The 57,671-nt window shown below is 72.0% G+C and carries 42 protein-coding genes and 2 pseudogenes (1 of these 44 running past the window's edge); 35 read left to right on the top strand and 9 right to left on the bottom strand.

Annotated features, from left to right (window positions below; all coding sequences use genetic code 11):
• Positions 1–538, top strand: partial view of a chitinase gene (locus tag ACWGJM_RS17175; protein WP_453412504.1) — the 3' portion only. Its footprint begins 1,277 nt before the window's first position; the window shows 538 of its 1,815 coding nt (coding positions 1,278–1,815); its start codon lies off the left edge, out of view; its stop codon occupies positions 536–538.
• A gap of 82 nt (positions 539–620) precedes the next feature.
• Here ACWGJM_RS17175 and ACWGJM_RS17170 read toward each other — a convergent pair.
• The 3 genes and pseudogenes from ACWGJM_RS17170 to gabT form a co-directional block, all read right to left on the bottom strand.
• Positions 621–872: pseudogene (locus ACWGJM_RS17170) on the bottom strand (phosphatase PAP2 family protein); the annotation flags it as partial.
• 372 nt (positions 873–1,244) lie between these two features.
• A pseudogene (locus tag ACWGJM_RS17165) lies at positions 1,245–1,466 on the bottom strand (phosphatase PAP2 family protein); the annotation flags it as partial.
• Positions 1,467–1,599: 133 nt separating this feature from the next.
• Positions 1,600–2,934 carry a 4-aminobutyrate--2-oxoglutarate transaminase gene (gene gabT, locus ACWGJM_RS17160; RefSeq protein WP_453412503.1) on the bottom strand — a complete coding sequence of 445 codons (1,335 nt, stop codon included), beginning with the start codon at positions 2,932–2,934 and terminating at the stop codon, positions 1,600–1,602.
• 278 nt (positions 2,935–3,212) lie between these two features.
• Here gabT and ACWGJM_RS17155 point away from each other — a divergent pair, with 278 nt between their 5' ends.
• The 3 genes from ACWGJM_RS17155 to ACWGJM_RS17145 all read left to right on the top strand — a co-directional run bounded on the left by ACWGJM_RS17155 (position 3,213) and on the right by ACWGJM_RS17145 (position 9,142).
• On the top strand, positions 3,213–5,618 hold the full coding sequence (locus ACWGJM_RS17155) for an ATP/GTP-binding protein (protein ID WP_453412502.1): 2,406 nt from the start codon (positions 3,213–3,215) through the stop codon (positions 5,616–5,618).
• 130 nt (positions 5,619–5,748) lie between these two features.
• The gene (locus tag ACWGJM_RS17150) at positions 5,749–7,332 is read left to right on the top strand and encodes a PucR family transcriptional regulator (RefSeq protein ID WP_453412501.1); all 1,584 of its coding nucleotides are present in this window, start codon (positions 5,749–5,751) and stop codon (positions 7,330–7,332) included.
• A 364-nt stretch (positions 7,333–7,696) separates the two neighbouring features.
• Positions 7,697–9,142 carry an aldehyde dehydrogenase family protein gene (locus tag ACWGJM_RS17145; RefSeq protein ID WP_453412500.1) on the top strand — a complete coding sequence of 482 codons (1,446 nt, stop codon included), beginning with the start codon at positions 7,697–7,699 and terminating at the stop codon, positions 9,140–9,142.
• A gap of 82 nt (positions 9,143–9,224) precedes the next feature.
• On the opposite strand, the gene ACWGJM_RS17140 is transcribed toward ACWGJM_RS17145, so the two are convergent.
• Positions 9,225–12,065, bottom strand: a complete 2,841-nt coding sequence (locus tag ACWGJM_RS17140) for a glycoside hydrolase family 3 C-terminal domain-containing protein (RefSeq protein ID WP_453412499.1) — start codon at positions 12,063–12,065, stop codon at positions 9,225–9,227.
• Positions 12,066–12,409: 344 nt separating this feature from the next.
• Here ACWGJM_RS17140 and ACWGJM_RS17135 point away from each other — a divergent pair, with 344 nt between their 5' ends.
• From ACWGJM_RS17135 to ACWGJM_RS17105, 7 genes are all read left to right on the top strand, one after another.
• Positions 12,410–14,101, top strand: a complete 1,692-nt coding sequence (locus ACWGJM_RS17135) for an extracellular solute-binding protein (protein WP_453412498.1) — start codon at positions 12,410–12,412, stop codon at positions 14,099–14,101.
• 28 nt (positions 14,102–14,129) lie between these two features.
• A complete protein-coding gene (locus ACWGJM_RS17130; protein WP_453412497.1) occupies positions 14,130–15,164 on the top strand; it encodes an ABC transporter permease in 1,035 nt (344 codons plus the stop codon).
• Positions 15,161–16,111 carry a carbohydrate ABC transporter permease gene (locus ACWGJM_RS17125; protein ID WP_453412496.1) on the top strand — a complete coding sequence of 317 codons (951 nt, stop codon included), beginning with the start codon at positions 15,161–15,163 and terminating at the stop codon, positions 16,109–16,111. The genes ACWGJM_RS17130 and ACWGJM_RS17125 overlap by 4 nt, the downstream gene beginning before the upstream one ends.
• 166 nt (positions 16,112–16,277) lie before the next feature.
• The gene (locus ACWGJM_RS17120; protein ID WP_453412495.1) at positions 16,278–18,470 is read left to right on the top strand and encodes a 1,4-beta-glucanase; all 2,193 of its coding nucleotides are present in this window, start codon (positions 16,278–16,280) and stop codon (positions 18,468–18,470) included.
• Positions 18,470–20,437 (top strand): beta-galactosidase, encoded by a 1,968-nt coding sequence (locus ACWGJM_RS17115; protein WP_453412494.1) that lies wholly within the window; start codon positions 18,470–18,472, stop codon positions 20,435–20,437. The genes ACWGJM_RS17120 and ACWGJM_RS17115 overlap by 1 nt, the downstream gene beginning before the upstream one ends.
• Positions 20,434–22,674: a glycosyl hydrolase family 95 catalytic domain-containing protein gene (locus tag ACWGJM_RS17110; RefSeq protein WP_453412493.1), complete on the top strand. Its 2,241-nt coding sequence runs from the start codon at positions 20,434–20,436 to the stop codon at positions 22,672–22,674. Before ACWGJM_RS17115 ends, ACWGJM_RS17110 begins: the two co-directional genes overlap by 4 nt.
• Positions 22,675–22,794: 120 nt before the next feature.
• Positions 22,795–23,508 carry a glycoside hydrolase family 12 protein gene (locus tag ACWGJM_RS17105; protein WP_453412492.1) on the top strand — a complete coding sequence of 238 codons (714 nt, stop codon included), beginning with the start codon at positions 22,795–22,797 and terminating at the stop codon, positions 23,506–23,508.
• A gap of 72 nt (positions 23,509–23,580) precedes the next feature.
• Here ACWGJM_RS17105 and ACWGJM_RS17100 read toward each other — a convergent pair whose 3' ends face one another.
• Complete coding sequence (locus ACWGJM_RS17100; protein WP_453412491.1) at positions 23,581–25,638, bottom strand: glycoside hydrolase family 31 protein; 2,058 nt, start codon at positions 25,636–25,638, stop codon at positions 23,581–23,583.
• A 288-nt stretch (positions 25,639–25,926) separates the two neighbouring features.
• Complete coding sequence (locus tag ACWGJM_RS17095; protein ID WP_453412490.1) at positions 25,927–26,934, bottom strand: LacI family DNA-binding transcriptional regulator; 1,008 nt, start codon at positions 26,932–26,934, stop codon at positions 25,927–25,929.
• Positions 26,935–27,168: 234 nt separating this feature from the next.
• On the opposite strand from ACWGJM_RS17095, the gene ACWGJM_RS17090 reads away from it, so the two are divergent.
• The 14 genes from ACWGJM_RS17090 to ACWGJM_RS17025 all read left to right on the top strand — a co-directional run bounded on the left by ACWGJM_RS17090 (position 27,169) and on the right by ACWGJM_RS17025 (position 43,036).
• The gene (locus ACWGJM_RS17090; protein ID WP_453412489.1) at positions 27,169–27,978 is read left to right on the top strand and encodes a GH12 family glycosyl hydrolase domain-containing protein; all 810 of its coding nucleotides are present in this window, start codon (positions 27,169–27,171) and stop codon (positions 27,976–27,978) included.
• A 903-nt stretch (positions 27,979–28,881) separates the two neighbouring features.
• Complete coding sequence (locus ACWGJM_RS17085) at positions 28,882–30,816, top strand: acyl-CoA dehydrogenase family protein (protein WP_453412488.1); 1,935 nt, start codon at positions 28,882–28,884, stop codon at positions 30,814–30,816.
• A gap of 157 nt (positions 30,817–30,973) precedes the next feature.
• A complete protein-coding gene (gene dxr, locus ACWGJM_RS17080) occupies positions 30,974–32,245 on the top strand; it encodes a 1-deoxy-D-xylulose-5-phosphate reductoisomerase (RefSeq protein ID WP_453412487.1) in 1,272 nt (423 codons plus the stop codon).
• Between the two features lie 8 nt (positions 32,246–32,253).
• A complete protein-coding gene (locus tag ACWGJM_RS17075; RefSeq protein WP_453412648.1) occupies positions 32,254–33,543 on the top strand; it encodes a M50 family metallopeptidase in 1,290 nt (429 codons plus the stop codon).
• A gap of 170 nt (positions 33,544–33,713) precedes the next feature.
• Complete coding sequence (gene ispG / locus ACWGJM_RS17070; protein ID WP_453412486.1) at positions 33,714–34,871, top strand: flavodoxin-dependent (E)-4-hydroxy-3-methylbut-2-enyl-diphosphate synthase; 1,158 nt, start codon at positions 33,714–33,716, stop codon at positions 34,869–34,871.
• 282 nt (positions 34,872–35,153) lie between these two features.
• Positions 35,154–36,002, top strand: coding sequence for a GNAT family N-acetyltransferase (locus ACWGJM_RS17065; RefSeq protein ID WP_453412485.1), 849 nt, complete (start codon positions 35,154–35,156; stop codon positions 36,000–36,002).
• A 115-nt stretch (positions 36,003–36,117) separates the two neighbouring features.
• The gene (locus ACWGJM_RS17060; RefSeq protein WP_453412484.1) at positions 36,118–37,281 is read left to right on the top strand and encodes a serine hydrolase domain-containing protein; all 1,164 of its coding nucleotides are present in this window, start codon (positions 36,118–36,120) and stop codon (positions 37,279–37,281) included.
• Between the two features lie 37 nt (positions 37,282–37,318).
• Positions 37,319–37,849: a GNAT family N-acetyltransferase gene (locus tag ACWGJM_RS17055; RefSeq protein WP_453412483.1), complete on the top strand. Its 531-nt coding sequence runs from the start codon at positions 37,319–37,321 to the stop codon at positions 37,847–37,849.
• Between the two features lie 72 nt (positions 37,850–37,921).
• Complete coding sequence (locus ACWGJM_RS17050) at positions 37,922–39,625, top strand: proline--tRNA ligase (RefSeq protein ID WP_453412482.1); 1,704 nt, start codon at positions 37,922–37,924, stop codon at positions 39,623–39,625.
• Positions 39,626–39,735: 110 nt separating this feature from the next.
• The gene (locus tag ACWGJM_RS17045) at positions 39,736–40,053 is read left to right on the top strand and encodes a hypothetical protein (RefSeq protein ID WP_453412481.1); all 318 of its coding nucleotides are present in this window, start codon (positions 39,736–39,738) and stop codon (positions 40,051–40,053) included.
• A complete protein-coding gene (locus tag ACWGJM_RS17040) occupies positions 40,050–41,006 on the top strand; it encodes an FAD:protein FMN transferase (RefSeq protein ID WP_453412480.1) in 957 nt (318 codons plus the stop codon). Before ACWGJM_RS17045 ends, ACWGJM_RS17040 begins: the two co-directional genes overlap by 4 nt.
• Positions 41,003–41,584 (top strand): ferric reductase-like transmembrane domain-containing protein, encoded by a 582-nt coding sequence (locus tag ACWGJM_RS17035; RefSeq protein ID WP_453412479.1) that lies wholly within the window; start codon positions 41,003–41,005, stop codon positions 41,582–41,584. The genes ACWGJM_RS17040 and ACWGJM_RS17035 overlap by 4 nt, the downstream gene beginning before the upstream one ends.
• On the top strand, positions 41,581–42,804 hold the full coding sequence (locus ACWGJM_RS17030; RefSeq protein WP_453412478.1) for an NADH-ubiquinone oxidoreductase-F iron-sulfur binding region domain-containing protein: 1,224 nt from the start codon (positions 41,581–41,583) through the stop codon (positions 42,802–42,804). Before ACWGJM_RS17035 ends, ACWGJM_RS17030 begins: the two co-directional genes overlap by 4 nt.
• Before the next feature lies 1 nt (position 42,805).
• On the top strand, positions 42,806–43,036 hold the full coding sequence (locus ACWGJM_RS17025; RefSeq protein ID WP_453412477.1) for a ferredoxin: 231 nt from the start codon (positions 42,806–42,808) through the stop codon (positions 43,034–43,036).
• Here ACWGJM_RS17025 and ACWGJM_RS17020 read toward each other — a convergent pair.
• From ACWGJM_RS17020 to ACWGJM_RS17010, 3 genes are read right to left on the bottom strand one after another with little or no spacing between them, the layout of a single operon-like run.
• Positions 43,033–43,932, bottom strand: a complete 900-nt coding sequence (locus ACWGJM_RS17020) for an aminoglycoside phosphotransferase family protein (RefSeq protein WP_453412476.1) — start codon at positions 43,930–43,932, stop codon at positions 43,033–43,035. The two genes, ACWGJM_RS17025 and ACWGJM_RS17020, sit on opposite strands and share 4 nt — an antisense overlap.
• A 46-nt stretch (positions 43,933–43,978) precedes the next feature.
• Complete coding sequence (locus tag ACWGJM_RS17015; protein WP_453412475.1) at positions 43,979–44,476, bottom strand: ferritin-like domain-containing protein; 498 nt, start codon at positions 44,474–44,476, stop codon at positions 43,979–43,981.
• Entirely contained in the window at positions 44,476–45,069 is a 594-nt protein-coding gene (locus ACWGJM_RS17010; RefSeq protein ID WP_453412474.1) for a hypothetical protein, read from the bottom strand. Before ACWGJM_RS17010 ends, ACWGJM_RS17015 begins: the two co-directional genes overlap by 1 nt.
• Positions 45,070–45,313: 244 nt before the next feature.
• Between ACWGJM_RS17010 and rimP the strand changes: the two genes are divergently transcribed.
• From rimP to ACWGJM_RS16960, 10 genes are all read left to right on the top strand, one after another.
• Complete coding sequence (gene rimP, locus ACWGJM_RS17005; protein WP_453412473.1) at positions 45,314–45,811, top strand: ribosome maturation factor RimP; 498 nt, start codon at positions 45,314–45,316, stop codon at positions 45,809–45,811.
• Between the two features lie 2 nt (positions 45,812–45,813).
• Positions 45,814–46,800, top strand: coding sequence for a transcription termination factor NusA (gene nusA / locus ACWGJM_RS17000; protein ID WP_030958814.1), 987 nt, complete (start codon positions 45,814–45,816; stop codon positions 46,798–46,800).
• A gap of 102 nt (positions 46,801–46,902) precedes the next feature.
• Positions 46,903–47,199, top strand: a complete 297-nt coding sequence (locus tag ACWGJM_RS16995) for a YlxR family protein (protein WP_453412472.1) — start codon at positions 46,903–46,905, stop codon at positions 47,197–47,199.
• Between the two features lie 145 nt (positions 47,200–47,344).
• Positions 47,345–50,464 carry a translation initiation factor IF-2 gene (infB, locus tag ACWGJM_RS16990; protein WP_453412471.1) on the top strand — a complete coding sequence of 1,040 codons (3,120 nt, stop codon included), beginning with the start codon at positions 47,345–47,347 and terminating at the stop codon, positions 50,462–50,464.
• A 154-nt stretch (positions 50,465–50,618) separates the two neighbouring features.
• Positions 50,619–50,912 carry a DUF503 domain-containing protein gene (locus tag ACWGJM_RS16985; protein ID WP_086173326.1) on the top strand — a complete coding sequence of 98 codons (294 nt, stop codon included), beginning with the start codon at positions 50,619–50,621 and terminating at the stop codon, positions 50,910–50,912.
• 36 nt (positions 50,913–50,948) lie between these two features.
• Positions 50,949–51,401, top strand: a complete 453-nt coding sequence (gene rbfA / locus ACWGJM_RS16980; protein ID WP_453412470.1) for a 30S ribosome-binding factor RbfA — start codon at positions 50,949–50,951, stop codon at positions 51,399–51,401.
• Positions 51,398–52,303 (top strand): tRNA pseudouridine(55) synthase TruB, encoded by a 906-nt coding sequence (gene truB / locus ACWGJM_RS16975; RefSeq protein ID WP_453412469.1) that lies wholly within the window; start codon positions 51,398–51,400, stop codon positions 52,301–52,303. Before rbfA ends, truB begins: the two co-directional genes overlap by 4 nt.
• 254 nt (positions 52,304–52,557) lie before the next feature.
• Positions 52,558–55,617 carry a trypsin-like peptidase domain-containing protein gene (locus ACWGJM_RS16970; protein ID WP_453412468.1) on the top strand — a complete coding sequence of 1,020 codons (3,060 nt, stop codon included), beginning with the start codon at positions 52,558–52,560 and terminating at the stop codon, positions 55,615–55,617.
• A 192-nt stretch (positions 55,618–55,809) separates the two neighbouring features.
• A complete protein-coding gene (locus ACWGJM_RS16965; protein ID WP_453412467.1) occupies positions 55,810–56,328 on the top strand; it encodes a hypothetical protein in 519 nt (172 codons plus the stop codon).
• A 127-nt stretch (positions 56,329–56,455) separates the two neighbouring features.
• On the top strand, positions 56,456–57,403 hold the full coding sequence (locus ACWGJM_RS16960) for a bifunctional riboflavin kinase/FAD synthetase (protein WP_453412466.1): 948 nt from the start codon (positions 56,456–56,458) through the stop codon (positions 57,401–57,403).
• Positions 57,404–57,671: the final 268 nt, after the last annotated feature.

The raw sequence follows: 57,671 nt of genomic DNA, 5'->3' as shown, positions 1-57,671 counted from the left end.
CGGCTCCAGGTTCGTGCTGACGATGGCGCCGGAGACCTTCTTCGTGCAGAACGGCTACCAGTTCTACGGCACCGGCAAGTGGGGCGGGCAGGATCCGCGCTGTGGCGCGTACCTCCCCGTCATCCACGCCCTCCGTGACGACCTGACCCTGCTGCACGTCCAGGACTACAACTCCGGCCCGATCATGGGACTCGACAACCAGTACCACTCCATGGGCGGCGCCGACTTCCACATCGCCATGACCGACATGCTGCTCACCGGCTTCCCGGTCGCCGGCGACCCGAACAACGTCTTCCCGCCCCTGCGCCCCGACCAGGTCGCCATCGGCATGCCCGCCTCGACGAACGCGGGCAACGGCTACGTCTCCCCGTCCGAGGTCACGAAGGCCCTGGACTGCCTGACGAAGAAGACGAACTGCGGCTCGTACGCGACCCACGGAACCTGGCCGTCCCTCCGCGGCCTGATGACGTGGTCGGTGAACTGGGACCGCTACTCGAACTGGGAGTTCCAGAGGAACTTCGACGCGTACTTCGGCTGAGCACGCCGCCGCGGCCGAGCACGAGGGACAAGGCGGTCAGCAGCACCGCGCACAGGCACCAGCTGGCCACCACGTCCAATGGCCAGTGCCAGCCCCGGCGGACCAGGCCGTAGGAGACGCCGAGGACGAGGGCCGCGCAGACGCCGACGAGGGTCCGGCGGGCGGCGGGGGAGCCGAGCCGGGGGAGGAGGAGCAGGGTCGCGGAACCGTACGCGATCCCCGCCGTCGCCGTATGACCGGAGGGGAAGTAGCCGACCCCCGGGAGCACCACGGGCGTCCCGGGCCGCGCTGTCCAGTCCTTCAGCGGTACGACGATCGCCGGGACCAGCGCCATGAGGACGGCCGCGGCCAGGGGCGGCAGCCACCACCGGTCCATACCGGTGGCGCGCCCCCGCCAGGCGGTGTACGCCACGGCGGCGACGAGCACGGGTACGGCGACCTGGACGTTGCCCAGGTCGGCCAGGAACGCGGAGAACCGGTCCGGGTGGACGAGCGCCGCACTCAGGCGTTCGTCCATCCCGATCAGCGGACCGTCGACCAGCACCTGCCAGGTGATGAGCGCGAAGAACACGACGGGAATGCCGAACAGGAGGGGCATGGGGGACAGCCTGCCAGCACCGGCGGACCATGTGACCACCGCATGATGGGCTAACCGATGATCCTACGGGAGCCTGCCCGGTGCGTCGGCCGCGGCCACAGGCGAGAAGGAGGTCGGCCGCCCCGGAACAGGGGGGGTAGTTCCGGGGCGGCCGTCCGGACCGGAACGCCGCGCGCCCCGGGGGGTTTGGGGCGGGCGACTGTCCGATCGGTGAGGAGATCCGGAACCAGAGGCCCCGGTTGTGTGCGCGAGGGCACGACCAGGTCGAAGCTGGGGAGGCCCCGGCCTGATGTCGCCCACAGTCCCCTGTGGGCGGGGTGTATCTCTCATCTGGTTAGAACCTACGGCAGCGGGTGGCGCCAGGACAGGTGCAATCGCGTCCCGTCATCCACCTCGCACACGTTCTTCACACGGCCTGCCGTAGCTGTGGATTCACTGTCCGTCACAGGTGCGGACCAGTGGCTCAGATCCGCGCGATGGCCTGCTCGATGATGTCGAGGCCCTCGTTCAGGAGGTCCTCGCCGATGACCAGCGGGGGCAGGAAGCGGAGCACGTTGCCATAGGTGCCACAGGTCAGGACCAGCAGGCCCTCCTGGTGGCAGGCCTTGGCGAGCGCGGCGGTCGCCTCCGGGTTCGGCTCCTTGGTGGCGCGGTCCTTGACCAGCTCGATCGCGATCATGGCGCCGCGGCCGCGGACGTCGCCGATGACGTCGAACTTGTCGGCCATGGCGGTCAGGCGGCCCTTCATGATCGCCTCGATGTTCTTCGCCCTGGCGTTGAGGTCGAGCTCCTTCATCGTCTCGATGGCGCCGAGCGCACCGGCGCAGGCGACCGGGTTGCCGCCGTAGGTGCCGCCCAGGCCACCCGCGTGCGCGGCGTCCATGATCTCGGCGCGGCCGGTGACGGCGGCGAGCGGGAGGCCGCCCGCGATGCCCTTGGCGGTGGTGATCAGGTCGGGGACGATGCCCTCGTCCTCACAGGCGAACCACTGGCCGGTGCGGCAGAAACCGGACTGGATCTCGTCGGCGACGAACACGATGCCGTTGTCCGAGGCGAACTTGCGGATCGCGGGCAGGAAGCCCTTCGCCGGCTCGATGAAGCCGCCCTCGCCGAGCACCGGCTCGATGATGATCGCGGCCACGTTGTCCGAGCCGACCTGCTTGCTGATCTGGTCGATGGCCTGCGCGGCGGCCTCGGGACCGGCGTTCTCCGGGCCGGTCGGCCAGCGGTAGGCGTAGGCGACCGGCACCCGGTAGACCTCGGGCGCGAAGGGGCCGAAGCCGTGCTTGTACGGCATGTTCTTCGCCGTCAGCGCCATCGTCAGGTTGGTACGGCCGTGGTAGCCGTGGTCGAACACGACGACCGCCTGACGCTTGGTGTACACACGGGCGATCTTGACGGCGTTCTCGACGGCCTCGGCGCCGGAGTTGAACAGGGCGGACTTCTTGGCGTGGTCACCCGGGGTGAGCTCGGCGAGGGCCTCGGCGACCTCGACGTAGCCCTCGTACGGGGTGACCATGAAACAGGTGTGGGTGAAGTCGGCGAGCTGGGCGGAGGCCCGGCGTACGACGGCCTCGGCGGACGCGCCGACGCTCGTCACCGCGATGCCGGAACCGAAGTCGATCAGACGGTTGCCGTCGACGTCCTCGATGATCCCGCCACCCGCGCGCGCGGTGAACACGGGCAGCACGGAGCCCACGCCCTGCGCGACGACGGCGGTACGGCGGGCCTGAAGCTCCTGCGACTTCGGACCGGGGATGGCGGTGACGACGCGGCGCTCCTGCGGAAGTGCGCTCATGGGGGGCTCCTGGTGGTTCTACGGCCTTGACGACTCTTGCCTTCTCTTCTCGCAGGCTAGGTCGGTGAGACGGGGGTGGGCATGCTCCATGTGGGCGTTGTCAGGGATTGATGTTGTCCGTGGTGGACATGGCGGTCCGGCCCGCCCGCGAGGCGCCCATGGGCGTCCACCTCTCATCTTGGCCCTCTCTCGGCCGCGTAAGCGGTGAACTCACCAGGCCGGGGCGTTAGATTGACTCGCTGACGGTGGACGGAACGGCTGCTCAGGGGGCAGGGGAGATGGACAGCGACGGGACGCAGGACGCGCGGGGTACGCATGCGAATCCTGTGCCGCGTCCGGCGGGACCGCAAGACGTCCCCGCGGTGCCGCCGCGGCCCGCACGGCCCCCGCAGGTGACGGGCCCGCACGGCTTCGAGCAGCCGGCGCCGCAACCTTCGGCCGTCGCCGCCTGGCTCGACGAGCCGCGCCCGGCCGCCGGACTCGGCATCTGGCGGTACGGCTTCCGCCCCCCGAAAGGTGCGCAGTCACCGGACCGGCTTCCGCCGATCACGGTCGTCGGCCTGCTGATCCCGCTGGTCGTCGCCCTGCTCGTGTGGTCGCTGTGGCGCCACGGCGGCATCCCCTACCAGTGGGCCGTGCTCCGGCTGTTCACTCCGGACGACTGGTGGTGGGGCGGCACCACCTCCCCCAAGGGGATGCAGGGCCACGAGGCCGTCGTGGTCTACGACGGCGTCTTCTTCGCCGTACTCGTCTACGCGGTCGGCCGGCTGGGCGGTTGGCCCGAGGTCGTACGGCACGTCGTCGGCCGCCGTCCGCAACCCGCGCGGGCCCTGCTCGCCGCCCTCGGCGCGCTCGGCGCGCTGAGCCTGGTCTTCCCCGGCGCCTTCGGCGCCGGCTGGGATGCCCTGCCGGTCGTCGACCCGATGTTCTCCCTCATCGTCCTGATCGCGGGCGGCTACGAGGTGTTCACCTCGCAGCTCCTGACCGACGGGCTGTACGCGCTCATCACCCTGCTGGTCCTGTGGCCCTTCGCCCGTGTCGGCGGCTGGTGGGCGTACGCGAAGGAGCTCGCGGAGCGCCGCCGGGCCACGGCGGACCCGGCAGCCCCACCGGCCCCGGACCTGCCGCGGTCGCAGTGGCCCGAGCTGCGCCACGCCGGACAGCACCAGGCGGCCGATGTCCTGACCGCCGACGCGGCCGCCGGCCGGATGAACGACGTGGACTGCGCCCGTATCGAACGCGTCTGGGCCGAGTCCCGGAGCGGGGCGCGCCTCGCGCACTTCACGGACACCGTGCTGCGACAGGGCGCCGCGGCCTGGACGCACCCGTCCGGGGCCCGCGACCTGCCCGGCCGCACCGCACGGCACGACCTGCTCGAGGGCCAGGTGCGCATCGGGCGATGGGCGCCCGGGGAGCGGACGCCACGCGCCTACCACGGAGCGGGCGCGGCCGTCGGCCCGGACGTTCTCGGTACCTCCCTCCTGCTGGTGGGGCCGCCGGGGGCGGGCAAGACCCGGCATGTGATCGAGCCGGTGACCGAGGCGCTGGCGCTCCAGGCGCTCACCGGCCGGTGCGCGATGGTCGTGGTCTCCGCCACGGGCTCCCCGATCGGCTCGGACTCGGCCTTCGACGTCGTCGTCCGGATCGGCGACCCCGCCTCCGTCCACGACCTCGACCCGTACGCGGAGGCCGACGACCCGGACGAAGCCGCCGCATTCCTCGCCGAGGCACTGGTGGGGGACCTCGACACCGTCAGCAGCCAGAGCGCCGCCACCGCGCTGGCCCAGCTGCTCGGCCCCTACCGCGCCGTGCACGGGCACTTCCCGCCGCTGCCGGTCCTGCGCGACCTGCTGGAGGGTGACCAGGCGGCACTGTCGTCCCTGCGCGACGCGCTCATGGGCGACGGGCACGCCGTGATGCGCCGCGAACTCGACGCCCGGATGCGGCAGGCCGGCGGCGCGGCCGACGCCGGCCCGGTCCTCGCCGACCGGCTCGCAACTCTGGACCGGCCCGTCTTCGCCGGGTTCTTCGGCGCCGGAGACCAGATCCGTCCCTTCTCCCTGCGCGCGGTGGCCCACCATCCGCTGCGCGTCCGCATCGACCTGCCCGAGCGCGGGCACGAGGAGGCCGCCCGCCTGATCACCCGGCTCGTTCTCGCCCAGTTCAGCACCGTCGTACGGGAGAGCCGGCCGGCCCACTTCGCCTGTCTCGTCCTGGACGACGCCACCGGGACGGTCACCGGCGAGTCGGTGCGCCGCATACAGCGCCTGCGCTCCCTGAACGCCGGAGTCGTCCTGGCCCTGCGCACGATCGCCGACGTGCCCGAGGCGCTGCACGGCCCGCTGCTGGGTGCCGTCGGCTGCCGCATGGCCTTCTCCGGCGTGACCACCTGGGACGGCAGCCGGTTCGCGCACGCCTGGGGGACCGAGTGGGTGGAGACCAAGGAGGTCGCCAAGCACACCGTCTTCGCCGACCAGCCGATGACCCGGGCTCTGCACGCGCTGCGCAAGCTCGTCACCGGAAAGGCCGTGACCACGGACGCCGTGACCGTGAAGCAGGTGGAGCGGGAGCGCTGGTCGGCCTCCCAGCTGGCCCACGAGGTGCCCCCGGGCCACGCGGTGCTGTCGCTGACCGACGTGAAGGGCGAGCACGCCCCGCCGCTGCTGGTCGATCTGCGTGGTTGACGTCCGTACAGAGGTACGTACATAAGGTCAGCGGGTGACCGTACGGTGAGGCAGAATCGGCATAGGCCGTTCATACGCCACGGCCAAAAGATCACAACGATCACCCGATCTCCCCAGACCTGAAGGCCCCATGCCCCCGACGCTCGCCTCGCTCGTCCACCACTCCGCGCTCAAACTCACCGTGCGCGCGGGCGAGGACCGCCTCGACGTGCCCGTCCGCTGGGCCCACGTCAGCGAGCTCGCCGACCCCGTGCCCTACATGGAGGGCGGCGAGCTCCTGCTGATCACCGCCCTCAAGCTGGACGCCGAGGACCCGGAAACGATGCGGCGGTATGTGAAGCGGCTGGTCGGCGCGGGCGTCGTCGGGCTCGGCTTCGCCGTCGGGGTCAACTACGACGAGATCCCCAAGGCCCTCGTCGACGCCGCCGAGCAGGAAGGGCTGCCGCTGCTGGAGGTGCCCCGCCGCACCCCGTTCCTCGCGATCAGCAAGGCGGTGTCCGCCGCCATCGCCGCCGACCAGTACCGGGCGGTGACCGCCGGTTTCGCCGCCCAGCGGGAGCTCACGAGGCAAGCACTCAACGCCGGCCCCGAAGGGCTGCTCGGCGCGCTCGCCACGCAGGTCGACGGCTGGGCCGCGCTGTACGACGCCTCGGGCGCCGTCGTCGCCACCGCGCCGGAGTGGGCCGGGCGGCGGGCCACCCGGCTCACCGCGGACGTGGAGCGGCTGCGGGACCGGCCCGCGCCCGCCTCGTCGGTGGTCGGTCTCCCGGACCACGACGACCGGGTCGAGCTGCACACCCTCGGCACCGGGCGGCGACCGCGCGCGGCGCTCGCCGTGGGCACGGCCGCCGCCCTCGGCACGGCCGAGCGGTACGCCGTCCACTCCGCGATCGCCCTGCTCACCCTCACCACCGAACGTTCCCGCTCGCTGCACGCGGCCGAGCAGCGGGTCGGCGCGGCCGTGCTGCGCATGCTGCTCGCCGGAGAGCCGGACCACGCCCGGGCCGTCGCCGGCGACCTCTACGGCGGGCTCCTCGACGCGCCCTTCCGGATGATCGTCGCCACCGCCCTCGCCGCCGCGGACACGGGCCGGGACCCGCTGGACGGACTGGCCGAGACGGTGGAGTCCGCCGCCGCCCGCGCCGGGGAGGCCGTGCTCATCGTGCCGGAGGGGGAGCGGCTGGTGGTGCTCGCCGCGGACGGCGGTGCCGCGGTGGCCGCCTGCGCGGAGTACGCGGCCGCGCTGGAGACGGCGCGGAACGGGCCGGAGCAGGGCGGCGCCGACGAGGGCGAGCCGGTGGTGGGGCTGTCCGCCCCCGCCGGGCCGATCGCCGCCGCGGCCGCCTACAAGCAGGCCGAGCAGGCACTGTCCGTCGCCCGCCGGCGGGGCCGGGTACTGGTCGAGCACGAACAGCTGGCGGCCGGCTCGGTGCTGCCGCTGCTGGCCGACGACGCGGTGAAGGCATTCGCGGACGGGTTGCTGCGCGCGCTGCACGAACACGACGCGACGGGCCGGGGCGACCTGGTCGCCTCCCTCCGCGCCTGGCTCTCCCGGCACGGCCAGTGGGACGCGGCGGCGGCCGACCTCGGCGTCCACCGCCACACGCTCCGCTACCGGATGCGCCGCGTCGAGGAAATCCTCGGCCGCTCCCTGGACGACCCGGACGTCCGCATGGAGCTGTGGCTCGCCCTGAAGGCCACGTCGCCCGATTAGCGCCACGGGAGGGGCTCCGCCCCCAGACCCCACGGGCCTGTGCCCACCCACCACCCGTGCGGGCCGACCGGGTGGCGCGGCCCCACCCTCGCAGCCTGCCCGGCGTTCGATGCCGAGGCCGTTCAGGCCGACGGGGTTCGGGGGCGGAGCCCCGGCGGGGTCGAAGGGGCGGAGCCCCTGGGGACGGGAAGGGTAGGGGCGGCGGGGGCGAGGAAACCGCCGGCTCAGCCCCACCCCTCCAAACCGGCGCACAGCCAACCCCCACCACTACAGCTCGGACAAGCGCTCTCCCGCCGCCCCCGCCCTACCGTGGACCTGGACAACCAGAGAGACACCCCGAACACGGAAGGGCCGGAGAACGCACATGACTTCCACCCACGCCTTCTGGCTCGCCGGCCGCCAGGTCACCGGCGAGGACACCTTCGACGTCACCTCCCCCTGGGACGGCCGACTGGTCGCCAAGGTCAGCGTGCCGACCGACGCCCAGGTCGAAGAGGCCGTCGCCGCCGCCCACGCCGTCCGCGAGGACTTCGCCGCCACCCCGGCCCACGTCCGCGCCGCCGCCCTCGACCACGTCAGCAAGCGCCTCGCCGAGCGCACCGAGGAGATCGCCCAGCTGATCTCCGCCGAGAACGGCAAGCCCATCAAGTGGGCTCGGGGCGAGGTCGGCCGGGCGGTCTCCGTCTTCCGGTTCGCCGCCGAGGAAGCCCGCCGCTTCAACAGCGGCGAGGCCCAGCGCCTCGACACCGACGCCGGCGGCCAGGGCCGCCTCGCGCTCACCCGCCGCTTCCCGAAGGGCGTCGTCCTCGGCATCGCGCCGTTCAACTTCCCGCTGAACCTGTGCGCCCACAAGGTCGCCCCGGCCATCGCCGCCGGCGCCCCGATCATCCTCAAGCCGGCGCCCGCCACCCCGCTCTCCGGCCTGATCATCGGCGACCTGCTCGCCGAGACCGACCTGCCGGCCGGTTCCTGGAGCATCCTCCCGGTCTCCAACGACCGCATGCCCGCCCTCGTCCAGGACGAGCGGCTGCCGGTGATCTCCTTCACCGGTTCCGAGAAGGTCGGCTACGCGATCATGGACTCGGTGCCGCGCAAGCACTGCACCCTGGAGCTGGGCGGCAACGGCGCCGCGGTCGTCCTCGGCGACTACGCCTCCGACGCGGACCTCGACTGGGCCGCCACCCGCATCGCCACCTTCTCCAACTACCAGGGCGGCCAGTCCTGCATCTCGGTGCAGCGCGTGATCGTCGACGCCTCCGTCCACGACCGCCTGCTGCCGCGCATCGTCGCCGCCGTCGAGGCCCAGGTCACCGGCGACCCCTCCGACGACAAGACCGACGTCGGCCCGCTGGTCAGCGAGGACGCCGCCAAGCGCGTGGAGTCGTGGGTGAAGGAGGCGGTCGAGGCCGGGGCCACCCTCCTCACCGGTGGTGACCGCGACGGCGCCTCCTACGCGCCGACCGTGCTCACCGACGTACCGGCGGACGTGACCATCTCCTGCGAGGAGGTCTTCGGGCCCGTCCTCACCGTGCAGAAGGTGGACGGCGAGGCCGAGGCCTTCGCCGCCGCCAACGACTCCAAGTACGGCCTCCAGGCGGGCGTGTTCACGCACGACCTCCAGACCGCCTTCCGCGCCCACCGCGCCCTCGAGGTCGGCGGCGTGGTCGTCGGCGACGTCCCGTCCTACCGCGCCGACCAGATGCCGTACGGCGGCGCCAAGCAGTCCGGCGTGGGCCGCGAGGGCGTGAAGTTCGCGATGGACGACTACACCTACGAGCGGGTGCTGGTCCTCACCGGCCTCGCCCTCTAGCCCCCGTACGCTCCCCGAAGGGGCCCGGCACCGATGACTTCCGGTGCCGGGCCCCTTCTCTGTGCCGGCTTCGTCCGGACCCTCAACCGGAGAAGCCGACGTGCGCGAGCCGCACCGGGCCGCGCAGTCCGAGGTGCACGTCCCGCACGCCCTCGGCGACGATCCCGGCGCCGAGCGAGATGTAGTCGTACGGGCCGGACGTGGGTTCCTCGAGGGTCAGGGCCGCCAGCGCCGGGCCGCCGTCCAGCGACAGCTCGACCACGCCCTCACCCGCCACCTGGACGGTCACCTCCGTCACACCCTCGCCGAAGTCGCAGTCGCGGTAGATCAGCTCGCCGGTGCCCCCGTCCGCCGGCGTCACCGCGTCACCCGACACCTTCGTACGGTCCACCAGAGCGACGCCGGACTGCTCGTCGAAGTCGGCCGCCTCCAGGCCGCGCCGGAGCACCGCACGCGGGGCGGCGGGCTCGCCGTCGAGGAGGACGGACGTGCGCAGCCGGACGTCCGCGCTGGAGGCGCCGACGAGGAGGTCGTACGGGCCCTGCTCCCGGCGCCGGCGGCCCTGCGCCACGTCCCAGAACTCGAAGGCGGCGAGGGGCACCTCGAAGCTCAGCTCCGCCCGCTCGCCCGGGGCCAGGGCGACCCGACGGTGGGCGGCCAGCTCACGGCGCGGGCGGACGGCCGACGGGTCCACCGCGCGGGTGTAGAGCTGGGCGACCTCGTCCGCAGGGACGTCACCGGCGTTCGTGACCGTGAACGACACGTGCACCGCGTCGTCCGCCACCCGGACCGCCAGGTCGGCATAGGCGAAGGACGCGTACGACAGGCCGTGGCCGAAGGGGAAGAGTGGCGTTCCCTCGAAGTACAGGTACGTCTGGCGGGAGCCGATGACGTCGTAGTCGAGCAGGTCGGGCAGGTCGGCGTCGGCCGCGTACCAGGTCTGCGGGAGACGGCCCGCGGGGGAGACGTCACCGGCCAGGACACGGGCCAGGGCGGTGCCCGCCGCCTGCCCGCCGTGCGCGGTCCACAGCACGGCGGGCAGCCGCGCGACGTCCACCGCGTACGGGTACGCCGAGACCAGCACCAGCACCGTGTTCGGGTTCGCGGCCCGCGCCGCGCGCAGCAGCCGCTCCTGGTGGGCGGGCAGGTCCAGGGTCGTGCGGTCCTCGGTCTCGCGGCCGTTGATGTGCGGGTCGTTGCCCGCCACCACCACGACCACGTCGGCCCGCGCCGTGACCCGCGTCACTGCGTCCTCGGCCCGTTCGGTGACGATGAGCTCCAGGATCTCCGGATTCTCGTCGGCAACCTTTACTCCGTCCGCGGAGACCGAGACATGGCGACCCGTACCGAGGTGCCTGAGGAGGTGACCGTCGCCGTGCCGTTCCAGGCGGAACGTCTCCTGCACGATCCAGCCGCCCGGCTGGTCGGCGGAGGCGCGGACATGACCGTCCTCGGCGACCGACAGATAGCGGCCGTCGGGCGCGCGCAGCGTCAGCACGCCCTCGCCCCAGTCGACGAGCGCGAACTCGGTGCCGGTGGTGTCGGTGGTGAGCGGGGGCAGGTCGGTGCGGCCGGCGAGCAGGGCCGGGTCCAGGGCGCCCTCGGCGCCGCGCACCTCGTCGGGGGCCTCGGGGGCGGGCGGTACGTGCAGGAACGTACCGGCGGAGGTCTTGAGCAGGACCCGGTCCACGCCCTCCGCGAACTCCACCCGCTCCGCGCAGAACCGCTCGTACAGGCCCTCCAGAGGAGTGGACCGGTGCAGGAGCGTGCCGCTGTACCAGTCCAGCTTGCACTCGTCGGCGAGCAGACCGACCACGGCGACGCGGGTGTCCGGGGCGAGGGGCAGCAGGCCGTCGTCGTTCTTGAGCAGTACCACCGCCTGCTCGGCCGCCTCCTGGGCGAGTGCGCGGTGTCCCGGGGTGTCGAACTCGCCGGTGCCCAGATGGGGGTCGTAGTGCGGGTCGAACTCGCCGAGCCGGAAGCGGACCGACAGCTGACGGCGGACGGCGGTGTCGATGTCGGACTCCGTCAGCAGGCCCCGGCCGAGGGCCCCGCGTACCCGCGCGACGATCCGCGAGCCGTCCGTGCCGTGGTCGGTGAAGCTGTCGACGCCGGCCAGCAGGGCGGCCGCGGTGGCCTCCTCGTGGGTGTCGAAGTAGTGCTCGGCGTCGACCAGGTTCGAGGGCGCGCCCGCGTCCGAGCAGACCAGGAGGTCCTCGTCGGTCCAGGTGCGCAGATGCTCGCGCAGCTGCGGGGAGAGGTGGTTGGGACGCCCGTTGACCAGGTTGTAGGCAGGCATCACCCCGGCCACCGCGCCCGCCCTGACCGTCTCCTCGAAGGCCCGCAGGTCGTACTCGCGCAGCACGCGCGGGCGGACGGAGGCCGACGAGGTGGCCCGGTCGGTCTCGTTGTTGTGGGCGAGCCAGTGCTTGAGGACCGGCGCGGTGCGCCAGTAGGTCGGATGATCTCCGCGCAGACCGTGCGTGTACGCCGTGGCGATCGCGGAGGTCAGCTTCGGGTCCTCCGAGTAGCCCTCCTCGTTGCGGCCCCACAGCGGATGCCGGAGCAGATTGACGGTCGGGGACCAGACGTTGAGGCCGACGCGGTCGTCGAGGGCGCGCATCGCCCGCACCTCCTTGGACACCGCCTCGCCGACCCGGCGGACCAGATCCGGGTTCCAGGTCGCGCCGAGACCCACCGCCTGCGGGAACACCGTCGCCGGGCCCATCCACGCCACCCCGTGCAGCGCCTCCTGGCCGGTGCGGAACGCGGCGACGCCGAGCCGTTCCACGGCGGGCGCGAACTGGTGCAGGAAGGCGACCTTCTCGTCCAGCGTGAGCCGCGCCAACAGGTCGTCGATGCGCTTCGCGAACGGCAGTTGCGGATCGCGGAAAGGCGGCGTGGGGGGCGTGTGTTCGGTCACGGGCGGGTTCCCCTTGGGACGGAGCGGCGAGGCGCTTTCGAAGCGCTTCGATGCTCATTCGACAACCGGGTGGGTGTCAAGACTCCCCGGCGCAACAACTCGGACTTCTCACCGACATTTCAAGCCGCATATGAGGCCGTGCGGAGACGCGGGCACCTCGGAGGAATCTTGGAATCGACCCTTGTGCGCCCCCAGGTGTTCACTTAACCTCGCAGCAACATCGAAGCGCTTCGACGACTCGCCAGAGCAGCTGTGAACCGCTTCAGCTCAGCCAGTTCCACTCGAGACACCGCAGCCGACGGCCTCCCGCCGGGTGTCCTGGTGTGCCATGAAGGGTTGACGCAATGACGCCGAACGCCGCCACCGCCGCCTCCGCTCCCAGCCGGAGAAGCTTCCTCGCCTCCACGGCGGTCGCCGCCGCAGCGGTGGCGGGAGGGATGCCGCTGCTGACCGCCTGCGGGGGGTCGGACAGCGGGTCGGGCGGCGGCACCAGCGCGGGCAAGGGCGCCAAGAAGCTGCTCCCGAGCTACGTGGCCAGCAACGTGGTGACACCGGACATCCCCGCCAAGAACGGCTCGGCGATCGGCTTCACCGGCAAGCTCGACCTCGCCACGCTGAAGTCCTCGGTGCCGAAGAAGCTCGGCAAGGACGGCAAGGTCACCATCATGTCGCCGTTCTGGGGCTCCCCGCCCAAGCAGAACAACGCCTACTACAAGGCCATGAACGATCTGATCGGCGTGGACGTCGTCTGGCAGAACCAGGACGGCAACACCTACGACCAGAAGCTCGGCGCGGTCCTCGCCTCCAGCGACCTGCCGGACGTCGTGGTCGTTCCCAGCTGGAACATGGGCGGCAAGATACCCACCGCCATCATCAACAAGTTCGCCGACCTCGGCCCCTACCTCTCCGGGGACAAGGTCAAGGAGTACCCGAACCTCGCGGCCATCCCGACGGACGCCTGGCAGCGCTGCATCTTCGGCGGCAAGCTGCGCGGCCTGCCGCAGCCCTCCCCGTACGTCACCGGCATCGTGCCCCTCTACCGCAAGGACATCTTCGACAAGGAGGGGTACGACATCCCGCGGTCGGCGGACGAGTTCCTGTCCCTGGCCAAGGAGATCACCAACGCCAAGGCCAAGCGCTGGGCGTGCATGGACATGAAGTGGACGGCCTTCCAGGCCTTCGGCGTGCTCTCGGGCAGTGAGAAGCCGCTCGGCTGGAACCTCGTCGACGGCAAGCTGGTCAACCGCATCGAGACCGACGAGTACCTCGAGGCGCTGGAGTGGACCCGCAAGCTCTTCGCCGCCGGGGTCGTGCATCCCGACGGCAAGCTGGGCAAGACGGCACCCGACCCCGGCCCCAAGTTCGCGGCGGGCGAGTTCCTGATCTACGCCAACAACATCAGCCAGTGGTGGAGCCGCACCGCCGAACAGGCCACCCAGAACCCGGACTTCAAGATCTGGGGCATGGACGTCTTCGGCCACGACGGCGGGAACCCCACCCTCTGGGCCGAACAGCCGGCCGGCATCTTCGCCTTCATCAACAAGAAGGCCTCCGCATCCGTGATCCGTGACGTGCTGGCCGTCGCCAACGTCACCGCCGCGCCGTACGGCACCAAGGAGTACATGGCGACCAACTACGGCGTCGAGGGCACCCACTACACCGTCAAGAACGGCGTGCCCACCAAGACCACCCAGGGCAACAACGAGGTCCTCAACGCCTACGTCATGGTCGCGAGCCCCGCCGCCACCATCGCCCACCCCGACTTCCCCGACGTCGCCAAGGCCCAGGTCGAGTGGCAGCAGCGGATGGGCGCCTTCACCAAGAAGTCGAGCTTCTACGGCCAGATGATCACCGAGCCCTCCCGCTACACCAACCTCGGCAACGACTTCGAGCAGCTCGAGGACGACATCACCCGAGGCCGCAAGAAGATCAGCGACATGCAGCAGGCCGTCTCCGACTGGAAGAGCAAGGGCGGCGACAAGTTGCGCGACTGGTACAAGAAGCTGCTCGACGACAACGGCACGGCGGCGAGCTGACCGGGCACTGAGGCAAGGAGATCGGGCCGTGTCCCACAGCACGGTGCCTCGGAGCAGGGCCGAGGCCGACACGACGGGGAAGACTCCGGTGGCGTCCGGCGGCGCCACCGGCTCCCGGGAGCAACGACCCTCCGGGAAGCTGAGTCCGCGGCTGAGGTTCAGACGCGACCGCGTACTGCTCCTGATGACGCTGCCGGCCGTCCTGCTGGTCCTGCTCTTCAACTATGTGCCGATCCTCGGCAACATCGTCGCCTTCCAGGACTACGACCCGTACATCAGCGACAACGGCGTCGTCTCCATGCTGCACAGCCCCTGGGTGGGCTTCGAGAACTTCCAGCGGATCTTCCAGGACTCCGCGTTCTGGAACGCCGTCCAGAACACACTGGTGCTCTTCTCCCTCCAACTGGTGCTGTTCTTCCCGATCCCCATCCTGCTCGCGCTGCTCATCAACAGCGTGGTCCGGCCCCGGGTACGGGCGATCTCGCAGGCGATCCTCTACCTGCCGCACTTCTTCTCGTGGGTGCTGGTCATCGCCGTCTTCCAGCAACTGCTCGGCGGCGCGGGCATCTTCTCCCAGCTGCTGCGGCAGCACGGGTACGACGGCCTCGACATCATGACCGACCCGTCCACCTTCAAGTTCCTGGTCACCGCGCAGAGCGTGTGGAAGGACGCCGGCTGGGGGATCATCGTCTTCCTCGCCGCGCTGGCGTCGGTCAGCCCGGACCTGTACGAGGCCGCCGCGATGGACGGCGCCGGGCGCTGGCGCCGCATGTGGCACGTCACCCTGCCCGCGCTGCGCCCGGTGATCGCCCTGCTGCTGGTGCTGCGCGTCGGTGACGCCCTCACCGTCGGCTTCGAACAGATCCTGCTGCAACGCGACGCAGTCGGCCCCGGAGCGGCGGAGGTGCTCGACACCTTCGTGTGGTGGAACGGCGTCCGCAACCAGGACTTCGGCTACGCGGCAGCAGCCGGTCTGATCAAGGGCGTGATCAGCCTCGGCCTGGTCCTCGCCGCGAACAAGGTGGCCCATCTCATGGGCGAGCAGGGGGTGTACAAGAAGTGACCGCCATCGTCGACAAGGCCGTCATCGACCAGCCGGCGGGCGAGCCGCGCTGGTGGGAGGCACCGCCACGGCCCGTCTGGGAGGAGGAGCCCAGCAAGGCCGGCCTGGCCGGCAAGGGACTCGTCCTCACCCTCGCCTGCCTCGGCATCCTCTTCCCGCTGTGGATCGTCATCGTCACCAGCCTGTCCTCGCGCAAGACCATCGACGAGGCCGGTGGACTGGTGATGGTGCCCAAGGGCATCACCTTCGTCGCCTACAAGGAGCTCCTCAGCGGCGGCCAGGTCACCCGGGCCGCGGTCATCAGCATCCTGATCACCCTCGTCGGCACGCTGTTCTCGATGACGGTGTCCGTGCTGTGCGCCTACGGCCTCTCCCGCGTCGGCTCCCTGGGCCACCGCTGGATCCTGATGTTGCTGCTGGCCACGATGTTCTTCAGCGCCGGTCTGATCCCCACGTACCTGCTGGTGCAGTCGCTGGGCCTGACCGACAGCTATCTCGCGCTGATCCTGCCCAGCGCGATCAGCGTCTTCAACATCCTGGTCCTGCGCGGCTTCTTCATGGGCATCTCCCAGGAACTCATCGACAGCGCCCGCATCGACGGCGCGGGGGACTTCCGCATCCTCTGGCAGATCGTCATGCCGCTGTCCCGGGCCGTCATCGCCGTGATCACCCTGTTCTACGCCGTCGGGTACTGGAGCGCCTGGTTCAACGCGTCCCTGTACCTCAACGACCAGGACAAGATGCCGTTGCAGAACGTCATGATCCAGCTGGTGCAGAAACAGGAGGCTCCGGTGGGTCTCGGCCAGGCCATCAAGACGGGTGAGCTGTCCGGGCTGGCCGTGCAGATGGCGGTCATGGTGATGGCACTGCTGCCGGTCGCGGTCCTTTCGCCCTTCGTCCAGAAGCACTTCAAGAAGGGCATGCTGACCGGAGCCGTCAAGGGCTGAAGCCCGAGCGGGGTTCCTCGCCGTAGGGGTTCGCGCCGTGTGTTGTCCGCGACTCCGTCGTGGCTGGTCGCGCAGTTCCCCGCGCCCCTGAGGGGGTTGCAGTGACCGCCCGTCGAACAGCCGCCCCTCCCCGACCAGGAAACCAACCCCCTCTGCGAGGTACCCCATGCACGCCTCCCCCCTGAGCCGTCGAGCCGTCCTCGCCGGAACGGCGGCCGCGGCCGCCCTGGCGACGGTCCCCGCGCTTCCGGGCAACGCCCACGCCGCCGAAGCCACACCGCCCGCGTACCGCTGGCGCAACGCGGTGATCGGCGGCACCGGATTCGTCACCGGTGTCCTGTTCCACCCGGCCGTACGCGGCCTCGCCTACGCCCGTACCGACATCGGCGGCGCCTACCGCTGGGACGGCCGTGCGGCCCGCTGGATCCCGCTGACGGACCAGCTCGGCTGGGACGACTGGAACCTCCTGGGTGTGGAGGCCCTGGCGATCGACCCGGCGCACCCGGACCGGCTGTACCTGGCCCTCGGCACCTACGCCCAGTCCTGGGCCGGCAACGGCGCCGTCCTGCGCTCCGAGGACAGGGGAGCCACCTGGAAGCGCAGCGACCTGAGTGTGAAGCTGGGCGGCAACGAGGACGGGCGGGGGACCGGGGAGCGGCTTCTGGTCGACCCGCGCGACAGCGACACCCTCTGGCTGGGCACCCGGCACGACGGACTGCTCAAGTCCGCCGACCGAGGGGCCACTTGGGCAGCCGTGAGCGACTTCCCGGCGGACCCCAGCTCCTCCGGGCAGGGCGTCACCTTCCTCGTCGCCGCCGGACGCGCGGTGTACGCGGGCTGGGGTGACAGCGACGGCACCTCCGCCAACCTGTACCGCACGACGGACGGCACCAGCTGGGAGGCCGTCCCCGGGCAGCCCGCCGGCACCGCCGCCAAGGTGCCGGTCCGGGCCGCCTACGACCGGCTCAGCCGAGAGCTGTACGTGACGTACGCCGACGCGCCCGGGCCCAACGGGCAGTCCGACGGCAGTGTGCACAGGCTCGCCACCGTCACCGGGGCATGGACCGAGGTCACCCCGGTGAAGCCTGGGGGCACGGACACCTTCGGCTACGGCGGGGCCGCCGTCGACGCCCGCCGCCCCGGCACCGTCGTCGTCTCCACCAACAACCGCTGGGCGGCCGTGGACACCCTGTTCCGGACCACCGACGGCGGCCGTACCTGGACGTCCCTGAAGGACTCCGCTGTCTTCGACGTGTCCGAGACTCCCTTCCTGAAGTGGGGCGGGGACCAGCCGAAGTTCGGCTGGTGGATCCAGGCCGTCGCCGTCGACCCGTACGACTCCCAGCATGTCCTTTACGGCACCGGCGCCACCCTCTACGGCACCCGGGACCTGAAGCACTGGGCCCCGCAGATCCGTGGCCTGGAGGAGACGTCCGTGACCCAGCTGATCTCGCCCCCGGTCGGAGAGGCGCACCTGATCAGCGGGTCCGGGGACATCGGCGTCATGTACCACGAGCGGCTCACCGCGTCGCCGTCGCGCGGCATGGCCACGAATCCCGTGTTCGGGTCGGCGACGGGACTCGCGCAGGCCACGCGCAGGCCGTCGTACGTCGTCCGGGCCGGCTGGGGCGACAACGGCAACGGTGCCTGTTCGAACGACGGCGGACGGACCTGGGCGCCGTTCAAGGCCCAGCCCTCCATCGCCCACGACGCACCGGGACCGATCGCCGCCAACGCCGACGGCAGCGTGCTGCTGTGGTCCTTCGTGCACGGGGACGGCACGAAGTACGCGGCGCACCGCTCGGCGGACAACGGCGCCACCTGGTCCGAGGTCTCCTCCTTCCCGAAGGGCGCCACGCCGGTCGCCGACCCGGCCGACCCGACGCTCTTCTACGCGTACGACACCGACACAGGAACCGTATACGCCAGCACTGACAGTGGCCGTTCCTTCACCGCCCGTGCGACCGGGCTGCCCTCCGGGGACAGCCAGTTCCAGCTGGTCGCGGCGCCGGGCAGGTCCGGTGACCTGTGGCTGAGCGTCAAGTGGAACGGCCTCTACCGGTCCACCGACGGGGGTTCCTCCTTCGCCAAGGCCGGCAGCTGCCGGGCCTCGTACACCCTCGGCTTCGGCAAGGCGGCCGACGGCGCGGAGTATCCCGCGCTCTACCTCGTAGGCTCCACCGAGGCGATCACCGCCGTGTACCGCTCCGACGACGAGGCGAAGACCTGGGTGCGGATCAACGACGACGCCCACCAGTGGGGCTGGACCGGCCGGATTGTCACCGGCGACCCGCGCATCCACGGCCGCGTCTACCTCGCCACCAACGGCCGCGGCATCCAGTACGGGGAGCCGGTCTGATGCCGAAGCTCGCGCACGCGACCCGCGGCCGCATCCTCTTCGGCGGCGACTACAACCCCGAGCAGTGGCCCGAGGAGACCTGGTACGAGGACGTCCGGCTGATGAAGGAGGCCGGCGTCAACTCCGTCACCCTCGGCGTCTTCTCCTGGGCGAAGCTGGAACCGGAGCCCGGCGCACGGGAGTTCGGCTGGCTGGACCGGCTCATGGACCTCATGCACGAGCACGGCATCGGAGTCGTCCTCGCCACCCCCACCTCCTCGCCGCCCCCGTGGCTGGGCCGCCTGCACCCGGACACCCTGCCCCGCGACGCCGACGGCCGCGTGGAGTGGTGGGGCGGCCGACAGCACTTCTCGCACTCCAGCGCCACCTACCGACACTACGCCGCCGCCATCACCGAGGCCCTCGCCGCCCGCTACGGCACCCACCCGGCCCTCACCATGTGGCACATCAACAACGAGTACTGCACCTACGACTACGGCGACGAGGCCGCCGCCGCCTTCCGTCGCTGGCTGCGCGGGAAGTACGGCACCCTCGACGCCCTCAACACGGCCTGGGGCACCGCCTTCTGGAGCCAGGGCTACGACACCTGGGACGGCATCCTGCCCCCGCGTCACGCCCACTACCTGAACAACCCCACCCAGGTGCTGGACTTCCGCCGCTTCACCTCCGACAAGCTCCTGGAGTGCTACGTCGCCGAGCGCGACATCGTCCGCCGGCACACCCCGCACATCCCGGTCACCACCAACTTCATGCCGCTCTTCTTCGGCCAGGACGCGTGGCGCTGGGCCGAGGAGGAGGACGTCGTCTCCGTCGACCTCTACCCCGACCCGCGCGACCCCCTGGGCGCCCAGCACGGAGCGCTGGTCCAGGACCTGACCCGCTCCCAGGCGGGCGGCCCGTGGATGCTGATGGAGCAGGCGGCGGGGCCGGTCAACTGGCGCGGGGTGAACCACCCCAAGCCCAAGGGCCTCAACCGCCTGTGGTCCCTTCAGGCCGTCGCCCGGGGCGCGGACGCCGTCTGCTACTTCCAGTGGCGGCAGTCCCGGCAGGGCGCGGAGAAGTTCCACTCCGGGATGATCGGCCACGCGGGCGAGCACGGCCGCACCTTCCAGGAGGTCAAACGGCTCGGCGCCGAACTGGCGAAGATCGCCCCGCGGGTCACCGGCCACCACGTCACCGCGGACATCGTGATCCTGCACGACTGGCACGCCTGGTGGGCCGGCGCCCAGGACGGCCGCCTCTCCACCGAGGCCGACCACCCGGCCGTCCTGCACGCCTGGCACCGCGCCCTGTGGGAGTCCCACCTCACCACCGACTTCGCCCACCCCGAGCACGACCTGTCCGCGTACAAGTGCGTCGTCGTGCCGCAGCTGTACCTCCTCACGGACGCCGCCGTCGCCAACCTCCTCGCGTATGTCCACGACGGCGGCACCCTCGTCTGCGGCTTCCTCACCGGCGTCGCCGACGAGGACGACCGGGTGCGCCCCGGCGGCATGGACGCCCGGCTGCGCGAGCTGTTCGGCATCCGCACGCTGCACGAGTGGTGGCCGCTGGACGCGGGGGAGAGCGTCGAGTGCGACGGCTTCCGGGGCACGCTGTGGTCGGAGGAGATCGAGGCCGCCGGCACCGTCGCCGAGACGATCCCCTACCGGGGCGGCGAACTCGACGCACTGCCCGCCGTACTGCGCCGGGGCCGCGCCTGGTACGTCTCCACGCTGCCGGAGCCGGAGGCGCTGCGCGGTCTGCTCACCCGGATCGCCGGCGAGGCGGGCGCCCGTCCGGTGCTCGACGGCCTGCCCGCGGGGGTCGAGGCCGTCCGGCGCGGCGAGTCGCTGTTCCTGCTCAACCACGGGCGCGAGCCGGTCACCGTCGAGGTGCCCGGCACCTGTCACGACCTGCTCACGGGGGCTACCGTCACTGATCGGATCGCGCTCGGACGCTACGGAACGGCGGTGCTGGCACCTTGAGGCAGGAACTCGCGCACGGAACCTGGGAACCCCTCCCGGCCACCCACTGGGAGGACGGCTTCCTGAGCGGCAACGGTCACCACGGCGCCCTTGTGTTCGGTGACCCGAACGACGACCGGGTCGTCGTCACCCATCACACCCTGGTCCGCCCCAACGGCGGCGCAGACGCCCGCCCGCCCCGGCTGGCCGCCGAACTGCCCGCCCTCCAGGACCGTTTGCTCGCCGGCCGGCTCACCGCCGCCGAGACCTTCACCGACGGCCGTCCGCTGCAATGGGTGCAGCCCTTCCACCCGGCCTTCCAGATACGGCTGCGGAGGCCGTCCGGCGCCTGTCACGGCTACCGCCGCTCCGTGGACTTCACCACAGGCGAGACGATCGCCGAGTGCGCGGACTTCGACAGCCGCGTCTTCGTCTCCCGCGCCGACGACCTGATCGTCCACTCCGTCACGGCGCCCGCCCTCGCCCTCGACATCAGCCTGGACCCCCGGCTGCCGAACGCGCCCGCCGGGCTGGGCGTCGGCGACGGCGCGCTCCTCACCCCCGACGGCGCCCTGCTCACCCTGCGCGCCCGCTACCCGGACAGCGACCGCGCCTACACCGGGCTGACCCTCATCGTGGTCACGGGCGGCACGACGAGCCTCGCCCCGCCCGGCGTGCGCGTCACGGGCGCCGAGTCGGTGCTGCTCCTCACCCGGGTCCGCCGCCACACGGGAGAGCTGGACGCGGTGGCCGAGGCCCGGGAGCTGCGGGAGGCGTGGGGCGAGCAGTCGTACGAGACCCTCCTCACCCGGCATGTCTCGCTGCACCGCACCGCCTACGACCGCGTCACCCTGGACCTCGCCGCAGACCCGGCGGAACGCGCGCTGCCCGGCTCGGAGCTGCTGAAGCACCCGCACAGCGCCGCCCTCCTGGAGCGGCTCTTCGCGGCCGGCCGCTACCACCTGCTGTCCTCGGCCGGCCTCAACCCGCCCCGCCTCACCGGCCTGTGGACCGGCGACTGGAACACCGCCTGGTCCGGGGCGTTCACCAACGACGCCAACCTGAACCTCCAGACCGCCTCCGCGCCGGCCGCCGCCCTCCCGGAGGTCACCGAGGCGCTCGCCGGCCTCGTCCAACGGCAGCTTCCCGACTGGCGCGAGAACGCCAGGGCCGTCTTCGGCGCCCGGGGCGCCGTCGCCCCCGCGCACACCGACGGCGAGTCCGGGCTGACGTACCACTTCAGCCGCGAATACCCGCTGCACCTGTGGACCGCCGGCGCCGACTGGCTGCTCAAGCCGCTCGTCGACCACGACGAGACCCGCGGCGAACGCGACCCGCGCACCGCCGCCGTCCTCGCCGAGACCGCCCGTTTCTACGAGGACTTCCTCACCCGCACCGCCGACGACGGCCACCTGGTCGTCGTCCCCTCCTACTCACCCGAGAACCGTCCCGCCAACGCGAGTTGGGGCGCGATCAACGCGGCCATGGACCTCTCGGCGGCCCGCCACGCCCTGCGGACGGCGGCCGGCCACCACCCGGACACCCCCGACGCCGACCGCTGGCGCGCCCTCGCCGACCGGCTCCCACCCCACCGGATCAACACCGACGGCGCCCTCGCCGAATGGGCCTGGCCGGGCCTGGACGACACCTACGACCACCGCCACCTCAGCCACCTCTACGGCGTCTGGCCCCTCGACGAGATCAACCCCTACGACACTCCCCAGCTGGCCGCCGCGGCCCACCGCGCCCTCGAACTGCGCGGCGCCGAGAACGACTCCGCCCACGGCCACCTCCACCACGCCCTGATCGCGGCCCGGCTCCGCGACGGCGACCGGGTCGCCCGGGCGCTCGCGAACGTGCTGGACGGCGACTTCTTCCACGCCTCCCTGATGAGCGCCCACTACCCGGGCCGCGACGTCTACAACGCGGACGCCGCCCACGCCCTGCCCGCCGTGCTGATCGAGATGCTGGTGCACTCCACCCCCGACCGCCTCGTCCTGCTGCCCGCGCTCCCGGCCTCATACCCGGAGGGCCGGATCCGGGGCGTACTCACCCGGTTCGGGGCGGAGCTGGACCTCACCTGGAGCTGGGAGGCGGCCACCGCGGTACTGCGCCCCACCCGGAGTCACCGCATCGAACTCAGGACTTCCTCCGGCGCGCGGCCGCTCGACCTCGTCGCCGGAGAAGACCACGTCCTTACGTTGCGGGACGTGGTGACTCCCCGTGATTCCCCTCAAGCCATGGAAGGGACACCGTGACTCCGCCCCAAGGGGCTTCCGGCTCAAAGGCCGCGGTCCAGCCCGAACCGGCCCCTTGCGGGATGAACAGAAGGTAGCACAGGCCAACGAAGCAAATCCCCCACATCGGACAGGAGTGTCATGTCTGCACGCACATTGGAGAGGCTCACCAAGGCCCTGCTGGCCCCCGCCCTCGCCCTCGGCGCCACCGTCGGCCTCGCCTCCGCGCCCGCCTCGGCCGCCGTCTGGAGCTCCTGCGACCAGTGGGGCAACACCACGCTGAACGGCTACACGCTCTACAACAACATCTGGGGCTCCGGCGCCGGCAGCCAGTGCGTCTGGGCGAACTCCGGCACCAACTGGGGCGTCTGGGCCGACCACCCGGGCACCGGCGGCATCAAGTCCTACCCGAACGCCAAGAAGGTGGTCAACAAGTCGATCACCTCGCTGTCCTCGCTCACCAGCAGCTACAACGTCACGGTCCCGTCGTCCGGCGCGTACAACACGTCGTACGACATCTGGGACACCGGCTACAAGTACGAGATCATGCTCTGGGTCAACAAGACCGGAGCCGTGGGCCCCCTCGGCACCTCGCAGGGCAACCTGACGCTCGGCGGCCACACCTGGACCGTCTACAAGGGCAACAACGGCTCCAACGACGTCTTCTCGTTCGTCCGCACCTCGAACTCCACCTCCGGCACGGTCAACGTCCTGCCGATCCTGAAGTGGATCAAGGACACCAAGGGGTGGTTCGGCAACGTGACCATCGGTGACGTGCAGTTCGGCTTCGAGATCACGTCCTCGTCCGGCGGCCTGGACTTCACCACCAACAGCGAGACCGTCAGCAGCAGCTGACCCACTCCAGCACATGCCGGTGCGGCCGGTCCCTCCCCTACGGGACCGGCCGCACCTCCGCATCCGGGACGGCTACTCCGCTACCGGCAGCCGTGCCCCGTCCCGCAGGAACAGCGGGATGCGGTCCAGGGGGGCGTCGACCGTCACGGTCGTACCGCCCTCGTACGTCTCACCCGTCCACGCGTCCGTCCAGCGGGAGCCCGCCGGGAGATACGTCGTACGGGCGGTGGCCCCCGCCGTCAGCACCGGGGCGACCAGCAGGTCCCGCCCGAACAGGTAGGCGTCGTCGACCGACCAGGCCGCCTGGTCGTCGGGGAACTCCAGGAACAGCGGCCGCATCACCGGCAGCCCCTCCTCGTGCGCCTCCCGCATGACGTGCAGGACGTACGGCCTGAGGCGCTCGCGCAGCCGCAGGTACCGCTCGAGGATCGCGCCGGCCTCCGCGCCGTACGACCAGACCTCGTTGGGGCCGCCGGTCATCTCCGGCCCCAGCGGCATGCCCGGGTCGCGGAAGCCGTGCAGGCGCATCAGCGGGGAGAGCGTGCCGAACTGGAACCAGCGGACCATGACCTCGCGGTACGCCGGATCGTCCGGGTCGCCGCCGTGGAAGCCGCCGATGTCGGTGTTCCACCAGGGGATCCCGGACAGCGCGGTGTTCAGGCCGGCAGCGATCTGGCGGCGCAGGGTCGCGAAGTCGGTGCCGATGTCACCGGACCACAGTGCGGCGCCGTAGCGCTGACTGCCCGCCCAGGCCGAACGGTTGAGGGTGATCACCTCGCCCTCGCCGGCCGCCAGCAGGCCCTCGTGGAACGTGCGGGAGTTCTCGGCGGGGTAGCTGTTGCCGACCTCCAGACCCGGGCCCGCCCAGTAGCGCAGGTTCTCCGAGAAGCCCGGCTTCAGCTCGGGCTCGCAGGCGTCCAGCCAGAAGGCCGTGATGCCGTACGGATCCAGGTAGTTCTCCTTCACACGGGACCACACGAACTCCCGGGCCTCGGGGTTGGTGGCGTCGTAGAAGGCCACCTGCACCGTGGAGGCGACCTCCTTGTCCGGCCAGTCGGCGTGCGCCGTCGGACCGTACTGCGTGCCGATGAAATAGCCGCGCTGCTCCATCACCGGGTGGTTCTCCGACAGCGGGGACACCGACGGCCACACGGACACCACCAGCTTGACGCCCATCTCCTCCAGTTCGCGGACCATCGCCGCGGGGTCCGGCCACTCCTTGGGGTCGAACTTCCAGTCGCCCAGGTGGGTCCAGTGGAAGAAGTCGCAGACGATCGCGGCAAGGGGCAGGCCCCGGCGCTTGTACTCACGTGCCACGGCGAGGAGTTCGTCCTGGGTGCGGTAGCGCAGCTTGCACTGCCAGAAGCCCGCCGCCCACTCCGGGAGCATCGGGGTGCGGCCGGTCACCGCGCTGTAACGGCGCTGGCCGTCGGCCGGGGTGCCCGCGGTGATCCAGTAGTCGATCTGGCGGGCGGAGTCCGCCACCCAGCGGGTGCCGTTGTGCGCCAGTTCCACGCGGCCGATCGCCGGGTTGTTCCACAACAGGGTGTAGCCGCGGCTGGACGCGAGCACCGGGATGCCGACCTCGGCGTTGCGCTGCACCAGGTCCAGGACCAGGCCCTTCTGGTCGAGGCGGCCGTGCTGGTGCTGGCCCAGGCCGTACAGCTTCTCACCCTCGTAGGCGGCGAAACGCTGCTCCAGGCGGTGGTGGCCGTTGCCGACGGCCGTGTACAGCCGGGAGCCCGGCCACCAGAAGTGGGCGCGCGCCTCGGCCAGCAGCTCGGACAGGTCGTCCGTGCGCAGGAAGCGGACCAGGCCCCCGGCGTCGACCTCCACCGTCAGCGCGCCGACCGTCAGCCGTGCCTCGCCGTCCCCGATCTTGACGGTGCTCTCGGTGGCGGGCGGGGTCTCGAGCAGGGCGCCCGGCAGGGCGTCGAGCACGGGACCGCCGAGCCGGGCGCGCACCCGGACCGCGTCCGGGCCCCATGGCTCGATGCGTACCGTCTCCTGGCGACCGCTCCACTCCAGCGCGCCGTCCCGCTCGCGGAACGTGCCGACGGTGGGGGAGGACTGCGCGAGGCTGACCTTGGGCCGTTGCTCCGCCGACTGGTGTTCGGCAGGCCGATTCACTGGCAACCTCCGACGATGTGGCGGACCGTCACCCAGGCGAGCGGATGAGCTACGCAACGTGCGTAGCGAGAACCAAGCACGCGCAACCTCCTTGTCTTTCGGGGCAGCCGGGCTGGTTCCAACCCGGCTGGCGCTGATCGCGTAAGACTCGAGCGTTCGTTGAGCGACCGAGCGGCGTGAGTCAGGGATCCCCCTGCTCCGGCGGGGGAGGGTTCAAGTGGCGTGCTCCTGGGGGGAGCACGGGAGTGGGATGTCCCGGCAGGGGCGGATGGACGGTGTGGGCGGGTGTCAGGCCGGCGCCGGCCCCGTGCTCGCCCGTACCGTCAACTTCGGCGCGATGAGCACGACTTCGTCCGCCCCACGCCCGTCCAGCTTGGCCACCAGGTGCTCCACGGCGTGCCGGCCCATCTCCTGCGCGGGGATGGCGACCGACGTCAGCCGCACGGAGGCCTGGACGGCGACCTGCTCCGGGCAGATCGCGACCACCGACATGTCCTCGGGCACCGCCCGGCCCTGCTGGCGCAGCAGGGCGAGCAGCGGCTCGACGGCGGACTCGTTCTGCACCACGAACCCGGTGGTGGTGGGGCGTTCGTCGAGGATCCGGGCGAGCGTGACGGCCATCGCGTCGTACCCGCCCTCGCACGGGCGGTGCAGCACCCTCAGGCCCAGCTCCCGCGCGCGGGTGCGCAGGCCGTCGAGGGTGCGTTCGGCGAAGCCGGTGTGCCGCTCGTAGACCGCCGGGGCCTCGCCGATGACAGCGATGTCACGGTGGCCCAGCTTCGCCAGGTGCTCCACGCACAGCGCGCCGGTCGCCGCGAAGTCCAGGTCGACGCAGGTCAGGCCGGTGGTGTCGGCCGGCAGACCGATGAGGACGGAGGGCTGGTCGGTCTGGCGCAGCAGCGGCAGCCGCTCGTCCTCCAGCTCGACGTCCATCAGGATCATCGCGTCGGCCAGTCCGCTGCCGGTGACCCGGCGCACCGCGTCGGGGCCTTCCTCGCCGGTGAGCAGCAATACGTCGTAGCCGTGCGCACGCGCGGTGGTGGCCACCGCGATGGCGATCTCCATCATCACCGGCACGTACATGTCGGTGCGCAGCGGGACCATCAGCGCGATGATGTTCGACCTGCTGCTGGCCAGGGCGCGGGCGCCCGCGTTCGGGTGGTACCCGAGCTCCCGGATGCTCTGCTCGACCCGCTGCCGGGTGGTGGTGGAGATGGACCGCTTGCCGCTGAGGACATAGCTCACCGTGCTCGCCGAGACTCCGGCGTGCTGGGCGACCTCGGCGAGGGTGACCATCCAGCTCTCCAAGCTTTGTGAAGCGCTTCGACAGTGCGCGTTGCTGACAAGGGCGAGTGAGGGTGTCTCGACAGTAGCCCCAGCAGGGGTGGGTGTCCATAGGTTGTCGAAGCGCTTCGACACCTATTTCGTGGGAGGGTCTCGGCGGAACCGCCCGCGGGAGTACGGCAACCTTTCGGCCGGGCCGCGACCACAGGGAGGCGGTACACGAACCGTCCCCCGGAAGGACCCCTGATGCAACACCGCAGACCGCGCCTGTCGAAGAAGGCGAAGACGCTTCTCGCCGCCTCGATCGCCCTGGCGGCCGCCGCGGGCGTCACCGTCGCGCAGGCCGGCGAGTCGAGCAGGAAGTGCACGGCCTTCGACACGATCGCGCTCGGCAAGTACTACGTGAACAACAACCTCTGGGGTCAGGACAAGGGCACCGGCACCCAGTGCGTCTGGGACGACTCGGCCTCGGGCTCCACCATCTCCTGGGGCACGAACTTCAGCTGGGCGAACAACAGCAAGGGCACCGACTCGGACGTCAAGTCGTACGCCAGTACCGTCCTCGGCTGGCACTGGGGCTGGAAGGTCGGCAAGGCGACCACCGGGCTGCCGATCCGGGTCGGCGACCGCAAGAAGGTCACCGCCAAGTGGAACTTCTCGCTCAGCTCCGACCCGGGCACCCTGAACGTCGCCTACGACCTGTGGCTGCACGCCAAGAACACCGCGGACTGGCAGGACCAGCCCACCGACGAGATCATGATCTGGCTCAACCACCAGGGCGGCGCGGGTCCGCTGGGCACCAAGTACGGCAGCGTCAGCCTCGACGGCGCCATGTGGGACATCTACAAGGGCAACATCGGCTGGAACGTCTACTCCTTCGTCCGCCGGACCAACACCACCACCGCCACGCTGAATCTGGACGACTTCACCCAGGCTCTGGTCCGCCGCAAGCTCCTCACCAACGACAAGTACGTCTCCGGCATCGAGTCCGGCACCGAGGTCTTCAAGGGCTCTGGCCGACTGGACACCAAGTCCTACTCGATCGACATCGGCTGACCTGCCCCTGGCCGGGCGGGCGCGGCGTCCCGCTCCAGCCGTCCGGCACTTGAGCACGAGACCGCCCAGGCCGAAGCGACGCCGTGGACGCAGCCCCGCGGGGTGCGGAGGCCCGTGGGGGTGCGGGGGGCGGAGTCCCGCCGGGGGTCAGGTGGGCGGTGCCCCCAGTGGGGCGCGGAGCGTAGCCCTGTGGGGGGTGGGGGCGCAGCCCGCGCGAGGTTCGGGACGTAACCCCGTGGACGTCCGGGGTGCGGCAGCCCTCGGTGGGGTGCGGGGGCGGGGCCCGGCGGGGGTTGGGGGTGCAGCTTCCGGTGGGTTCGGGGGCGGGGTCCCTCGGAGGGCCGCGGCGTGGCAGCGCTCGGTGGGGTGCAGGGGCGGAGGCCCGCGGGGGTTCGGTGGGTGGTGGCTCTCGGTGGGGTGCGGGGGCGGGGCCCGGCGGGGGTTGGGGGTGCAGCTTCCGGTGGGTTCGGGGGCGGGGTCCCGCGAACGTCTACGGTGTGGCAGCCCTCGGTGGGGTGCGGGGGCGGGGCCCGGCGGGGGTTGGGGGTGCAACGCCCGGTGGGTTCGGGGGTGGGGTCCCGCGGAGGGCCACGGCGTGGCAGCGCTCGGTGGGGTGCAGGGGCGTAGGCCCGCGGGGGTCCTGGGGGCCGTGGCCCCCGGTGGGGTTGAAGGGGCGGAGCCCCTGGGATGGGAAGGGTAGGGGCGGCGGGGGCGAGAAAACCGTCCGTCGGGACACCCGGCGCCGACAACCCTCGCAAATCGCGGAGCGACGGGGTACGGGTTTGGGCCGAACGGACGCGGCAGGACTGGTGGGGGCGCCCCGTTTCGGGTACCAACGATCCAGTAGCACTGGTCGGTAACGAACGGTCCGCAATCATCCCTCTTCGCGGCGAGGTGAGCCTCATGTCCGCCCCCACCACCAAGAAACCCACCGTCACCGAACGCGAGGCCCGCCAGGTGGCGGAGGCCGCCCGGGAACAGGACTGGCGCAAGCCAAGCTTCGCCAAGGAACTGTTCCTCGGCCGCTTCCGGCTCGACCTCATCCACCCGCACCCGCTCCCCGCGGACGAGGACGCCCAGCGCGGCGAGGAGTTCCTCGCCAAGCTGCGCGACTTCTGCGAGACGAAGATCGACGGCGCCCGGATCGAGCGCGACGCGCAGATCCCGGACGAGGTCATCGACGGGCTCAAAGAACTCGGCGCGTTCGGCATGAAGATCGACACCAAGTACGGCGGCCTGGGCCTGACCCAGGTCTACTACAACAAGGCCCTCGCCCTGGCCGGCTCCGCGAACCCCGCGGTCGGCGCCCTGCTGTCGGCCCACCAGTCGATCGGCGTACCGCAGCCGCTGAAGCTGTTCGGCACCCAGGAGCAGAAGGACACCTTCCTGCCCCGCTGCGCCCGCACCGACATCTCCGCCTTCCTCCTCACCGAGCCGGACGTCGGCTCGGACCCCGCCCGGCTGGCCACCACGGCCGTGCCCGACGGCGACGACTACGTCATCGACGGGGTGAAACTCTGGACGACCAACGGCGTGATCGCCGACCTGCTCGTGGTCATGGCGCGCGTGCCGAAGTCCGAGGGACACAAGGGCGGGATCACCGCGTTCGTCGTCGAGGCCGCCTCGGAGGGCGTGACGGTCGAGAACCGCAACGCCTTCATGGGCCTGCGCGGTCTCGAGAACGGCGTCACCCGCTTCCACCAGGTGCGCGTCCCCGCCGCGAACCGCATCGGCCCCGAGGGCGCGGGCCTGAAGATCGCCCTGACCACCCTGAACACCGGCCGCCTGTCGCTGCCCGCGATGTGCGCCGGTGCGGGCAAGTGGTGCCTGAAGATCGCCCGCGAGTGGTCGGCGGCCCGCGAGCAGTGGGGCAAGCCCGTCGCGCTGCACGAGGCGGTCGGCTCCAAGATCAGCTTCATCGCGGCGACCACCTTCGCACTGGAGGCCGTACTCGACCTGTCCAGCCAGATGGCCGACGAGGACCGCAACGACATCCGCATCGAGGCCGCCCTCGCCAAGCTGTACGGCTCCGAGATGGCCTGGCTGATGGCCGACGAACTGGTCCAGATCCGCGGCGGGCGCGGCTTCGAGACGGCCGCCTCCCTCGCGGCCCGCGGCGAGCGCGCCGTACCCGCCGAACAGATCCTGCGCGACCTGCGCATCAACCGGATCTTCGAGGGCTCGACCGAGATCATGCACCTGCTGATCGCACGCGAGGCCGTCGACGCCCACCTCTCGGTCGCCGGAGACCTCATCGACCCCGACAAGACCCTGCCGGACAAGGCGAAGGCAGGCGCGAACGCCGGCGTGTTCTACGCCAAGTGGCTGCCGAAACTGGTGGCGGGCCCGGGGCAGCTGCCCTCGTCGTACAGCCAGTTCAAGCACGGCGTGGACCTCTCCGGTCACCTGCGCTACGTCGAGCGGCACGCCCGCAAGCTCGCCCGCTCCACCTTCTACGCCATGTCCCGCTGGCAGGGCCGGATGGAGACCAAGCAGGGCTTCCTGGGCCGGATCGTGGACATCGGTGCCGAACTGTTCGCGATGAGCGCGGCCTGCGTCCGGGCCGAGCTGCTGCGCAGTCAGGGCGACCACGGCCGCGAGGCCTACCAGCTCGCCGACGCCTTCTGCCGCCAGGCCCGCATCCGGGTCGAGGAACTCTTCGACCGGCTCTGGAACAACACCGACGACCTCGACCGCAAGGTGGTCCAGGGCGTCCTCGGCGGCGCCTACGAGTGGCTGGAGCAGGGCATCGTCGACCCGTCGGGCGACGGCCCGTGGATCGCCGAAGCGACGCCGGGCCCCAGCCGACGGGAGAACGTGCACCGACCGGTCCGCTAGCTCAGCGGTACCCGTCGCCCGGACACCGCGCCGACCGGAAACAGGACCTGGTCCGCGCGGTTGTCCGAGTAGGGACAACAGGTGGATGATCCAGGTAAGGGACCCGCCCGAGGGACGCGCTGTCCTTCCGGTCGCCGAATGCGGCAACAATGGGGGGATGACCGACAGTCCCGCCAGTCCGGCGCCCCTCGCCGACCCGCACCTCGTCTACGACCCTCTCGCGGGGGACGGTCCCAAGGACGTGGTGATCCTCGGCTCCACCGGGTCCATCGGCACCCAGGCCATCGACCTCGTGCTGCGCAACCCCGACCGCTTCCGGGTGACCGCCCTGTCCGCGAACGGCGGCCGGGTGACCCTCCTCGCCGAGCAGGCCCACCGGCTGCGGGCGCGGACCGTCGCGGTCGCCCGCGAGGACGTCGTACCGGCGCTGCGCGAGGCGCTCGGCGCCCGGTACGGCACCGGTGAGCCGCTCCCCGAGATCCTCGCCGGGCCGGAGGCCGCCACCCAGGTCGCCGCCTCCGACTGCCACACCGTGCTCAACGGCATCACCGGCTCCATCGGCCTCGCGCCCACCCTCGCCGCCCTGGAGGCCGGCCGCACCCTCGCGCTCGCCAACAAGGAGTCGCTCATCGTCGGCGGCCCCCTGGTCAAGGCGCTCGCCAAGCCCGGCCAGATCATCCCGGTGGACTCCGAGCACGCCGCGCTCTTCCAGGCGCTCGCGGCCGGGTCGCGGGCCGATGTGCGCAAGCTGGTCGTCACCGCCTCCGGCGGCCCGTTCCGCGGCCGTACGAAGGAGCAGCTGGCCGATGTCACGGTCGAGGACGCGCTCGCGCACCCCACCTGGGCCATGGGCCCGGTGATCACGATCAACTCCGCGACCCTCGTCAACAAGGGCCTGGAGGTCATCGAGGCGCACCTGCTCTACGACATTCCCTTCGACCGCATTGAGGTGGTCGTGCATCCCCAGTCGTATGTCCACTCGATGGTTGAGTTCACGGACGGATCGACACTGGCCCAGGCGACGCCCCCCGACATGAGAGGGCCGATCGCCATCGGTCTCGGCTGGCCCGAACGCGTCCCCGACGCGGCGCCCGCCTTCGACTGGAGCAAGGCCTCCACCTGGGAGTTCTTCCCGCTCGACAACGACGCGTTCCCCTCGGTCAACCTGGCGCGCCACGTGGGTGAGCTCGCGGGCACGGCCCCCGCGGTGTTCAATGCGGCCAACGAGGAGTGCGTGGAGGCGTTCCGCACCGGCGCGCTGCCGTTCAACGGGATCATGGAGACCGTCACCCGGGTGGTGGAGGAACACGGCACCCCCGGGACGGGAACCTCACTCACCGTGTCGGACGTCCTCGAGGCGGAGACCTGGGCACGGGCCCGGGCCCGGGAACTGACAGCGCAGACGGCGACCGCGGAGGCGCGTGCATGACGACCCTGATGTTCATCCTCGGCATAGGCGTCTTCGCGTTCGGACTGCTGGTGTCCATCGCCTGGCACGAGCTGGGGCACCTCTCCACCGCCAAGCTCTTCGGCATCCGCGTGCCGCAGTACATGGTCGGCTTCGGCCCGACCGTATGGTCGCGCAAGAAGGGCGAGACGGAGTACGGGATCAAGGCGATCCCGATGGGTGGCTACATCCGCATGATCGGCATGTTCCCGCCCGGCGACGACGGCCGGATCACCGCACGCTCCACCTCGCCGTGGCGCGGCATGATCGAGGACGCCCGCTCGGCCGCCTTCGAGGAGCTCCAGCCCGGCGACGAGACCCGCATGTTCTACACGCGCGCCCCGTGGAAGCGGGTCATCGTGATGTTCGCGGGTCCCTTCATGAACCTGATCCTCGCGGTGGTGCTGTTCCTCACCGTGCTGATGGGCTTCGGCATCACCCAGCAGACGACCACCGTCAGCTCGGTCTCCAAGTGCGTGATCTCCCAGACCCAGAACCGCGACACCTGCAAGAAGTCCGACCCCGTCTCCCCGGCCGCCGCCGCGGGCCTCAAGGCGGGCGACAAGATCGTCTCGTTCGACGGCATCAAGACGGACAACTGGAACAAGCTCTCCGACCTGATCCGTGCCAATCCCGACAAGACGGTCCCCATCGTCGTCGAACGCAAGGGCCACGAGCTGACCCTGCGGGCGACGCTCGTCGAGAACCAGGTGGCGAAGAAGGACTCCCACGGGCAGATCGTCAACGGTTACACCTCGGCCGGTTTCCTCGGCTTCAGCGCCGCCAACGGCGTCGTGCGCCAGGACTTCGGCGAGTCGGTGACCTGGATGGGTGACCGCCTCGGCGAGGCCGTCGACTCCATCGCGGCCCTCCCCGGCAAGATCCCCGCCCTCTGGAACGCCGCCTTCAACGACGCCCCCCGCCAGCCCGACTCCCCGATGGGAGTGGTCGGCGCGGCCCGGGTCGGCGGTGAGATCTTCACCCTCGACATTCCGCCCACCCAGCAGCTGGCGATGTTCGTCATGCTGGTCGCCGGCTTCAACCTCTCCCTCTTCCTGTTCAACATGCTCCCGCTGCTCCCGCTCGACGGCGGGCACATCGCGGGCGCCCTGTGGGAGTCGCTGCGCCGGAACCTGGCCAGGGTGCTGCGCCGGCCGGACCCGGGTCCGTTCGACGTGGCGAAGCTGATGCCTGTGGCCTATGTGGTGGCCGGGATCTTCGTCTGCTTCACCATCCTCGTGCTGATCGCGGACGTGGTTAACCCGGTGAAAATCTCCTAGCCACGCAGCGTTTCGAGGCGGCCCGGGACACCCTGTTCCGGGCCGCCTCCCATTGGGTGGGTTTACGGGTGTGATGTGCTCCGGCGTCGGGCCGTGCCGTAATCTCGAAGCCTGGAGCCCGATGCCTGACGGGACCGGATCTTGATCCACGACTTGGGGTTGCACAGCAGATGACTGCGATTTCTCTCGGCATGCCGTCCGTTCCGACCAAGCTCGCCGAGCGCCGGAAGAGCCGGCAGATCCAGGTCGGATCCGTGGCGGTCGGCGGGGACGCGCCGGTGTCGGTGCAGTCGATGACGACGACCCGTACGTCCGATGTCGGGGCCACGCTCCAGCAGATCGCGGAACTGACCGCGTCCGGCTGCCAGATCGTGCGGGTCGCCTGCCCGACGCAGGACGACGCGGACGCGCTCGCGACGATCGCCCGCAAGTCCCAGATCCCGGTCATCGCCGACATCCACTTCCAGCCGAAGTACGTGTTCGCGGCGATCGAGGCGGGCTGTGCGGCGGTCCGGGTGAACCCCGGCAACATCAAGCAGTTCGACGACAAGGTCAGGGAGATCGCGAAGGCGGCCAAGGACCACGGGACGCCGATCCGCATCGGCGTCAACGCCGGCTCCCTCGACCGGCGGCTGCTCCAGAAGTACGGCAAGGCAACCCCGGAGGCGCTGGTGGAGTCGGCGCTGTGGGAGGCGTCCCTCTTCGAGGAGCACGACTTCCGGGACATCAAGATCTCCGTCAAGCACAACGACCCGGTCGTCATGATCGAGGCCTACCGGCAGCTCGCCGCGCAGTGCGACTACCCCCTCCACCTGGGCGTCACCGAGGCCGGTCCGGCCTTCCAGGGCACCATCAAGTCGGCCGTCGCCTTCGGTGCCCTGCTCTCCCAGGGCATCGGTGACACGATCCGCGTCTCCCTCTCCGCGCCGCCCGTGGAGGAGGTCAAGGTCGGCAACCAGATCCTGGAGTCCCTCAACCTCAGGCAGCGCGGCCTGGAGATCGTCTCCTGCCCGTCCTGCGGCCGCGCCCAGGTCGACGTCTACAAGCTGGCCGAGGAGGTCACCGCGGGCCTGACCGGCATGGAGGTCCCGCTGCGCGTCGCCGTCATGGGCTGCGTCGTCAACGGCCCCGGCGAGGCCCGCGAGGCCGACCTCGGCGTCGCCTCCGGCAACGGCAAGGGCCAGATCTTCGTCAAGGGCGAGGTCATCAAGACCGTCCCCGAGTCCAAGATCGTGGAGACCCTCATCGAGGAGGCCATGAAGCTCGCCGAGCAGATGGAGGCCGACGGCGCGACCTCCGGCGAGCCCTCGGTGTCCGTGACGGGCTGACGGAACGTCCCTGTAGGAGCCGGTCGGTGCTGGTCGCGGGCTGACGGGACTTCCCAGCGCCGACCGGTTCCAGCGCCGGCCGGGAAATCCCAGCCCGTCCGGTGTTCGAGGACGAGGCCCGTTCAGGACCGAAGCGGGGGTCTGGGGGCGGCAGCCCCCAGGGAACGGAACGGCAACCGACGGCCACTTCCGAACTAGCGCCAATCGAACACCGGTCGGCACCGCCCAGCTTCCGCAGGTACAGTGCGGAGATCAGCAGACCCTCAGGGTGAGGCCCCGCACGTGTTGACCCAGACCACCTCTCGGGTGCTCGAACCGAGCGACCTGGACGCCGCGCTCGCCGTCCTCGACCGCGAGCCCGTCGCCAACGCCTTCGTGACCTCCCGCGTCCAGATCGCGGGCCTCGACCCGTGGCGGCTCGGCGGCGAGATGTGGGGCTGGTACGAGGACGGCATGCTGACCTCCCTGTGCTACGCGGGCGCCAACCTCGTCCCGCTCTGCGCCACCCCGCGCGCCGTACGCGCCTTCGCCGACCGCGCCCGCCGGGCCGGGCGCCGCTGCTCCTCCATCGTCGGCCCCGCCGAATCCACCGCCGCGCTGTGGCGCCTGCTCGAACCGCACTGGGGCCCCGCACGCGAGATCCGCACCCGTCAGCCCCTCATGGTCACCGACCGCATGCCCGCCGACATCGCCCCCGACGCCTACGTCCGCCGCATCCGCAAGGACGAGATGGACACGATCATGCCGGCGTGCGTGGCGATGTTCACTGAAGAGGTCGGCGTCTCCCCGATGGCCGGCGACGGCGGCCTCCTCTACCAGGCCCGCGTCGCCGAACTCGTGGGCTCCGGCCGCTCGTTCGCCCGCGTCGACGAACACGGCAAGGTCGTCTTCAAGGCGGAGATCGGCGCGGCGACCTCCCACGCCTGCCAGATCCAGGGCGTATGGGTGGCCCCCGAGTACCGGGGGAGGGGACTGGCCGCCCCCGGCATGGCGGCGGTCCTGCGGTACGCGCTGGCCGACGTGGCCCCGGTGGTGAGCCTGTACGTCAACGACTTCAACACCCCGGCGCGGCGGACCTACCAGCGAGTGGGCTTCCAGGAGGTCGGCGCGTTCATGAGCGTGCTGTTCTGAGGCGACCCCGGAGATCCGAGCCGACCGGCCCCCAGCCGAGGCAAGGGGCCGTATCGGGGACAGCTGAGGGACATCCCGGATGGCCGGGCCGGACGGCGACGGCAGCATGATCCTCATGACCTCTCAGTGGATCTCCCGGCGCTCCTTACTCGGTGGCTCGCTGGCCGGCGCGGCCCTGGCCGCGGCGGGCGGCACGGCGTCCCGGGCGGCGACCGGCACGGACCGCGCGGACCACCCGGCGGCGCTGGACACCCGGGCCCTGCACGCCGCGGTCTCCGACCTCTCCCACCCGCCGGCCACCTCCGCCCAGCTGCGCGTCTCCCGCGCGTCGGACCACTGGTACGGCACCGCGGGAGTGGCCGACCTGACCGACGGCCGCTCCCCGCGCCCGGCCGACCGGTTCCGCGCCGGCAGTGTCACCAAGGTGCTCGTGGCGACGGTCGTCCTGCAACTGTGGGCCGCGCACCGCCTCGAACTCGACGCCCCGATCGGCCGCTACCTGCCCCGGCTGCTGCCGCCCGACTCCGCCCGGATCACCGTCGCACAACTGCTCAACCACACCAGCGGACTCCCCGACCACCGGGGAGTGCCAGACCTCAGCACCCCGGAGGCCGTGCTGAGGCACCGGTTCGACCGGTGGACCCCGCAGAAGTGGGTCGACACGGTCACGCACGACCCGCTCAAGTTCCGGCCGGGCACCGCACAGGAGTACCGCGGTATCAACTACGTCCTGCTCGCCCTGCTCGTCGAGGAGCTCACCGGACGGCCCTACGGCGAGGCCATCGCCTCCCGCGTCCTGCGCCCGCTGGGACTACGACGCACCCTGATACCCGGCGACGACCCCCGGCTGCACGGCCCGCACGTGCACGGCTGTCTGCGGATGACCGACGGTTCCCTGAGCGACGTCACCGTCTACGACCAGTCCGGCTCCTGGGGCGAGGGCGAACTGGTCTCCAGCCTCGACGACCTGTTCCGCCTCCAACAGGCCCTCTTCTCCGGCGAGTTGCTGCCCCCGCAGGCAATGGAGCAGCTCTTCACCATGCCCCCGGACACCGTGCGCATGCTGGACGGCGGCCCCGCCCGGTACAGCACGGGGCTCCAGAAGGCCACCGTGAACGGGGTGACGTTCTGGGGGAAGACCGGCGAGACCTACGGCTACCGCACCCGCGTGTTCGCCACCCGGGACCGGCATTTGAGCTTCGTGCTCTCCTACACACCGACACCGCTCACCACGGACGAGGACATGACCCAGCGGGTGGTCACGGTGCTCACCTCCTGAGCCACACGGCGGCGGCACCCCCCTGTAGTCTCCCCGCATGGACGTCGTGATCGGCCCCCTGGACCTCTCAGCCCATGTCGACGAGGCCTTGGCCGTCCAGGCCCTCGCCTTCGGGCTGGGCCCCGACGAGGTGGCCGTGCGCCGCCAGATCGTCCTGCGCCACATGCAGTACCCGGGTGCGAGAGCCCTCGGCGCCACGGTCGGCGGGCGGCTCGTCGGATTCGTCTACGGCATGCCCAACGACCGCGCCCACTGGTGGTCCACCGTCGTCGAACCGTATCTGCGGGCCCGCGGCCACGGCGACTGGCTCGACGACTCCTTCGTGATCACCGAGCTGCACGTCCACCCAGGCCACCAGAACCTCGGTATCGGCCGCTCCCTGATCACCACGATCACCGACGGTGCCACCGAACCCCGCTCGATCCTCTCCGCGATCGACACCGACAGCCCGGCCCGGGGCCTCTACCACTCGCTCGGCTACCAGGACCTGGCCCGGCAGGTGCTGTTCCCCAGCGCCCCCAAGCCGTACGCCGTCATGGGCGCCCCGCTGCCCCTGCGCCGGAAGTAAGGATTTCCGGGCAAGGCGGCCCCCCGGCTAACCTCCTAGCCATCACCCTTACCCGGCAGGAGTACGAGAACCATGGCGAACGCACCGGTCCAGCGCATGTCCCAGCTGATGGCGAAAACGCTGCGCGACGACCCGGCCGACGCCGAGGTGCTCAGCCACAAGCTCCTCGTCCGTGCCGGCTACGTCCGCCGCACCGCCGCCGGCATCTGGAGCTGGCTGCCGCTAGGCAAGAAGGTCCTCGCCAACGTCGAGCGGATCGTCCGTGAGGAGATGGACGCGATCGGCGCGCAGGAAGTGCTGCTCCCGGCCCTCCTGCCGCGTGAACCGTACGACGCGACGGGACGCTGGGACGAGTACGGCGCCGAACTGTTCCGCCTGAAGGACCGCAAGGGCGGCGACTACCTGCTCGGCCCGACCCACGAGGAGATCTTCACCCTGCTGGTGAAGGACCAGGCGTCCTCCTACAAGGACCTGCCGGTCATCCTGTACCAGATCCAGCACAAGTACCGTGACGAGGCCCGCCCGCGGGCCGGCATCCTGCGCGGCCGCGAGTTCCTCATGAAGGACTCGTACTCCTTCGACACGGAGGACGAGGGCCTCGCCCAGTCGTACGCCCTGCACCGCGAGGCCTACCAGAAGGTGTTCGCGCGCCTCGGCCTCGACTACCGCATCTGCGCCGCCACCGCCGGTGCGATGGGCGGCTCCAAGTCGGAGGAGTTCCTCGCCCCGGCCGGCGCCGGCGAGGACACCTTCGCGGACTGCCCCAACTGCGACTTCGCGGCCAACACCGAGGCGATCTCGTACGAGCTGAAGCCGGTGGACGCCGACGGCGTGGCCGCGCTCGAGGAGATCCCGACCCCGGACACCCCGACCATCGAGACCCTCGCCGCCCACCTCGGCGTCCCGGCCTCCGCCACGCTGAAGAACCTCCTCGTCAAGGTCGACGGCGAGATCGTCGCCGTGGGCGTCCCGGGCGACCGCGAGGTCGACATGGACAAGGTCGAGGCGCACTTCGCCCCCGCCGCCGTCGAGCTGGTGACGGCCGAGGACTTCGTGGGCCGCCCGGAACTGGTCCGCGGCTACGTCGGCCCGCAGGGCCTGGGGGAGAAGGTCACGTACATCGCCGACCCGCGCGTGGCCCCCGGCACCTCCTGGATCACCGGCGCCAACAAGGAGGGCACGCACGCCAAGAACGTCGTCGCGGGCCGTGACTTCGAGGCCGACGCGTACGTCGACGTGGTGGTCGTCCAGGAGGGCGACCCCTGCCCGAAGTGCGGCACCGGCCTCAAGCTGGACCGGGCCATCGAGATCGGCCACATCTTCCAGCTCGGCCGCAAGTACGCCGACGCCCTCAAGCTCGACGTCCTCGGCCAGAACGGCAAGCCGGTCCGCGTCACCATGGGCTCCTACGGCATCGGCGTCTCCCGCGCGGTCGCGGCGCTGGCCGAGCAGACCGCCGATGACAAGGGCCTGTGCTGGCCGGCCGAGGTCGCCCCGGCCGACGTGCACGTGGTCGCCGCCGGCAAGGCGCTTCAGACCGAGCTGGCGCTGGAGGTCTCCGAGAAGCTGCGGGCAGCCGGGCTGCGCGTCCTGGTCGACGACCGGGCCGGGGTGTCCCCGGGCGTGAAGTTCACCGACTCCGAGCTGATGGGCGTACCGAAGATCCTGGTCGCGGGCCGCCGCTCGGCCGAGGGCGTCCTCGAGCTGAAGGACCGGAAGACCGGTGAGCGCGAGGAGCTCACGGTGGACGAGGCGATCGCGCGCCTGGCCGCTTAAAGACATTCCTCAGGAACGTCTCCGGAGACCTAAAGGCACCTCACAGACTCCTCTCAGGCCGTTCCCCGACCGTAGGGCGTGACAGAACGTCACTACGGAGGGGAACGGTCATGGCGACCAGGGAAGAGGAGCGGGGTGCCGCGGCGGCGGTCCGCAGAGGTGCACGACGTACGGCGGCCTTCGCCGCGGCCGTCACGCTGGCCGGGGCGGCGGGGGTGTTCGCCCTCATCGGCACGATGCAGGCGGACGCCACCACGACGACGAGCAGCGGCACCAGTTCCAGCGCGAGCAGCGGCAACGGTGGCACGGACACGTCGTCGAGCACGAGCAGCTCAAGCGACTCCTCGTCCTCCTCCGGCCTCCAGCCGTCCTCCGGCGGCCTCACCTCCGGCAACGGCTCCACCGACGCCACCTCGGGGGCGTCGTGACCACCACGGCCCTGCGTACGACGGCGGCGGCCGAGTGGCGTGCCCTGGGCACCCGTGTCCGCCTGGTCGTCACCGACCCGGCCCTGCTGGACTCCTGCGACCTGCTGCTGGCCCGCCACCTGGCCGAGGTCGACGCGGCGTGCAGCCGCTTCCGCGCCGACTCGGAACTGTCCGCCCTCGAGGGGGCGGCCGGCCGTCCCGTGCGGGTCAGCCCGCTGCTCGCCGAGGCCCTGGCCGTGGCCCTGCGCGCCGCCGAGAAGACCGACGGGGCGGTGGACCCCACCGTCGGCTCGGCGATGGACGCCCTCGGCTACGACCGCGACTTCACCCTCGTCCGGGCGGACGACCGCCCGGTGTCGTTGCGGCTGCGGCGCGCCGCCGGCTGGCGCCGGGTGGAGCTCGACCGTACGACCGGCACGGTCGCCGTCCCGGAGGGCGTCCGCCTCGACCTCGGCGCCACGGCCAAGGCCTGGGCCGCCGACCGGGCCGCCGCGACGCTGGCGCGTGCGGCGGGCTGCGGGGTGCTGGTGAGCCTCGGCGGCGACACCGCGGTGGCGGGCGAGCCACCGGCCGGGGGCTGGCAGATCCGGGTCCAGGACGTCACGGGCGCGGTCGACGAGACGCCCTCGGGTTCGTACGAGACGGTCGGTCTGAGCGGTGGCGGGCTGGCCACCTCCGGCACCAGCGCCCGGCGCTGGCGGCGCGGCGGCTACGACCTGCACCACATCGTCGACCCGCGCACCGGCCTGCCCGTGCGCACCCCGTGGCGCACCGTGTCCGTCGCCGCCGCGACCTGCGCCGACGCCAACGCGGCCGGCACCGCGGCCCTGGTCAAGGGCGCGGGAGCGGAACGCTGGCTGACAATCCTCGGGCTGCCCGCCCGGCTGGTGGCACAGAACGGTCTGGTCGTGACGACGCCCGGCTGGCCCGCTCCCCGGAAGGCCGCCGCATGAGCTCCGCCACCCTCTGGTACGCGGGCCGCGCCACCGGGGCGGTCTGCCTCGTCCTCTTCACGGCCGTCGTCCTGCTCGGCATCGCCGTACGGCTGCGCGGACGGATCCCCGGCCTGCCCCGGTTCGGCACGCTGAGCCTGCACCGGACCCTGTCCCTGTCCGCCACCGCCTTCCTGGCCCTGCACATCGCCCTGGCGGTCGTGGACAGTTACGTGAACATCACTCTCCTCGACGTCCTCGTGCCGTTCGTCTCCGGCTACCGGCCACTCTGGCTCGGCCTCGGCACGGTCGCCCTCGACCTGCTCCTCGCGGTACTGGTGACGAGCCTGCTGCGGGCCCGGCTGGGACATGGTGTCTGGCGTGCCGTGCACTGGCTGGCGTACGCCTGCTGGCCCATCGCCCTGGTCCACGGCATCGGCATCGGTACGGACCGCGGCGCCGGCTGGATGACCTGGCTGACCGTCTGCTGTGTGGCCGCCGTGACCACCGCCGCCGGCCTCCGCCTGGCGCACTCCCTGCGCGCCGCCCGCCGCACCCCCGCCGCCCTGCTCCGCATCGCCGAAGGAGCCCGCCCGTGACCACGGTTTCCCCCGACCTGTACATGTCCCCGCGACTGCTCGCCCCCGGCGGCGCCCCCGCCGACCTGACCACGCACGAACAGCGCTACGGCCCCCTCGCGTACGAGTCGCACGACGACCCGGACGCCCTGCTCAGAGCCGTCGCCGAAGCCGGCCTCACCGGACGCGGCGGAGCGGCCTTCCCGGCCTACCGCAAACTCGTGTCGGTCACCGAGGCTGCCCGGCGCACCGGCCGCACCCCAGTCGTCGTGGCGAACGGGTGCGAGGGCGAACCCGCGAGCCGCAAGGACCGGACGCTGCTTCAGATGTCACCCCATCTCGTCCTGGACGGGCTCCGGTTGGCCGCCCGGGCGGTCGGCGCGGGGGAGGCGTACCTGGCCGTCGAGGACGGTGCCTCCTACCTGGAGTCCGCCCTCGCCCGACGCGACGACCCGCTGCCCGTCCGGGTGGTGCGCGTACCGCCGCGCTTCCTGTCCGGGCAGGCCTCGGCGCTCGCGCGGTACCTCTCCGGCGGCGAGGCGCTGCCCGCGTACCAGAACCCGCCCGTCCGTGAGCGCGGGGTGCGCCGGGCCCCGACCCTCGTGCAGAACGTGGAGACGCTCGCCCACCTCGCGCTGATCGCACGCTACGGCGCCGACTGGTTCCGCACCGCGGGCACGCCGGCGGATCCGGGCAGCGCCCTGTGCACGGTGCACGAGACGGGACGCCCGGTCCGGGTCGTGGAGGCGCCCTTCGGCCTGCCGCTGGGCCGGCTGCTGTCCGTCACGGGAATCTCCGCGGTCCTCGTCGGCGGCTACCACGGCACCTGGGTCCCGGCCCCCGAGGCCGCCCGACTGCCCCTCGCCGGCGGCATGTTGGGCGCGGGCGTACTCGCGGCGCTCCCCACCGACCGCTGCGGCCTCGCCGAGACCGCCCGCGTGCTGCGCTACCTGGCGCTGCGGTCGGCGGGCCAGTGCGGACCCTGCCTGAACGGCCTGCCCCGGATCGCCTCCGCCTTCCGGACCCTGGCCGCCCCCGGCCCCCAGGGCACCACCCGCGCCGACGTCGCCCGCTGGGCCGGCCTGGTCGAGGGCCGCGGCGCCTGCCACCACCCCGACGGCACGGTCCGCCTCGCGCGCAGCGCACTGACCGCCTTCGCCGGCGAACTCGACGCCCACGCGCGCGGCGTGTGCACCGCCACCGACCGCACACCGCTGCTGCCCGTACCGGAGGCGAACTGACATGGACCCGCGCACCGACACGGTCGTCGACATCGACTGGACCGCCTGCCAGGGCCACGGCCTGTGCGCCGAACTGCTCCCCGACCACATCACCCTCGACGAATGGGGCTACCCCCTGGTCAACGGCGCCCCGATCCCGCCCCGTACGGCAGCACGCGCCCGCCGAGCCGCCGCCGACTGCCCGGCCCTGGCCCTGAAACTCAGCGCCCGCTGGACAGGCCGGGGGTGCTAGAGCCAGCCCGCGAACTCCAGCAGCAGTTCCGCGTCCTGTTCCCGGCCCACCCGGCGGGCCCGTACCCCGGACTCCACCGCGCGGAACAGGGTCCAGCCGCGCAGCCGGTCCTGGTCCACGTCCAGCGACTCCGCGAGCCGCTTGACCCGCCGCCGGGTCGTCGCCGCCCCCGACGGCGTGGCGATCAGGTCCTCCACCCGGTCCCGGACCAGCCGGGCCAGGTCGAAGGCGCACTCGCCGACCAGCGGGTCCGGCCCCACCGCCAGCCACGGCATCCGCTCCCCGGCGAGCACCTTGCTCTGCCGGAAGGTGCCGTGCAGCAGCCGGTGTTCCGGCGGCGCGGCCAGTAGCCCCGCACGGGCCGCGAGCGCCGCCTCGACCAGCGGGGCGACCTCGGGGTCGGTGGCCGCGCTCGCCCGCATGGCCTCGGCCTGCCGCCCGGTCCGCGCGTCGACGGTTTCGAAGGAGAACTCCGCCGGAGGTTCCACCCACAGTCGCCGCAGCGTCCCCGCCGCCTCCAGCAGCGCCTTGGCCTCGGGCAGCGACCGCACGGACACGTCCGGGTGCAGCCGCTCGAGCAGCAGCACCCCCGCGGTCCCGTCCGCCTCCAGCAGTTGTACGGCACCCAGGCCGCCCCAATGCGCCAGTGCCGCGCGTTCGGCCTCCGGCCGGGCCCGGGGCGGGGCCAGCTTCAGCACGGCCGGGGTCCCGTCCGCCCGGCGCACCAGCACGACCAGGCTGCTGCGGCCGCCCGGCACCTGTACCCGCTCGACGGTCAACTCGCGTAGCGCGACGGCCTGCCGCACGGTCTCCGGCAGCTCGTCCAGCCAGCCGTCACCGTCCGGTGCCGTCTCACCGAGCGCCCTGACGAGACGCTGCGGCGGTTCGAAAGCCATGCGCGAGTCGTTCCCTTCCTGGGTGCCGGCCCCTCCTGGTGCCGGGTCATGCCGTCGGTGTCGCCGAGGCCGAGGTCGGCGCCGGGGTCGCGGACGTCCCGGCCGCGGCACCGTCCCGCTCGGCGAGACCAGGGAAGGCTACGCTCTTCCCGCGCCAGCGCACCGCCCGCACCGCGGCCTCCCGCAGCGCCCCGGCGGCCTCGCTGCGCCGCCCGCCCGTGGTCGCCCGCACCACGTCGGAGTACACCCCGGCCACGCGTTCCTCCAACTCGGCGGCGAGCCGCACCGCCGCCGCGGAGTCCGGCACCGGGAAGGGCAGCGCGTACGCCGCGTCCGCGGGCACCGGGGAGCCGCCCAGGTCGCGCACCTCGCGGACCAGCGCATCCCTGCGCGCCCGATGCGCGTCGTACGCCGCCCGCGCTTCTGTGCGCCGTCCCGCGCCGATCCGCCCGCCGACCACCCCGTACCCGTACACGGCCGCGTGCTCGGCGGCCAGCGCCGCCTGGAGGGCCTTGAGTTCGCCGTCCCTCGCCCCGTCGCTCACTAGTCACCCTCCGTCAGCAGATACGCGTGCGCCGCCCCGGCCGCCGCCACCGAGGCCAGCAGCCGGGCCAGCTCCCCCTTCACTTCCAGCAGCGCCTTCGCCCGCCGGTCGGCGAGGGCGCGTTCGGCCGCGGCGAGCGCGGCGAGCGCGTCCTTCTCGTCCGTCGGCACGGCCGGCGCCGCCGATGCCTCGGCGGACCGCGACGGAGACGAGGAAGGCGACGAGGAAGGCGACGAGGAAGGCGACGAGGAAGGCGACGAGGAGGCCGAAGAAGCCGATGAGGACCGCGAGGGGCCCGCCGAACCGTCCTCGAACGCCTCCGCGTGGGCCGCGGCCTCGGCCCGCAGCGGCCCCAGCCGGTCCGCCAGCGCCGGATGCACGGTGATCACCGCGTCGTACCGCTTCACCAGCCCCTGACTGTCCCGGGCCGCACGCGCGCGTGCCCGCTCCGAGACCGAGAGGCCGCCGTCCCTACCGCCGGAGTCCCCGCTTCCGTCGGAGCAGCCCGCGAGCAGCACCGCTCCCGCGGCCGAGGCGAGCAGCGTTCTTCTGCGCGGCCACGGGAGGGCACGCGGGGGCGGGGGGAGGGGCACGGCAGACGTCCTCGGGCACTCGTACGAACACAAGGCGGGGGCCCGCCGCTGATCACGGTACCCGCGAACCCGGCCGACCCATGTCACCGGCTCGTGGACCCACCTGAGGGGGCCGAGCTCCCCGGCGAACCGGTCACACCGCCGGAGGCAACACGTGGACGGCAACACCCCCCGCGACCCGATACCCTTTGATCAGACACGCGACCCATCCCACAACAGCACACGCGGCCGAGGAGTCACCCGGATGAGCACCACCCAGAGCGAGAGGCTGCGAGAACTGCTGGAACCGCTCGTCACCTCCCAGGGCCTGGATCTCGAGGAGATCGCCGTGGACTCCGTCGGACGCAAGCGGGTGCTGCGCGTCGTCGTCGACTCCGACACCGGGGCGGACCTGGACCAGATCGCCGATGTGAGCCGCGCGCTCTCGGCGAAGCTCGACGAGACGGACGCGATGGGTGAGGGCGCGTACGACCTGGAGGTCGGAACCCCGGGCGCGGAGCGCCTCCTCGAGGAATCCCGGCACTACGCGCGCGCGGTCGGTCGGCTGGTGAAGTTCCAGCTGGCCGAGGACGGCGAGCTGGTCGCCAGGATCCTGACGGTCGACGACGAAGGTCTCGACCTCGAAGTGCCCGGAGTGAAGGGCCGCAAGGCCACCACCCGCAGACTCGGCTTCCCGGACATCGTCAAGGCGCGCGTGCAGGTCGAGTTCAGCCGCAAGGACAAGAAGGAAGAGGAGGCGTAGCCGTGGACATCGACATGAGTGCCCTGCGGGGCTTGGTTCGGGAGAAGGAGATCTCCTTCGACCTGCTGGTCGAGGCGATCGAATCGGCCCTCCTCATCGCCTATCACCGCACCGAGGGAAGCCGCCGACACGCGCGCGTGGAGCTCAACCGGGAGACCGGGCACGTGACCGTGTGGGCGAAGGAGGACCCCGAGGACCTCGAGGAGGGCCAGGAGGCCCGCGAGTTCGACGACACCCCGTCCGGCTTCGGCCGTATCGCCGCCACCACCGCCAAGCAGGTCATCCTCCAGCGGTTGCGCGACGCCGAGGACGACGCGACGCTCGGCGAGTACGCCGGCCGCGAGGGCGACATCGTGACCGGAGTGGTGCAGCAGGGCCGCGACCCGAAGAACGTGCTCGTCGACATCGGCAAGCTGGAGGCCATCCTGCCGGTGCAGGAGCAGGTGCCGGGGGAGACGTACCCGCACGGCATGCGGCTGCGCAGTTACGTCGTACGGGTGGCGAAGGGCGTCCGCGGACCCTCGGTCACTCTTTCGCGCACCCATCCCAACCTGGTGAAGAAGCTCTTCGCGCTCGAGGTGCCGGAGATCGCCGACGGCTCGGTCGAGATCGCCGCCATCGCCCGTGAGGCCGGTCACCGTACGAAGATCGCCGTCCGTTCCACTCGTTCGGGCCTGAACGCCAAGGGCGCCTGCATCGGCCCCATGGGCGGCCGGGTGCGCAACGTGATGGGCGAGCTGAACGGCGAGAAGATCGACATCGTCGACTGGTCGGACGATCCGGCGGAGATGGTGGCGAACGCGCTGTCACCCGCCCGGGTGTCCAAGGTCGAGGTGGTGGACATGGCCGCCAGGTCCGCCCGGGTGACCGTGCCGGACTACCAGCTGTCGCTGGCGATCGGCAAGGAAGGGCAGAACGCCCGGCTGGCCGCCCGGCTCACCGGCTGGCGGATCGACATCCGCCCGGACACCGAGCAGGCCGGGGAATAGATCCAGGCCGCAGGACGCTCAGATCACGACAGTTATCTGCACGACAAACGTTCGACCTATGACCCAAAGGGGTGAGGTTGGTACGGGGAGGTAGACTTAGAGGTGTCTGGCCGGACGCACACCCGAGTATGCCCTGAACGCACCTGTGTGGGCTGCCGGGAGCGAGCGGCCAAGACCGGTCTACTACGGATCGTGGCGATCGAGGGCGCGTGCGTCCCCGATCCTCGCGGTACGCTGCCCGGCCGGGGTGCGTACGTACACCCCGCCCTGGTCTGTTTCGACCAGGCGGTACGCCGCCGAGCGTTCACGCGGGCACTGCGCGCCCCGGGAGCGCTCGACACAAAGGCGTTGCGCCAGTACGTCGAGCAGACGACAGTTGCTGAGCAGGCAACACCGTAAGACATGCCGTACGGAACCCCGTGCGGTCTGGTACCTCGCGAGTCGAAAGCAGGTCGAGATTGCGATGAGCACTCGATGAGTACGCGATGAGTACGCCCATGAACTAGCGACGGTCCGGCCGCAACCCGGACCTCAAAGGAGCGAAGTGGCTAAGGTCCGGGTCTACGAACTCGCCAAGGAGTTCGGTGTCGAGAGCAAGGTCGTCATGGCCAAGCTCCAGGAACTCGGTGAATTCGTCCGTTCGGCGTCTTCGACGATCGAAGCGCCTGTAGTACGCAAGCTGACCGACGCCTTCCAGGGCGGTGGCAACGGCAAGTCCGCCGGTAAGCCCGCCCCGCGCAAGGCCGCCCCCAGGCCCGCCGCGCCCTCTCCGGCGCAGGCGGCACGTTCGGCTGCCCCGAAGCCGGGCGCCCCCAAGCCGCCGTCGGCCCCGCAGCCGGCCGCCCCGCAGCCCGCGGCCCAGCAGCCGTCGGCTCCGTCGGCGCCCGCGCCGGCCTCCGGTCCGCGTCCGGTTCCGGGTCCGAAGCCCGCGCCGCGTCCGGCTCCGGCCGCCCCGGAGTTCACCGCTCCGCCGGCCGCTCCGGCCCCGCAGGCTCCGGCCCCGCAGGCTCCGGCCGCCCAGGGTCCGCGCCCCGGCGCGCGTCCTGGCGCCCCCAAGCCCGGCGGCCGTCCGGGCGGTCCCGGTCAGGGCCAGCGGGGCGAGCGGGGCGAGCGTCCCGCTGCCGCTCAGGGCGGCGGGCGTCCCGGCGGTCAGGCCCCGCGTCCCGGTGGCCGTCCCGCCGGTCCGCGTCCGGGTAACAACCCCTTCACCTCCGGTGGCTCCACCGGCATGGCCCGCCCGCAGGCCCCGCGCCCGCAGGGCGGACCTCGACCGGCCGGAGGCCACGGCGGCCCCGGTGGAGCCGGTCCCCGTCCCCAGGCGCCCGGCGCCCAGGGCGGCGGTCCGCGTCCGCAGGGTCCGGGCGGTCCGCGCCCGACTCCGGGCTCGATGCCGCGTCCGCAGGGCGGTCCCCGTCCCGGCGGTGGCCCCGGCGGTCCGCGTCCGAACCCGGGCATGATGCCGCAGCGTCCCGCTGCGGGTCCGCGTCCCGGCGGCGGTGGCCCCGGTGGCCGTGGCCCCGGTGGCGGCGGCGGTCGTCCCGGTGGCGGCGGCGGTCGTCCGGGCGGCGGCGGCTTCGCCGGTCGTCCGGGTGGCGGTGGCGGCGGCTTCGCCGGTCGTCCCGCCGGTCCCGGTGGCGGTGGCGGCGGTTTCGCCGGCCGTCCCGGTGGTCCGGGTGGCGGCGGCGGTGGCCGTCCCGGCTTCGGCGGTCGTCCCGGTGGTCCGGGTGGCCGTGGTGGCACGCAGGGCGCCTTCGGTCGCCCCGGCGGTCCCGCGCGTCGTGGCCGCAAGTCGAAGCGGCAGAGGCGCCAGGAGTACGAGGCCATGCAGGCCCCGTCGGTCGGCGGCGTGATGCTGCCTCGCGGCAACGGCGAGGCCATTCGCCTGTCGCGCGGTGCGTCGCTCACCGACTTCGCCGAGAAGATCAACGCCAACCCGGCGTCGCTCGTCGCGGTCATGATGAACCTGGGCGAGATGGTCACGGCCACGCAGTCCGTCTCCGACGAGACGCTGCAGCTCCTCGCCGACGAGATGAACTACACGGTTCAGATCGTCAGCCCCGAGGAGGAGGACCGCGAGCTGCTCGAGTCCTTCGACATCGAGTTCGGCGAGGACGAGGGGTCCGAGGAGGACCTGGTCGTCCGCCCGCCGGTCGTCACCGTCATGGGTCACGTCGACCACGGTAAGACCCGACTGCTCGACGCCATCCGCAAGACGAACGTCATCGCGGGCGAGGCCGGCGGCATCACCCAGCACATCGGTGCCTACCAGGTCGCGACCGAGGTCAACGACGAAGAGCGCAAGATCACCTTCATCGACACCCCGGGTCACGAGGCGTTCACCGCCATGCGTGCCCGTGGTGCGAAGTCGACCGACATCGCGATCCTCGTGGTGGCGGCCAACGACGGTGTGATGCCTCAGACGGTCGAGGCTCTGAACCACGCCAAGGCGGCCGACGTGCCGATCGTGGTCGCGGTCAACAAGATCGACGTCGAGGGTGCCGACCCGACCAAGGTGCGCGGTCAGCTGACCGAGTACGGTCTGGTGGCCGAGGAGTACGGCGGCGACACGATGTTCGTCGACATCTCCGCCAAGCAGGGTCTGCACATCGACAGCCTCCTCGAGGCCGTCGTCCTCACCGCCGACGCCTCGCTCGACCTGCGGGCCAACCCGAACCAGGACGCGCAGGGCATCTCGATCGAGTCCCGCCTCGACCGCGGCCGTGGTGCCGTGGCAACGGTCCTCGTCCAGCGAGGCACGCTGCGGGTCGGCGACACGATGGTGGTGGGCGACGCCTACGGCCGAGTCCGCGCCATGCTCGACGACAACGGCAACAACGTCGCCGAGGCCGGCCCGTCGACGCCGGTCCAGGTCCTGGGCCTGACCAACGTCCCGGGTGCGGGCGACAACTTCCTGGTGGTCGACGAGGACCGTACGGCCCGTCAGATCGCCGAGAAGCGCGCCGCCCGTGAGCGCAACGCGGCGTTCGCCAAGCGCACGCGCCGTGTGTCGCTCGAGGACCTGGACAAGGTGCTGAAGGCCGGCGAGGTCCAGCAGCTGAACCTGATCATCAAGGGTGACGCTTCCGGTTCCGTCGAGGCCCTCGAGTCCTCCCTGCTCCAGCTGGACGTCGGCGAAGAGGTCGACATCCGCGTCCTGCACCGCGGCGTCGGTGCGGTCACGGAGTCCGACATCGACCTGGCGATGGGCTCCGACGCCATCGTGATCGGCTTCAACGTCCGCGCGGCCGGCCGCGCGGCGCAGATGGCCGAGCGCGAGGGTGTGGACGTCCGGTACTACTCGGTCATCTACCAGGCGATCGAGGAGATCGAGGCGGCCCTCAAGGGCATGCTCAAGCCGGAGTACGAGGAGGTCGAGCTCGGTACGGCGGAGATCCGCGAGGTCTTCAAGTCGTCCAAGCTGGGCAACATCGCCGGTGTCCTCATCCGCTCCGGCGAGGTGCGCCGCAACACCAAGGCCCGCCTCATCCGCGACGGCAAGGTGGTCGCGGAGAACCTCAACATCGAGGGCCTGCGTCGCTTCAAGGACGACGTCACCGAGATCCGCGAAGGCTTCGAGGGTGGTATCAACCTCGGAAACTTCAACGACATCAAGGTCGACGACGTCATCGCGACGTACGAGATGCGGGAGAAGCCGCGCGCGTAAGCGCTCGGGCTTCCGAGACGGTCCGGTCCGGGGCCGGTCGACGGAGAGTATTTCCGTCGATCGGCCCCGGCCGTTCGTTGTACGGTTCTGATGTTCCCGCCGATCTGCCGGCGGGGCGGTCAATCCCGTACCGGCGGGTCATCCGGACACACACATGTATGTGGGGACTCTGTCCTTCGACCTCCTGCTCGGCGACGTCCGGTCGCTGAAGGAGAAGCGCTCCGTCGTCCGCCCGATCGTGGCCGAGCTACAGCGGAAGTACGCGGTGAGCGCGGCGGAGGTCGATCACATGGACCTCCATCGCAGGGCCGTCATCGGCCTGGCGGTGGTCTCCGGCGACGCGGGGCATCTGACCGACGTACTGGACCGGTGCGAGCGGCTGGTCGCCGGGCGCCCCGAGGTGGAGCTGCTGTCGGTGAGGCGCCGCTTCCACGGGGACGACGACTGATTTCGAACGTAGAACAGGAAGAACGGGAGACGACCAGTGGCCGACAACGCGCGTGCCAAGAGGCTGGCGGACCTCATCCGAGAGGTGGTGGCCCAGAAGCTGCAGCGTGGGATCAAGGACCCGCGGCTCGGCTCGCACGTCACCATCACGGACACCCGGGTCACCGGGGACCTGCGGGAGGCGACCGTCTTCTACACGGTCTACGGCGACGAGGAGGAGCGGAAGGCCGCAGCTGCGGGCCTGGAGAGCGCCAAGGGCATCCTGCGCTCCGAGGTCGGCCGTGCGGCCGGCGTGAAGTTCACGCCGACCCTCGCCTTCGTCGCGGACGCCCTCCCGGACACCGCCCGCACCATCGAGGACCTCCTCGACAAGGCGCGCCAGTCCGACGAGAAGGTACGCGAGGCGTCCGCGGGCGCCGCGTACGCCGGTGACGCGGACCCGTACCGGAAGCCGGACGCCGAGGACGAGACGGACGACACCGCCGAATGACCCAGAAGCGCACCACGCCCGACGGCCTTGTCATCGTCGACAAGCCGTCGGGCTTCACTTCGCACGACGTGGTCGCCAAGATGCGCGGTATCGCCAGGACCCGCCGCGTCGGCCACGCAGGCACCCTCGACCCCATGGCGACGGGCGTCCTCGTCCTCGGCGTCGAGAAGGCGACGAAGCTCCTCGGGCACCTCGCCCTCACCGAGAAGGAGTACGTCGGCACCATCCGCCTCGGCCAGACCACGGTCACCGACGACGCCGAGGGAGAGATCACCGCCTCGGCCGACGCCTCCAAGGTCACCCGGGAAGCCGTCGACGCCGGCGTCGCCAAGCTGACCGGCGACATCATGCAGGTGCCGTCCAAGGTCAGCGCCATCAAGATCGACGGCGTGCGGTCCTACAAGCGGGCCCGTGAGGGCGAGGACTTCGAGATCCCCGCCCGGCCCGTCACCGTCTCCTCCTTCACCGTGTACGACGTCCGGGACGCGGTCGCCGAGAACGGCACGCCGGTCCTCGACCTGGTGGTGTCGGTGGCCTGCTCCTCCGGCACCTACATCCGCGCCCTCGCCCGCGACCTGGGCGCCGACCTCGGCGTCGGCGGGCACCTCACCGCCCTGCGCCGCACGCGCGTCGGGCCGTACAAGCTGGACGCCGCGAAGACGCTGGAACAGCTCCAGGAGGAGCTGACCGTGATGCCGGTCGCCGAGGCGGCCGCGGCCGCGTTCCCGCGCTGGGACGTCGACGCCAGGCGCGCCCGGCTGCTCATCAACGGCGTGCGGCTGGAGATGCCCGACGAGTACGCGGGCGCCGGACCCGTCGCCGTCTTCAACCCCGAGGGACGCTTCCTCGCGCTGGTCGAGGGGCACAAGGGCAAGGCCAAGAGCCTGGCCGTCTTCGGCTGACCCGGACCCGGGGTCCCTGGGCTCTGCCCGTGGAGCGGCGGCCACGGGATGTCGCCGCCGCTCCACGGTCCCCCCTCGGTTCCCCCACCCCTAGGGTGTATCCAGCCGCCCCCGCCTATTCACCCGACCGTGCGGGCGCTCGGAGTGAACGGGGGGAGCGGAAGGGGGCGCTTTCGTCGCACGATCTGTCCCGCTGATCATTCCCGGCCTACCGTCGTGTGCAGAGCACGGGTGCACGGTCGGGAGGTTCGATCATGGCGGGACGGGGCCCGCGGACCGGATGCGGCACCGGACGGGACCGCGAGGACGCGACCCGCCGGGAGCGGCGGCGGGACACTCCCGGCGAGGACCGGTACCGCGCCCTCGACGCGCGTCTGGTCCGGATCCGCGACCTGGCCGGCCGCCCGCGCGGCACCGGCTTCCTCGCCGACCACCACGGCACCCTCGTCACCAGCCACGAGGCCGTCGACGGCCTGGCCCGGCTGGTGCTGTGCACCGCGGACGAGCGGACCTGCGTCGTGACCGCAGACGCCGTGACCCCGCTGCCCGCCCTGGCCCTCGCCCTGGTCCGCACCGCGGGCCTCGGCGTGGAGCCGCTCCCGGTGAGCGTGCGGGACCGGATCACGACCGGTGCGTATGTGCGTATCGCCGCCGGCGGCTGGCGCGAGGCACGGGTGCTCGGCGCCACCCAGGTGACCTACACGGCCACGGACCGCTTCCATCTCCTCGGTGACGTCCTGGAGTTGGCGATGGGCACGGCGGGCCGGGACGCGCTGCGGCTGGGCGGCGGAGCGGCCGGTGGGCCGGTGCTCGACCCGGAGACCGGCGCCGTGCTCGGCGTCCTGGGCACGGCCCTGCGGTCCGGCGACCGGGAGGCCGGCTTCGCCGTGCCGCTGCGCGCGGCGACCGACGGCCCGCTCGCCGCACTCCTCGACCGCAACGCCGCGACCGTGCCCGCCTACGGAGCCGACCTCAATCTGGCGGGCGTCCTGGAGCTGACCGCCACCTCGGTGGGGCAGGACGGCCCGCCCGGAGCCCTCGCCGGGCACGTCGGCCGGATCGGCGCCACCGGACCCGGCCCGGTCGAACCCGTCGAACGGACGGAAGTCGTGCGGCGGTTGACGTCCTTCGCCGAAACCGGCGGCGGTGCCGTCCTCGGCCTCGTCGGCGCCCCGGGCAGCGGCCGTACGACGGAACTCGCGGCCCTCGCCGCCCGCCGCGACCGCGCACCGGAACCGGCGCCCACGCTGTGGCTGCGCGGAGCCGACCTCGAGGACGCCGACGGCTCGGTGGCCGACGCGGCACATCGCGCCCTGGAACGGGCGGCCCGTATCATCGCCGCCTCCCGGACGCCGCTTCCCGGTGACGGCCTCGGTGACTCACGTGATTACGGTGTCTTCCGTGACGGCGGTGACTTCCGTGACCGCGGTGGCGCCGGTGACTCGGCCGACGCCGCCGACCCTGGTGGCCGGCGCGGTCCGGCCGGCCCCGGGGACGTCACCCCGGAGTGCCTCGCCCGTGTCGCCGGGCGGGTCGGCCGCCCTCTGCTGCTCCTGCTCGACGGCCCCGAGGAGATGCCTCCCGTCCTCGCCCACCGGCTCCCCGAGTGGACCGCGGGAACGGCGGAGTGGCTGCGCGCGACCGGGGCACGGCTGGTCGTGGCGTGCCGGGAGGAGTACTGGGAGAGCGCCGGGGCCGAGTTCCCGCCGGAGCTGCTGTATCCCCCCGCACCCGCGGCCGTTGCCGCCTCCACCCCGGCCTCCGCCCCCGCCTCCACCCCGGCCGCCCCGCCCAGCCCGCTCCCGCCCTGCGTGCACCTGACCGACCTCACCCCGGACGAGGCTCGTCGCGCCCGCGCCCGCTACGCCGTCCCCGAGGGCGCTCTCACCGACCGCGACGCCCGTCACCCCCTCACCCTCCGCCTGCTCTCGGAGGTCCGCGCAGCCCTGCCGCCGGACACCCCGGCGACCCCCGCCGACCGGCACGAGGTGTTCTCCGCCTACCTGGACCTGATGTGCCTGCGCGTCGCGGTCCGCCTCGCCGCCGCGAACGGCCTGCGCGGCACCGCCGTACGGCGTCTCGCCGCCCGGGTCTCCCGCCAGGTCCACGAGGCCGCCCGGCGCAGCCTCGGACCGGGGCAGGGCGAGCTGGACCGGGCGACCTTCGAGTCGGTGTTCCCCTGGGGCCCCGCCCCCGCCTGGCTGGGCGGCGGCACCGGCTGGGCGTCCGCCGTCCTCACCGAAGGCGTGCTGGTGCCCGCCGGGAACGGCTACCGCTTCGCCCACGAGGAACTCGCCGACTGGATCCAGGGCATGCACCTCGACCTGGACGAGGCCCTGCACGCCCTGGTCCACCGCCGCCGCGCCCCGCAGGAGAGCCACCCCCTGCCCGTCCCGCACCACCGCGTCGGCCCCGTCGTCCAGGCCCTGCTCCTCCTCGCCCGCCAGCACGGCACGGCCGAACTCGCCCGGTACCTGGAGGAGTTGGTCCACGCCCTGGACGCGGACCCCGCCTCGTGGTGGGCCGCGCGCCTGCTCGCCCAGGCGTTGTCGCAGGTCCCCGACGCGACCCCGTACACCGGTGTGCTCCGGCTGCTGGCCGAACGCATCGTCGCCCGGCGGCGCCGGCACCACCCCGTCTCCGCGGACTTCGGCCCCGCCTTCTGGACCGCTCTGCCGATCCCGGACCAGGAGCGCTTCGACCTGCTGCGCCGCCTGGTCCAGGCGGACGAGGCCCCGCAGGAGCCCGCCGGGGCGGCGACCCCGCCCGGCCCGCTGCCATGGCCGGGGCGGCGTGACGACGACGCCCCCGCCCCACCGCCCACCAGCACCCGCTACCTCGACGCCGTGGCCCGGCTCCTCGCCGCCGGCCCCACTGCCGTACAACCGCACCTGACCCGCTGGTTCGACGACGAACGGCCACTGCCCGCCACCCCGCACGCCACCGTGGCCACGGCCGCGCAAGCGCTGCTGCACACCTACCGGCACGGCGCACTGGACGACCTCACGGAGGTGCTCGTGGACAGCGCGCACCGGCGCGGCGACCAACTGATCGCGGTGCTCGCCGAGGACGAGCCGTCCGCCGTCTGCCGGGCAGTCGACAGGTGGGCGCACGACGAGCGGCCGGCGCGACGGGTCGCCGCCGTGGTGTACGGACTGCGCGCCGCACCCCACGTGCGGACCGAGGCCGACCGCGAGCTGCTGCGTTACGCGGCCCTCGCCCTGCTCGCCCGCCCCGCCGACGCCGGCCTGCACGGCGGCGCGCTCGCCCTCCTCGTCCGGGACCCGCACACCCGCACCCGCCACCTCCCGTAGGCCCTGCGGCAGTTCGCCACCGGCGACCCGCAGTTCCCGCCGAGCGCCCTCGTCCCCGCCCTGGCCACGGACCCCGACCAGGTCCTCGACGCCTTCCGCGCCCGGCTGCGCGCCGGGGTCGGATCGGGCGCCGCGCTGCGCACCCTCGCCGACATCACCACGCCCCCGCTGGCCGGCCGGGCCGCCGCGCTGGTGCGGGAGGCGGTCCAGCTGCGGCCGGAGACCGCCGAGCCCGTGGCGGCGTACGTCGACCGCCGCCTTGACCAGGGCCCGGCCGCCCGCGCCGTGCTGCTGCCCCTGGTCACCGGCCTGCTGGACGGCGGCCCGACAGCCGTACGGACGGCCCTCGCGGCTGTGCTGGCCACCCCAGGCACCCCGGCCTCCCGCCCCCTGCGCCAGGAACTGCTGGAATTCCTGCTCACCCACGAGCACGACCCCACCGTCCTGGACGCCCTGCTGCACGCCGCCGCACAGGCCCGTGACGAGGACGTCCGCGACCTCGTCCACCGCACGGGCCTGCTCCTCGTCCGCACCCCCGACGGCGCGAGCCGCTTCGACCGCGGCCTGGTCGATCTGGGCCGGCATGTCCCCGGTTTCGCCGCGCTGATGGCCCGCTGGCTCACCGACACCCCGCAGGACTGGGCCGCGGTGGTGGGCCCCAGTACCCGGCGCATGATCGCCAACCTGGCGGGGGTACGCGTACCGGCGTGACGACGTGCGCCCGGTCACAGCCCCCATGCCGATGCGGGCCCGCAACGCGCGGCATGGCACCCTTAGACCTGCGTAAGCGGTAAGCGGTAAACGGTAGATACGGACACGGGTTCGAGGAGCGGTCACAGTGCAGCGCTGGCGTGGCTTGGAGGACATCCCCCAGGACTGGGGGCGCAGCGTCGTCACCATCGGCTCCTACGACGGGGTGCACCGCGGCCACCAGCTGATCATCAAGCACGCCGTGGACCGGGCTCGCGAGCTGGGCGTCCCCTCCGTCGTCGTCACCTTCGACCCGCACCCCAGCGAGGTCGTCCGCCCCGGCAGCCACCCGCCCCTGCTCGCCCCGCACCACCGGCGCGCCGAGCTGATGGCGGACCTGGGCGTGGACGCGGTCCTGATCCTCCCCTTCACGACGGAGTTCTCGAAGCTCTCTCCCGCCGACTTCGTCGTCAAGGTCCTGGTCGACAAGCTGCACGCCAAGGCGGTCGTCGAGGGCCCGAACTTCCGCTTCGGCCACAAGGCGGCCGGCAACGTCGAGTTCCTCATCGACCAGGGCAAGATCTACGACTTCGAGGTCGAGGTCGTCGACCTGTACGTGACCGGCGCGGCGGGCGGCGGCGAGCCGTTCTCCTCGACCCTCACCCGGCGCCTGGTCGTCGAGGGCGACGTCGAGGGCGCCCGCGAGATCCTGGGCCGCCCGCACCGCGTGGAGGGCGTGGTCGTCCGCGGCGCCCAGCGTGGCCGCGAGCTGGGCTTCCCCACCGCCAACGTGGAGACGCTCGCGCACACCGCGATCCCGGCCGACGGTGTGTACGCCGGTTATCTGCACGCCCAGGGCGAGGTGATGCCGGCCGCGATCTCCGTCGGCACGAACCCGCAGTTCGACGGAACCGAGCGCACGGTAGAGGCGTACGCCATCGACCGTGTCGGCCTCGACCTGTACGGGCTGCACGTCGCCGTCGACTTCGTGGCGTACGTGCGCGGGCAGGCGAAGTTCGAGTCGCTGGAGGCCCTGCTGGAGCAGATGGCCGAGGACGTGAAGCGCTGCCGGGAGCTGGTCGAGGCGGATCGGTAGACCTGCCTGGAGGACTGCCTGTAGGACTGCGAAGGGCGGCCGGCCCAGCGAGCCGGCGAGCTGTCCGACGGGCAGCGGCTCGTCACCGTCGACGACGAGGCGGCGGCGGAGGGCTGGCAGGGGTGCTTCCGCGACGGCGAGGCATTCGCCGTGGCCGCCGGACCGGGTCCGTCGGGCGCCGAGGTCACGATCGTCGCCGCGACCACCGTGTTCGAGAACGAGCACGTCGACGAGGCGGGCAACGCCGCGCTCGCGATCGGGCTGCTCG

Source organism: Streptomyces sp. NPDC054834, from assembly GCF_053611185.1.
The sequence above is the reverse complement of the archived record's forward strand: the minus strand, read 5'-3'. Positions and strand labels throughout refer to the sequence as shown.

What these genes read in the sequence shown, in the direction of transcription:
- gabT (WP_453412503.1), bottom strand. Translation starts at nt 2,934, where the DNA reads ATGAGCGCACTTCCGCAGGAGCGCCGCGTCGTCACCGCCATCCCCGGT.
- ACWGJM_RS17155 (WP_453412502.1), top strand. Translation starts at nt 3,213, where the DNA reads ATGGACAGCGACGGGACGCAGGACGCGCGGGGTACGCATGCGAATCCT.
- ACWGJM_RS17150 (WP_453412501.1), top strand. Translation starts at nt 5,749, where the DNA reads ATGCCCCCGACGCTCGCCTCGCTCGTCCACCACTCCGCGCTCAAACTC.
- ACWGJM_RS17145 (WP_453412500.1), top strand. Translation starts at nt 7,697, where the DNA reads ATGACTTCCACCCACGCCTTCTGGCTCGCCGGCCGCCAGGTCACCGGC.
- ACWGJM_RS17135 (WP_453412498.1), top strand. Translation starts at nt 12,410, where the DNA reads ATGACGCCGAACGCCGCCACCGCCGCCTCCGCTCCCAGCCGGAGAAGC.
- ACWGJM_RS17120 (WP_453412495.1), top strand. Translation starts at nt 16,278, where the DNA reads ATGCACGCCTCCCCCCTGAGCCGTCGAGCCGTCCTCGCCGGAACGGCG.
- ACWGJM_RS17115 (WP_453412494.1), top strand. Translation starts at nt 18,470, where the DNA reads ATGCCGAAGCTCGCGCACGCGACCCGCGGCCGCATCCTCTTCGGCGGC.
- ACWGJM_RS17105 (WP_453412492.1), top strand. Translation starts at nt 22,795, where the DNA reads ATGTCTGCACGCACATTGGAGAGGCTCACCAAGGCCCTGCTGGCCCCC.
- ACWGJM_RS17095 (WP_453412490.1), bottom strand. Translation starts at nt 26,934, where the DNA reads ATGGTCACCCTCGCCGAGGTCGCCCAGCACGCCGGAGTCTCGGCGAGC.
- ACWGJM_RS17090 (WP_453412489.1), top strand. Translation starts at nt 27,169, where the DNA reads ATGCAACACCGCAGACCGCGCCTGTCGAAGAAGGCGAAGACGCTTCTC.
- ACWGJM_RS17085 (WP_453412488.1), top strand. Translation starts at nt 28,882, where the DNA reads ATGTCCGCCCCCACCACCAAGAAACCCACCGTCACCGAACGCGAGGCC.
- dxr (WP_453412487.1), top strand. Translation starts at nt 30,974, where the DNA reads ATGACCGACAGTCCCGCCAGTCCGGCGCCCCTCGCCGACCCGCACCTC.
- ACWGJM_RS17075 (WP_453412648.1), top strand. Translation starts at nt 32,254, where the DNA reads ATGTTCATCCTCGGCATAGGCGTCTTCGCGTTCGGACTGCTGGTGTCC.
- ispG (WP_453412486.1), top strand. Translation starts at nt 33,714, where the DNA reads ATGACTGCGATTTCTCTCGGCATGCCGTCCGTTCCGACCAAGCTCGCC.
- ACWGJM_RS17060 (WP_453412484.1), top strand. Translation starts at nt 36,118, where the DNA reads ATGACCTCTCAGTGGATCTCCCGGCGCTCCTTACTCGGTGGCTCGCTG.
- ACWGJM_RS17055 (WP_453412483.1), top strand. Translation starts at nt 37,319, where the DNA reads ATGGACGTCGTGATCGGCCCCCTGGACCTCTCAGCCCATGTCGACGAG.
- ACWGJM_RS17050 (WP_453412482.1), top strand. Translation starts at nt 37,922, where the DNA reads ATGGCGAACGCACCGGTCCAGCGCATGTCCCAGCTGATGGCGAAAACG.
- ACWGJM_RS17045 (WP_453412481.1), top strand. Translation starts at nt 39,736, where the DNA reads ATGGCGACCAGGGAAGAGGAGCGGGGTGCCGCGGCGGCGGTCCGCAGA.
- ACWGJM_RS17035 (WP_453412479.1), top strand. Translation starts at nt 41,003, where the DNA reads ATGAGCTCCGCCACCCTCTGGTACGCGGGCCGCGCCACCGGGGCGGTC.
- ACWGJM_RS17025 (WP_453412477.1), top strand. Translation starts at nt 42,806, where the DNA reads ATGGACCCGCGCACCGACACGGTCGTCGACATCGACTGGACCGCCTGC.
- ACWGJM_RS17020 (WP_453412476.1), bottom strand. Translation starts at nt 43,932, where the DNA reads ATGGCTTTCGAACCGCCGCAGCGTCTCGTCAGGGCGCTCGGTGAGACG.
- rimP (WP_453412473.1), top strand. Translation starts at nt 45,314, where the DNA reads ATGAGCACCACCCAGAGCGAGAGGCTGCGAGAACTGCTGGAACCGCTC.
- ACWGJM_RS16985 (WP_086173326.1), top strand. Translation starts at nt 50,619, where the DNA reads ATGTATGTGGGGACTCTGTCCTTCGACCTCCTGCTCGGCGACGTCCGG.
- truB (WP_453412469.1), top strand. Translation starts at nt 51,398, where the DNA reads ATGACCCAGAAGCGCACCACGCCCGACGGCCTTGTCATCGTCGACAAG.
- ACWGJM_RS16970 (WP_453412468.1), top strand. Translation starts at nt 52,558, where the DNA reads ATGGCGGGACGGGGCCCGCGGACCGGATGCGGCACCGGACGGGACCGC.